The sequence below is a fragment of the Leptotrichia sp. HMT-225 genome, assembly GCF_030644325.1.
GTDB classification, from domain to species: Bacteria; Fusobacteriota; Fusobacteriia; order Fusobacteriales; family Leptotrichiaceae; genus Leptotrichia; species Leptotrichia massiliensis.
Genome location: NZ_CP130323.1, coordinates 865,069 through 922,739, shown reverse-complemented (window position 1 = coordinate 922,739; position 57,671 = coordinate 865,069). Strand labels below are relative to the sequence as shown.

Annotated in this window: 60 protein-coding genes and 1 other RNA gene (2 of these 61 only partly in view); 24 read left to right on the top strand and 37 right to left on the bottom strand. The window is 29.3% G+C overall.

The annotated features are described in order from the left end of the window. The 18 genes from argB to QU666_RS04485 all read right to left on the bottom strand — a co-directional run. Window positions 1-99: the 5' portion of an acetylglutamate kinase gene (gene argB / locus QU666_RS04570; RefSeq protein ID WP_021769975.1), read on the bottom strand. Its footprint begins 774 nt before the window's first position; 99 of the gene's 873 nt are visible here — the first part of the coding sequence; it begins with the start codon at window positions 97-99; the stop codon falls past the left edge of the window. A gap of 108 nt (window positions 100-207) precedes the next feature. Then, a complete protein-coding gene (gene argJ / locus QU666_RS04565; protein ID WP_021769974.1) occupies window positions 208-1,440 on the bottom strand; it encodes a bifunctional glutamate N-acetyltransferase/amino-acid acetyltransferase ArgJ in 1,233 nt (410 codons plus the stop codon). Between the two features lie 20 nt (window positions 1,441-1,460). Continuing rightward, window positions 1,461-2,510 (bottom strand): N-acetyl-gamma-glutamyl-phosphate reductase, encoded by a 1,050-nt coding sequence (argC, locus tag QU666_RS04560; RefSeq protein ID WP_021769973.1) that lies wholly within the window; start codon window positions 2,508-2,510, stop codon window positions 1,461-1,463. A gap of 371 nt (window positions 2,511-2,881) precedes the next feature. Further along, window positions 2,882-3,616 (bottom strand): endonuclease/exonuclease/phosphatase family protein, encoded by a 735-nt coding sequence (locus QU666_RS04555; RefSeq protein WP_021769972.1) that lies wholly within the window; start codon window positions 3,614-3,616, stop codon window positions 2,882-2,884. A 172-nt stretch (window positions 3,617-3,788) separates the two neighbouring features. Next, on the bottom strand, window positions 3,789-4,433 hold the full coding sequence (locus QU666_RS04550; protein WP_021769971.1) for an O-methyltransferase: 645 nt from the start codon (window positions 4,431-4,433) through the stop codon (window positions 3,789-3,791). A gap of 315 nt (window positions 4,434-4,748) precedes the next feature. After that, on the bottom strand, window positions 4,749-5,792 hold the full coding sequence (locus tag QU666_RS04545) for a type II secretion system F family protein (protein WP_021769970.1): 1,044 nt from the start codon (window positions 5,790-5,792) through the stop codon (window positions 4,749-4,751). A gap of 40 nt (window positions 5,793-5,832) precedes the next feature. After that, on the bottom strand, window positions 5,833-6,720 hold the full coding sequence (locus QU666_RS04540) for an ROK family protein (protein ID WP_021769969.1): 888 nt from the start codon (window positions 6,718-6,720) through the stop codon (window positions 5,833-5,835). Window positions 6,721-6,802: 82 nt separating this feature from the next. Next, window positions 6,803-7,804: a D-glycero-beta-D-manno-heptose-7-phosphate kinase gene (gene rfaE1 / locus QU666_RS04535; protein WP_021769968.1), complete on the bottom strand. Its 1,002-nt coding sequence runs from the start codon at window positions 7,802-7,804 to the stop codon at window positions 6,803-6,805. Between the two features lie 157 nt (window positions 7,805-7,961). Further along, entirely contained in the window at window positions 7,962-9,146 is a 1,185-nt protein-coding gene (locus QU666_RS04530; protein ID WP_036071686.1) for a type II secretion system protein GspD, read from the bottom strand. Window positions 9,147-9,176: 30 nt separating this feature from the next. Next, entirely contained in the window at window positions 9,177-9,743 is a 567-nt protein-coding gene (locus tag QU666_RS04525) for a hypothetical protein (protein WP_021769966.1), read from the bottom strand. Window positions 9,744-9,841: 98 nt separating this feature from the next. Beyond that, window positions 9,842-11,251: a hypothetical protein gene (locus QU666_RS04520; protein WP_021769965.1), complete on the bottom strand. Its 1,410-nt coding sequence runs from the start codon at window positions 11,249-11,251 to the stop codon at window positions 9,842-9,844. Between the two features lie 53 nt (window positions 11,252-11,304). Next, on the bottom strand, window positions 11,305-11,880 hold the full coding sequence (locus tag QU666_RS04515; RefSeq protein WP_304984869.1) for a hypothetical protein: 576 nt from the start codon (window positions 11,878-11,880) through the stop codon (window positions 11,305-11,307). 40 nt (window positions 11,881-11,920) lie between these two features. Next, window positions 11,921-12,379, bottom strand: coding sequence for a hypothetical protein (locus QU666_RS04510; RefSeq protein ID WP_021769963.1), 459 nt, complete (start codon window positions 12,377-12,379; stop codon window positions 11,921-11,923). 26 nt (window positions 12,380-12,405) lie between these two features. Continuing rightward, a complete protein-coding gene (locus tag QU666_RS04505) occupies window positions 12,406-12,864 on the bottom strand; it encodes a prepilin-type N-terminal cleavage/methylation domain-containing protein (RefSeq protein WP_021769962.1) in 459 nt (152 codons plus the stop codon). A gap of 14 nt (window positions 12,865-12,878) precedes the next feature. Further along, entirely contained in the window at window positions 12,879-13,325 is a 447-nt protein-coding gene (locus QU666_RS04500) for an A24 family peptidase (RefSeq protein WP_021769961.1), read from the bottom strand. Beyond that, entirely contained in the window at window positions 13,325-13,774 is a 450-nt protein-coding gene (locus tag QU666_RS04495) for a prepilin-type N-terminal cleavage/methylation domain-containing protein (RefSeq protein WP_021769960.1), read from the bottom strand. The genes QU666_RS04500 and QU666_RS04495 overlap by 1 nt, the downstream gene beginning before the upstream one ends. A 193-nt stretch (window positions 13,775-13,967) precedes the next feature. After that, window positions 13,968-14,090, bottom strand: coding sequence for a hypothetical protein (locus QU666_RS04490; protein WP_304984868.1), 123 nt, complete (start codon window positions 14,088-14,090; stop codon window positions 13,968-13,970). Between the two features lie 57 nt (window positions 14,091-14,147). Beyond that, complete coding sequence (locus QU666_RS04485) at window positions 14,148-14,375, bottom strand: hypothetical protein (protein WP_021768800.1); 228 nt, start codon at window positions 14,373-14,375, stop codon at window positions 14,148-14,150. Between the two features lie 549 nt (window positions 14,376-14,924). Here QU666_RS04485 and QU666_RS04480 point away from each other — a divergent pair. From QU666_RS04480 to QU666_RS04460, 5 genes are read left to right on the top strand one after another with little or no spacing between them, the layout of a single operon-like run. Then, window positions 14,925-15,599, top strand: coding sequence for a DUF2628 domain-containing protein (locus QU666_RS04480; protein ID WP_021769236.1), 675 nt, complete (start codon window positions 14,925-14,927; stop codon window positions 15,597-15,599). Next, window positions 15,590-15,814 (top strand): hypothetical protein, encoded by a 225-nt coding sequence (locus QU666_RS04475; protein ID WP_021769237.1) that lies wholly within the window; start codon window positions 15,590-15,592, stop codon window positions 15,812-15,814. The genes QU666_RS04480 and QU666_RS04475 overlap by 10 nt, the downstream gene beginning before the upstream one ends. After that, window positions 15,814-16,497: a response regulator transcription factor gene (locus QU666_RS04470; RefSeq protein ID WP_021769238.1), complete on the top strand. Its 684-nt coding sequence runs from the start codon at window positions 15,814-15,816 to the stop codon at window positions 16,495-16,497. The genes QU666_RS04475 and QU666_RS04470 overlap by 1 nt, the downstream gene beginning before the upstream one ends. Then, window positions 16,484-17,848, top strand: a complete 1,365-nt coding sequence (locus QU666_RS04465; protein ID WP_021769239.1) for a cell wall metabolism sensor histidine kinase WalK — start codon at window positions 16,484-16,486, stop codon at window positions 17,846-17,848. Before QU666_RS04470 ends, QU666_RS04465 begins: the two co-directional genes overlap by 14 nt. Beyond that, the gene (locus tag QU666_RS04460; protein WP_021769240.1) at window positions 17,845-18,456 is read left to right on the top strand and encodes a PepSY domain-containing protein; all 612 of its coding nucleotides are present in this window, start codon (window positions 17,845-17,847) and stop codon (window positions 18,454-18,456) included. The genes QU666_RS04465 and QU666_RS04460 overlap by 4 nt, the downstream gene beginning before the upstream one ends. A gap of 58 nt (window positions 18,457-18,514) precedes the next feature. Here the strand turns inward: QU666_RS04460 and QU666_RS04455 are convergent, their stop codons facing one another. Continuing rightward, a complete protein-coding gene (locus QU666_RS04455) occupies window positions 18,515-19,111 on the bottom strand; it encodes a CPBP family intramembrane glutamic endopeptidase (protein ID WP_036070909.1) in 597 nt (198 codons plus the stop codon). Window positions 19,112-19,344: 233 nt separating this feature from the next. Between QU666_RS04455 and QU666_RS04450 the strand changes: the two genes are divergently transcribed. The 17 genes from QU666_RS04450 (at window position 19,345) to QU666_RS04370 (ending at window position 31,317) form a co-directional block, all read left to right on the top strand. Beyond that, window positions 19,345-19,863 carry a hypothetical protein gene (locus tag QU666_RS04450; protein ID WP_036070912.1) on the top strand — a complete coding sequence of 173 codons (519 nt, stop codon included), beginning with the start codon at window positions 19,345-19,347 and terminating at the stop codon, window positions 19,861-19,863. Between the two features lie 243 nt (window positions 19,864-20,106). Further along, complete coding sequence (locus QU666_RS04445; RefSeq protein ID WP_021769243.1) at window positions 20,107-20,640, top strand: hypothetical protein; 534 nt, start codon at window positions 20,107-20,109, stop codon at window positions 20,638-20,640. 27 nt (window positions 20,641-20,667) lie between these two features. Further along, window positions 20,668-20,946, top strand: a complete 279-nt coding sequence (locus QU666_RS04440) for a hypothetical protein (protein ID WP_021769244.1) — start codon at window positions 20,668-20,670, stop codon at window positions 20,944-20,946. A 72-nt stretch (window positions 20,947-21,018) separates the two neighbouring features. Next, the gene (locus tag QU666_RS04435) at window positions 21,019-21,282 is read left to right on the top strand and encodes a hypothetical protein (RefSeq protein ID WP_021769245.1); all 264 of its coding nucleotides are present in this window, start codon (window positions 21,019-21,021) and stop codon (window positions 21,280-21,282) included. A gap of 84 nt (window positions 21,283-21,366) precedes the next feature. Then, entirely contained in the window at window positions 21,367-21,780 is a 414-nt protein-coding gene (locus QU666_RS04430) for a hypothetical protein (RefSeq protein ID WP_021769246.1), read from the top strand. After that, window positions 21,767-22,597: a hypothetical protein gene (locus QU666_RS04425; RefSeq protein WP_021769247.1), complete on the top strand. Its 831-nt coding sequence runs from the start codon at window positions 21,767-21,769 to the stop codon at window positions 22,595-22,597. Before QU666_RS04430 ends, QU666_RS04425 begins: the two co-directional genes overlap by 14 nt. Before the next feature lie 97 nt (window positions 22,598-22,694). Further along, window positions 22,695-23,471 (top strand): DUF6683 family protein, encoded by a 777-nt coding sequence (locus QU666_RS04420; RefSeq protein ID WP_304984867.1) that lies wholly within the window; start codon window positions 22,695-22,697, stop codon window positions 23,469-23,471. Window positions 23,472-23,572: 101 nt separating this feature from the next. After that, on the top strand, window positions 23,573-24,355 hold the full coding sequence (locus QU666_RS04415; RefSeq protein WP_021769250.1) for a DUF6683 family protein: 783 nt from the start codon (window positions 23,573-23,575) through the stop codon (window positions 24,353-24,355). A 99-nt stretch (window positions 24,356-24,454) separates the two neighbouring features. After that, the gene (locus QU666_RS04410) at window positions 24,455-25,234 is read left to right on the top strand and encodes a DUF6683 family protein (protein WP_304179210.1); all 780 of its coding nucleotides are present in this window, start codon (window positions 24,455-24,457) and stop codon (window positions 25,232-25,234) included. Window positions 25,235-25,255: 21 nt separating this feature from the next. After that, window positions 25,256-26,068 carry a TraX family protein gene (locus QU666_RS04405; protein WP_021769252.1) on the top strand — a complete coding sequence of 271 codons (813 nt, stop codon included), beginning with the start codon at window positions 25,256-25,258 and terminating at the stop codon, window positions 26,066-26,068. 85 nt (window positions 26,069-26,153) lie between these two features. Then, window positions 26,154-26,888 carry a hypothetical protein gene (locus QU666_RS04400; RefSeq protein ID WP_232218442.1) on the top strand — a complete coding sequence of 245 codons (735 nt, stop codon included), beginning with the start codon at window positions 26,154-26,156 and terminating at the stop codon, window positions 26,886-26,888. Between the two features lie 33 nt (window positions 26,889-26,921). Beyond that, entirely contained in the window at window positions 26,922-27,584 is a 663-nt protein-coding gene (locus tag QU666_RS04395) for a DUF6683 family protein (RefSeq protein ID WP_021769254.1), read from the top strand. A 16-nt stretch (window positions 27,585-27,600) separates the two neighbouring features. Next, a complete protein-coding gene (locus QU666_RS04390; RefSeq protein WP_021769255.1) occupies window positions 27,601-28,368 on the top strand; it encodes a hypothetical protein in 768 nt (255 codons plus the stop codon). A gap of 139 nt (window positions 28,369-28,507) precedes the next feature. Continuing rightward, window positions 28,508-29,287 (top strand): hypothetical protein, encoded by a 780-nt coding sequence (locus QU666_RS04385; protein ID WP_304984866.1) that lies wholly within the window; start codon window positions 28,508-28,510, stop codon window positions 29,285-29,287. A gap of 59 nt (window positions 29,288-29,346) precedes the next feature. Further along, a complete protein-coding gene (locus tag QU666_RS04380) occupies window positions 29,347-29,772 on the top strand; it encodes a hypothetical protein (RefSeq protein WP_021769258.1) in 426 nt (141 codons plus the stop codon). 83 nt (window positions 29,773-29,855) lie between these two features. Beyond that, window positions 29,856-30,974 carry a hypothetical protein gene (locus QU666_RS04375; RefSeq protein ID WP_021769259.1) on the top strand — a complete coding sequence of 373 codons (1,119 nt, stop codon included), beginning with the start codon at window positions 29,856-29,858 and terminating at the stop codon, window positions 30,972-30,974. A gap of 55 nt (window positions 30,975-31,029) precedes the next feature. Beyond that, window positions 31,030-31,317, top strand: coding sequence for a hypothetical protein (locus tag QU666_RS04370; RefSeq protein WP_021769260.1), 288 nt, complete (start codon window positions 31,030-31,032; stop codon window positions 31,315-31,317). Window positions 31,318-31,537: 220 nt separating this feature from the next. Here the strand turns inward: QU666_RS04370 and fabD are convergent, their stop codons facing one another. The 17 genes from fabD to rapZ form a co-directional block, all read right to left on the bottom strand. Beyond that, a complete protein-coding gene (fabD, locus tag QU666_RS04365) occupies window positions 31,538-32,434 on the bottom strand; it encodes an ACP S-malonyltransferase (protein ID WP_036070919.1) in 897 nt (298 codons plus the stop codon). Between the two features lie 88 nt (window positions 32,435-32,522). Then, window positions 32,523-32,888 (bottom strand): hypothetical protein, encoded by a 366-nt coding sequence (locus tag QU666_RS04360; RefSeq protein ID WP_021769262.1) that lies wholly within the window; start codon window positions 32,886-32,888, stop codon window positions 32,523-32,525. Window positions 32,889-32,967: 79 nt separating this feature from the next. Next, a complete protein-coding gene (locus QU666_RS04355) occupies window positions 32,968-33,945 on the bottom strand; it encodes a beta-ketoacyl-ACP synthase III (RefSeq protein ID WP_021769263.1) in 978 nt (325 codons plus the stop codon). Between the two features lie 296 nt (window positions 33,946-34,241). Next, window positions 34,242-34,433, bottom strand: a complete 192-nt coding sequence (rpmF, locus tag QU666_RS04350) for a 50S ribosomal protein L32 (protein WP_021769264.1) — start codon at window positions 34,431-34,433, stop codon at window positions 34,242-34,244. A gap of 230 nt (window positions 34,434-34,663) precedes the next feature. Next, window positions 34,664-35,956 (bottom strand): TIGR00341 family protein, encoded by a 1,293-nt coding sequence (locus tag QU666_RS04345; protein ID WP_021768499.1) that lies wholly within the window; start codon window positions 35,954-35,956, stop codon window positions 34,664-34,666. Between the two features lie 63 nt (window positions 35,957-36,019). Further along, on the bottom strand, window positions 36,020-37,267 hold the full coding sequence (locus tag QU666_RS04340) for a GNAT family N-acetyltransferase (RefSeq protein WP_021768498.1): 1,248 nt from the start codon (window positions 37,265-37,267) through the stop codon (window positions 36,020-36,022). 106 nt (window positions 37,268-37,373) lie between these two features. After that, window positions 37,374-37,638: signal recognition particle sRNA large type (ffs, locus tag QU666_RS04335), an RNA gene on the bottom strand. 104 nt (window positions 37,639-37,742) lie between these two features. Beyond that, window positions 37,743-41,063: a DEAD/DEAH box helicase gene (locus QU666_RS04330; protein ID WP_304984865.1), complete on the bottom strand. Its 3,321-nt coding sequence runs from the start codon at window positions 41,061-41,063 to the stop codon at window positions 37,743-37,745. Between the two features lie 187 nt (window positions 41,064-41,250). Then, window positions 41,251-41,772 carry a DUF1439 domain-containing protein gene (locus tag QU666_RS04325; protein ID WP_021768496.1) on the bottom strand — a complete coding sequence of 174 codons (522 nt, stop codon included), beginning with the start codon at window positions 41,770-41,772 and terminating at the stop codon, window positions 41,251-41,253. Window positions 41,773-42,019: 247 nt separating this feature from the next. Beyond that, entirely contained in the window at window positions 42,020-44,848 is a 2,829-nt protein-coding gene (gene uvrA / locus QU666_RS04320; protein ID WP_021768495.1) for an excinuclease ABC subunit UvrA, read from the bottom strand. Between the two features lie 780 nt (window positions 44,849-45,628). After that, window positions 45,629-46,384: a class I SAM-dependent methyltransferase gene (locus tag QU666_RS04315; RefSeq protein ID WP_021768494.1), complete on the bottom strand. Its 756-nt coding sequence runs from the start codon at window positions 46,382-46,384 to the stop codon at window positions 45,629-45,631. A gap of 26 nt (window positions 46,385-46,410) precedes the next feature. Then, window positions 46,411-47,280, bottom strand: a complete 870-nt coding sequence (locus QU666_RS04310; protein ID WP_021768493.1) for an ABC transporter permease — start codon at window positions 47,278-47,280, stop codon at window positions 46,411-46,413. 48 nt (window positions 47,281-47,328) lie between these two features. Beyond that, the gene (locus QU666_RS04305; protein ID WP_021768492.1) at window positions 47,329-48,396 is read right to left on the bottom strand and encodes an ABC transporter permease; all 1,068 of its coding nucleotides are present in this window, start codon (window positions 48,394-48,396) and stop codon (window positions 47,329-47,331) included. Next, the gene (locus QU666_RS04300) at window positions 48,389-49,906 is read right to left on the bottom strand and encodes an ABC transporter ATP-binding protein (protein WP_021768491.1); all 1,518 of its coding nucleotides are present in this window, start codon (window positions 49,904-49,906) and stop codon (window positions 48,389-48,391) included. The genes QU666_RS04305 and QU666_RS04300 overlap by 8 nt, the downstream gene beginning before the upstream one ends. 331 nt (window positions 49,907-50,237) lie before the next feature. Continuing rightward, window positions 50,238-51,254 (bottom strand): hypothetical protein, encoded by a 1,017-nt coding sequence (locus QU666_RS04295; RefSeq protein WP_036071770.1) that lies wholly within the window; start codon window positions 51,252-51,254, stop codon window positions 50,238-50,240. A gap of 19 nt (window positions 51,255-51,273) precedes the next feature. Beyond that, a complete protein-coding gene (uvrC, locus tag QU666_RS04290; RefSeq protein ID WP_021770039.1) occupies window positions 51,274-53,058 on the bottom strand; it encodes an excinuclease ABC subunit UvrC in 1,785 nt (594 codons plus the stop codon). Between the two features lie 9 nt (window positions 53,059-53,067). After that, a complete protein-coding gene (rapZ, locus tag QU666_RS04285; RefSeq protein WP_021770040.1) occupies window positions 53,068-53,955 on the bottom strand; it encodes an RNase adapter RapZ in 888 nt (295 codons plus the stop codon). A 314-nt stretch (window positions 53,956-54,269) separates the two neighbouring features. Here rapZ and QU666_RS04280 point away from each other — a divergent pair, with 314 nt between their 5' ends. Continuing rightward, window positions 54,270-54,785, top strand: a complete 516-nt coding sequence (locus tag QU666_RS04280) for a hypothetical protein (protein ID WP_021770041.1) — start codon at window positions 54,270-54,272, stop codon at window positions 54,783-54,785. A gap of 120 nt (window positions 54,786-54,905) precedes the next feature. Here the strand turns inward: QU666_RS04280 and QU666_RS04275 are convergent, their stop codons facing one another. After that, a complete protein-coding gene (locus QU666_RS04275; protein ID WP_198012147.1) occupies window positions 54,906-55,784 on the bottom strand; it encodes a hypothetical protein in 879 nt (292 codons plus the stop codon). Between the two features lie 940 nt (window positions 55,785-56,724). Between QU666_RS04275 and adhP the strand changes: the two genes are divergently transcribed. Further along, window positions 56,725-57,671, top strand: partial view of an alcohol dehydrogenase AdhP gene (adhP, locus tag QU666_RS04270; RefSeq protein WP_021770062.1) — the 5' portion only. It continues 94 nt past the right edge of the window; only the first 947 of its 1,041 coding nucleotides appear in the window; its start codon is at window positions 56,725-56,727; the stop codon falls past the right edge of the window.

Genomic DNA, 57,671 nt, shown 5'->3' with positions numbered 1-57,671 from the left:
ACTTCCACCATATTTAATCACAATCGTTTTATTATGATACTTTTTTATAAATGGCAACGCTTTTACCAAAATTTTTGCTTTATCTAAATTTGAAATCATATTTTCCCTTTCTTTTTATCAAAATTTTCTCATTTCTTTAATTTTTTAAAAAAATTAACTATCTAAAAAAATCTAACAGACAAATAATTCTCAAAATTATAAAAATTATTAAGTATGGTACTCCGCATTTATTTTCACATAATCGTAACTCAAGTCACATCCCCACGCAGTCGAAGAAAATTCTCCATCATTCAGTTCAATCAAAATTTCAACTTTCTCATTTTTCAAAATTTTAACAGCCTTTTCGTTGTCAAATTCTATTCCCATGCCATTTTTTGCAACTTGGACTCCTTTCTGTAAAGCATTAATATCATTTCCAAGAAAAATATTTACTTTATCAACAATAAGTTGTGCTTCAGAATAACCTACAGCACAAAGGATTCTTCCCCAGTTTGGATCTTCCCCAAATACAGCCGCTTTAAAAAGGTTTGAAGTTATTACTGATTTTGCAACTTTTTGTGCGTCTTTTTTACTTTTTGCCCCAGTTACAGCAACTTCAATTAATTTTGTTGCCCCTTCCCCGTCTTTTGCAATCAGCTTTGCCAGCTCCTGATTCACAAAATAAAGTGCCTCTTTAAATTTGCTGTATCCTTCAGAATTTTCATCTACAATTTTTTTATTTTCAGAAGCCCCATTAGCAATAACACAAGCCATATCATTTGTACTTGTATCTCCGTCAACTGAAATCATATTAAATGTGCTGTCTGTGATTTCGGAAAATATTTTTTGCAGCAACGATTTTTCAATATTTACATCCGTTACTGTGAGAGCCAGCATTGTAGCCATATTTGGGTGTATCATCCCAGAACCTTTTGCCATTCCCGCAACTGTTACTGTTTTTCCATCTATTTCAATTTCTGCACAAATCTGTTTTGTAAAAGTGTCCGTCGTCATAATCGCAGTTGCCGCATCATTTCCCCCATTTTCCGATATTTCCTTGCAAATTTTACTAATTCCAGTTTCTATCTTTTTCATATCCAGCTGAACTCCAATAATTCCAGTAGACTGCACTAAAATCTCCTCTTTTTTGAGTCCCAGCTCATTTGCTGCAAATTCCGTCATTTTTTTAGCATTTTCAAGTCCAGTTTCTCCAGTACACGAGTTAGCATTCCCGCTATTTACAATAATCGCCTGTGTATTTCCATTTTTTATATTTTCCATATTTAAAATAATCGGAGCCGCTTTTACAAGATTTTTTGTAAACACTGCAGCCGAAACTGCCTTTTTCTCGCTATAAATCAATGCCAAGTCTTTTTTCCCACTTTTTTTCAACTGTGCCGATATTCCTGCCGCCTTTATCCCTTTAACATTAGTAATTGTCCCATCTTTTATTATTTTCATAAAAATCACTCCTTTTAAAATTAAATATACATTGATAAAAATTCCAGCCCCATATTTTCTTCAAGCTCAAACATAATATTCATACTTTGAACAGCTTGTCCACCTGCACCTTTTACGAGGTTGTCAATCGCAGAAATTACAATAATATTTCCAGTTTTTGAGTCATAACGGACACCAATTTCACAAATATTGCTATTTTTCACATTTTTTATCTCGGGCAAATTTTCAGTAACCCTTATAAAATACTCATTTTTATAAAAATCATTATAAATTTCATAAATTTTTTCTTCTGTCAAGCTTTCCTTCCATTTTTCATTTACTTCCAGATAAATTGTTGAAAGAATTCCCCTATTTATTGGCAATAAATGTGGAGTAAAAACTACATTCATATCGTTTTCTGATAATTTATCCATTTCCTGCTTTATTTCAGGCGTATGTCTATGCTTTAAAACTCCATAAGCCTTAAAACTTTCATTTACTTCTGTAAAAATCGTATCTATTTTGGCACTTCTCCCTGCTCCTGAAACTCCAGATTTTGAATCAATTATTATTTTATCCGTTTTTACAACTTTATTTTTTAAAAGCGGTGCCGCTCCCAGTATTGCCGATGTCGGATAACACCCGGGACAGGCAATAACTTGACTTTCCTTTATTCTTCCCCTATTCAGCTCAGGCAAGCCATAAACTGCACTCTGATTAATTTCAGGAAACTCATGCTTAACATCATACCATTTTTCATAAGTTTCCGAGTCATCCAGCCTAAAATCTGCTCCCAAGTCAAAAACTTTTACATTATTTTCGAGCGCCTTCTTAGTCATCTTTTCCGACAATCCATGTGGCAATGCCAAAAACAGCACATCAATTTTTCCAAAATTTTCCTCAGCCTCTTCCTGCGAAATTAATTTCTTCTCAAAATATTTTTTATAATTTGCATACACTTCGCTCATATTCTCTCCAGCATTTGAATACGAAGAAATAAATTCAATTTCCACTTCTTTATGATTATTCAATATCCATACAAGCTGCTGCCCAGCATACCCAGTCGCTCCAATAACTCCAACTTTTATCATAATTACCATCTCCCTGCATTTTTTTATAAAAAAAAGCCCTTTTTACAGGCTCTAAATAAAATTATACAAATTGTATATAAAAACAAAGAGCCAACAACCCAAAGGTCATTGGCAAAAGTAAAATTTTTATGTAAAACAGGAATCCATTATAAAAATGATTATACACCATCTGACAAGGGTTTATAATTTAATTGTGTAAATTTATTATCCCTTATCCTTCTTATTATTTTCATAATCTTTTCCTCCTATCATTTTAATTTATTTTTTGATAAATCTATTATAGCAGAAAAATAATCTAAAATCAATATATCAAATATATAAGTTTTAAATGTTATCATTAATAAAATTAATCCTTTAGCTTTTATAATCTTTTATTTTACAATTTCAAAATCGACTAGTATCGGTAAATGATCTGAAAGCTGAGTTTGTATAACTGCATAACTTTTTACTTTTATTTCCTTTGAACAAAGTATAAAGTCAAGTTCCCGCTTTGGATTCCAACTCGGAAAAGTTGGCTCTTTCCTTATGTTTATATTTTGCAGGTTAGAAGCCTGTAAAAACATTTCAATTTCCTCTTCTCCCCAGAACACATTAAAATCTCCAGCGACTATAACTGGCTTTTTGCAGTTTTTCACAAAATTGTAAAGCTGTACAATCTGTTTCTGTCTCGTTTTTCCACCAAGTGCCAAATGAACTAGAAACACCACAATATCTTCCGTTTCCACCTCGATAATCAATTTTTTCATTCCAATATCCAGATAATGAAATTCTTCCCGTAAAACAGGTTTTTTAGAAAGTAAGGCATTTCCCTGCTTTCTTACCATCGGGAATTTCATATAATTAGAATCTTCCTCATATTTGTACTGATAAACATTATTATTTCTAGTAATTCTTCCAAGAAGCGTAGCCTGATTTCTGCTGTACATTCTAAACGAGCCAAGATCAACTTCTACAAGTCCCACAATGTCAGGCTTATATTTATTAATAAATTTCCCAATTCGATAAACATGCCTTACAGAACGTCCCAAATACCCTCGCATATGTTTAAACGGCTGATTCAAATATTTTCCAGTCCCGTATCGAATATTATACAAAAGAAATTTCATTTCTCCTCACTTCTCTTTCCCATATTTACAAAATTATATTATAAATCCAAACCTCTTTATAACAATTCCAGTTTAAAACAAAAGTGGAAAACTAGACTCCGTATATAGTCAATCCATCGCTTTTTTCACATCTTTAATCCAATTTCTAAGTTGAGTGATTAATACTGAATATTTATTTTTTTACTATCCCAACTCCATCTCCAAACGGCAGCAGTACAAAATTATACTCTTCATTCAACTTTTCTATAAACTCTTTGAGCCTTTTTACAATTGTCTTATATCTTTTTGGAATTTCTTCCTTATCTGCCGCAACCAGCCCACGAAACATGAGATTATCAATAAAAATAATTCCATTTTCATTGAGAAGTTCATAACTCATTTCAAAAAACTTCAAATACTGACCTTTCGACGCATCAATAAAAATAAAATCATATTTCACATTCTTATCAAGTTTCGGAATTTCTTCCAAAGCATCTCCAAAAATCATCTTATTCTTTTCAAATAATCCAAGTTTCTTAAAATTTTCCACAGCTTTTCTATAACGAATTTCATCAATTTCCATTGTTGTCAAAAACCCGCTATTTTCATTAGCGAGTTGTGCCAAAAATAGCCCTGAATAGCCTGTCGCTGTACCAATTTCCAAAATATTTCGAGCCTTTATATTTCTAGCAGTAAAAATCATATAATTTAGCACTTCATCTGTAATAATCGGCACATTTTCATCTAAACTTTTGTTTTTTATATCTTGTATAATTTCATTCCTTATTTTAAACAAATTCTGTGCATATTTCGATGATTCTATAAAATTTTCTATCATAAATTTTCCTTTTTTCTTTTATTGTATATTGACATTCATTTAAAATTAAACCTCCAAAATTTTAGCGGCATGTTTATAATCTTTGAGTCAAATTTTAAACTATCTTTGCCATAGTCTAAATTTTTTTAGAAAAACCAAACACTTTATTCCCCTTTTTAAAATATACATTTTTTTATTCGCTTATAGGAAACCTTTCCTCCCCTTTGCTACGAATAGTTTCTAATAAATCCTGTATTTTAATAGAGAATAGCATTTTTGTGTTAAATCTAAAATTCCAGTTTTCAACTTTAATTTTTTATATTTTTAATTTAATATTTACAGCATTTCCCCCATTTTAAAAATAGGCAGCATAACTGAAAATACAATAAGCCCAATAATTACTCCGATAAAAATTATCGAAAGCGGCTCAAACATTTTTAAAAACCATTTTATTTTCTCACTAACTTTTTCGTAATAAATTTCATTCAAATTAAAAAATGATATTTTCATTTCGCCGGTCTTTTCTCCAATTGCAAGGAAACTTACGTATTCATTATCAAAAAAAGTCGTATTTTTAAAGGATTTTTGAATACTCTCACCCTTTTCTATTTTCAAAATAATTTTTTTCAGTTCCTCATTTAAAATATAACTTTTGGAATTTGTACACATTTTTAAGGATTGAATCAATGGAACATTGGCATCTGTCAGAGAATACATATTTCTTGTAAAATTCAATATACAAATATTTTTATACATTTGCCCAATCAGTTTCATTTCTAAAAAAAATTTTTCAAAATTCTTTTCATTTTTTCCTTTCCAATTTTTTAATCCAAAAAATGAAAAAATTATGGCAATTAAAAGAAAAATACCATATTTATCCGTTATTTTACTAATATTTATCACAATTTGCGTAACCTTTGGCAATTCCTGACCAATATCAGAATAAATTATCACAAATTTAGGCACTACAAATTTTAACAGTATGAATACAATAACCAATGCTGTAATTATAACTGTTACTGGATAAATGCTCAAATTTTTCACATCTTTTTTTATTTTCTGATTAAACTCGTACTTTTCATACAGATTCTTAAAGACTATTTCCAAATTTCCAGTTTCTTCCCCAATTTTAATCATTTCCATAAATTCCTTATTTGCAGTAATCTTTGAAAAAGCCCTATGAAGAGAAACTCCCTTTTCAATCTGCTGTTTTGTGCGAATTATCTTACTTTTCAAATCTCCACTATAATTCTGTGCAACTATTCCAAGTGTATCAATTAGCGAAATTTTGCCATTTAATAAATAATATACACTTTTTGTAAATGATAGCAAGTCTTTTTCACTAAGTTCCTTTTCCTTGCTCTTTATAATACTTATCATTTTAATTAACCCTCCCCTTTGATTAATTACAAATCAATTATTATTTTCTGTTATTTTCCAACGCAATTTTCCCCAATGCAATTGATCCAACAAATCCTGCTTCATCCCCAAGTCCAGGATAAACAATATAGTCTTCAATTTTTTCTAAAATTTCATCTTTTTGAACATATCCATTTAAAAATTCTACCACATATTTTCTAATTAACGGGAACAATTGTTTTTGTTTCATAACTCCTCCACCCATAATTATTTTTTGTGGAGATAAAATTAAAGTGTAGTTTACAACAGCCTGAGCCAAGTAATATGCTTCCATGTCCCAAACTTCATCCCTATCGGCAAGTTCAAATCCTTTTTTACCCCATCTGTCCTCTATTGCAGGCCCTGCCGCCATTCCTTCCATACAGTCCTTATGGAAAGGGCATCTTCCTTCAAATTTATCGTCTTTATGTCTTTTCAAGAATATATGTCCCATTTCAGGGTGAGTCAAACCTTGAAGCATTTTACCATCAACAACTGCTCCAGCCCCAATTCCAGTTCCAACAGTAATATACATAACATTTTTCAAATTTTCTCCAGCACCCCACCAGCTTTCCGCAAGCGCCGCTCCATTTACATCAGTATCAAATTCCATTGGAACATCATAATGTTTTTTCAACTCTCCTATCAAATCATAATCGCTCCAGTAAGGTTTTGGAGTTTTTGTAATATATCCGTAAGTTTTAGAGCCTTTTACAGGATCAATCGGTCCAAAGCTCCCAACACCCATTACATCAAATTCCTTGTCTTTAAAATATTCGATAACTTGTGCCATTGTTTCTTCAGGAGTTGTAGTTGGAATACTTACCCTATCAATGATTTTTCCGTCTTCAGTTCCCAATCCACATATAAATTTTGTTCCCCCAGCTTCAACTGCCGCAATAATTGCCATAATTTCACTTCCTTTTCTTTTTAAATTTTTATTTGTATTTTTTTTATTTTAAAACACCTTTAAATTAAAGGACATTTCATTTTTATATATTTTTTAATATATTGTCATTATCCTTGTAAAATTCTATTATTTCATCTTGCGTTGCAGTAGCTGTTCCTATTTTTGCCACTACAATTCCAGATGCCATATTTGCAATTACCCCAGCCTCATACAAATCCGCTCCAGCACATATCGAAAGTAAAAATGTCGATATAAAGGTATCTCCAGCCCCTGTAACATCATAAACTTCCCTTGCCACAGTCGGTATCCTCTTATGTTTTGTTCTAAACAGCGAAACTCCCTCTTCACTTCGAGTAAGCACAACGCTGTCCAGTTTTAAATCATCCTTTAACTGAGCCATTTTTTCAGCAATTTCTTCCTCGCTCGTAAATTTTTTCATTCCAAAATAATCCAAAATTTCTTTTCTATTTGGAGTCATTGAAGTTGCTCCAACATAATTTTTAAAATTCTGCGGTTTTGGATCAACCATTACTTTTTTATTATGTTTTTTTGCTATTTCTATAATTCTTTCTGATAAATGTTTTGTAAGCAACCCTTTATTGTAATCAGAAATCAGTACTGCATCAATATTTTCAATATTTTTTTCAAAATTTTCCAAAAGTTGATTTTGAATATCTTCTGAAATATCAGTATCTTTTTCCCAATCCAATCTAAGTAACTGTTGGCCTTGTGACAAAACTCTGCTTTTAATAATTGTTGGACGTGTTTCATCCTTCACAATTCCAGCAGGATTCACATTTTTATCTTCAAGCTCCTTTATAAATTTTTCTCCATTTGCATCATTGCCAATTACTCCATAAACGAAAACTTTTGCTTCAAGCGAAGTCAAGTTATTCGCCACATTTGAAGCTCCCCCTAACACAAATCTTTCCTCTTCAATATTCACAATTGGAACAGGCGCTTCAGGAGAAATTCTGTTAACCTTCCCAATTAGATACTCATCTAGCATCATATCACCAATTACAGCTATTCTGACACTACTAAATTTTTTTATTATTTCTTCAAGCCTTTGAATTGAAATCATCTTTATCCTTTCCTTAAATTCAAATTCATTAATTTACTGTTTTAAATTATAATTTTAGTCTTTATTTAATATTATACTACATATTTTGGAAATTTTCAGTATAATTTGTAAAGTTTTTCATTTGAACTGAAAAAAGTTTAAAATGATTATTTTTTAATTAAGTTTTATCTTGAATTACTGCCTCAATTTCAATGTAAATATCCCGCATTTCCCTATTAGTACGTCGATACTTAAACAGCGGACCAATTATAGGAATTTTTGATAATACGGGTACTCTTCTGATTGTTTCCTTGCTCACATCCTGCTTTAGCCCTCCAATAAAAGTTGAGCCACCATTATTCAAAGTAATTGTTGTTTTAGTCTGGTTCTTCTGTTTAGCTCCAGAAGACGCATTATAACTTGAAGTTAGTTTAAAGTTGCTTATTTCTGTATCAATTTTAAGCAGAATTTTCTTTATTCCATTAATTTTTCTAATTTCAGGATTTATCCTAAATACTATACCTGCTTCAGAAAAAATTGGCTCTACATATTCTGTATCTTTCTTTGTAGTCTTTTTTTCTCCAACAAGAACTTCCTCTGTAACCTTTAATTCTCCTTCCTCATTTTCCATAATCATAAGTGTCGGCATAGCCTCAATCCGTATATCTCCATTTTCCTTCAGCAAATTAAAATCTATTCCTAAAAATCGTCCTCCTTTTGAAAAAATTGACGCAATCGAAACTTCTCCATTTAAAAATTTTGCCACCAGATTATCTTTAGTCGCATTAGAATTATTACTATTTATGCTCCAGTCGATTCCAAGCCGCTCAAAAAGATTTGAACTTGTATCAATTATAGTTCCCTTTATTATAATTTGCTCTTTTTCCTTATCCAGCGACTTTATAATCCTTTTCATCTCCTCAACTTTACTCTCATCTCCACTAAAAATTACTTTATTATCAATTCCAATAACTTCAAATCCAAAAAATCCATTAAGTGCCTCAGTAATATCCTTTACATTTCTGTATTCCAAGTCAACTTCTCCAGTTTTCTTTTTAACTTCCTTTACAGTCTGCTGTACATTATTCTGATTCTGTCCCTGACTCTTATTTTCCTCTTTTTTAGTTACAGGATTATTATTTTTATTATCCTGCTTATTACTGTTTTCCCCCTTATTATCACTATTTTCCTTTTTTTCAGCCTGCACTTTCTTCGGAACTTCATAAATAAATATTTTTTTAGCATTTTCCACATCGCTCTTATTCACATAATCAGCCGCTTTCGCTCCAAAAATATTACTCAAAGCAATCAAAAAAGCCAAAAAGCAAACAATTAACAATCTGTAACTTCTCTTTTTTTTCAAAATTTTAATCCCCACTTTCAAATATGTGATTTATGCAATTTTCCCTTTATTTTCAGCATTAATTTTCTTTTTGTCTATAACTTTCTCTATAAAGCCAAGCGAAATTTTAAATCCATCGCTCGTGAGTTCCATAAACATTTTGGAAGTATCAATATATTTTCTGCTTTTATTCACAAAATAAATAAACTTCCCAAAATCATTAAGACTTCCATACATCGTAAAATGAATATATTTGAGCCTATATCCATTGCGTTCCCACACATTTTCTGACTTTGAGATTTCTTTCATTTTAAGCCCGCTGTCATGCGAAAACACATAAATCATCTTTTTAAATTCAGATTCATTTTTTATCGACAAAAACGACAATCTTTGAGTCAATGCCAATATTTGATTGTATTCTCCCATAATTCTTTCACGTTCTGACTTTTTCTCCTCCACTACATCTACAATCTTACTTTCCAGATTCCTTTTATTCTCAATCAAAATCTTCCTGTTACTCAAAACTTCCTTATACTTCCCATACTTTTTATTAATATTCACCATCATAAAAACAATCCCAGCCAAAAGTATTAATATTTTCAAATTCAATTTTATCATTTTATTTCTTCCTATATTTTTTTATTCAATCAAAAAAACTTCAAGTTTCGATTATTTACCTAAAATCCTAAATCTATTTAATTTTTACACATTTCATTTTAAAAAGACTCAACCACATATTCAAAAACAGTCGCTGTATCATTATCCTTCAAATACCCCAATTCAGAATTCGGATATTTTCTCAAAATATTATTCTCAAATCTCTCAAAATTATTAAAATTCTCCATCTCCCCCTGGACAGTCCACTTTGTATTCTCATAATTAATTTTCGTATAACCAATACCATTTTTACTATTTTCAACTAAAAATTTTATAACTGAATAATATTCTCTCCTTTTTATCGCTCCATCAATTTCACGAAGTGTGGCAAGCTCCTTTGAATAATCTGGAATTTCCTCAGCCTTCTTATTTAAATAGTCCTTTTCCAGCGATTTTATCTCCTTCTGAATAATTTCATTTTCAACAGTTTTTTTCTGAAGTGGAATTGAATTATAAATCCCAAAATACGCAATGATACAAATTCCAGCAATAACAACATCAGAAAATTTTATATTTTTTACGCTCTCTTTATCAAAAATTGCCGTTTTCTTCACAAAATCAGGACTATCCGAAAGTTCAGCCCCTGTAAATATAACTTTTACATCATTTTCTCCACTTCCAACAACTATCATATCTCCAAAATCAAAGTTTTCAAAATCATTCACATCCTCAGTTTTCAACTCAATTTTTTCCACTTCAGCAATTTTCTCATTCTCAATCAAAATTCTAAGGCTATTTTCTTCCCCAATCTGTAAAATCTCTATTCTATCACTTTTATTCCCTGACTTTACACCATTATCAAAAATTTCTTGATTATCACTACTCTCTTCATTTATATCAATTTCCTCTATTTCACCAAAATTTCTATCAATATCTGAATTTTCAATAATTCCTGTTTCCTGGACACTTTCAAAATCCCCTATCACATTCTGAAAATTTTCTTCATTTCCCAAAAAATTATTTTCATTTTCAAAATTTTCATTCTTATTTATTTCAAAATTTCCGTCCTTATAATAATTATAAACAGCATCAAAATCTATTTTCAGCTCCGAAATTACCATAGAATATTTTTTCAGGCAATTTTTTACTTTATTAATCTCCCTTTTATCCAAATAAATATCTAAAAATTGATTTTCCAAATGATTTATAACGAATTTTCTATTCACTAAATTAATCTTTTTCTTTAAAATTTTCGAAATATCTTCCAAATTTACAGACTTTTTCTCTACCTTTTCACCATTATTTTCTTTTTTATCAGATTTTTCCACATTTTCTCCAAAATTACTAAATAAAAAATATGAAAAATGTAAAATTACAGTTACTTTCGTATTTTTTTCAGTCTGATTTTCCTCAATAAACGATTCTAAAGCCATTTCTAGTTCCTGATTTTCAAAAAAATATATTTCTTCGTTAAAATATATATAAATCTTATTTTTACTTCTTATATATATTTTTATTCTGTCTCCCATCACTCCCCCTTTAATATTTTATCTTATTTCTAAGTATTCCATTTTGAACAGTTCTATAAAAAACCTGATTCCAAAACCTTCATTTCCACTTCCAGCGAACTTAATCTCCTAAACTCTACCTTTTCCTGAAACAATATTTCTTCATTCAAAATTTTCCTTGCAAAAATAACTTTCAATTCACTATAAACCTTATTTTCTTCAAGCGGTAAATAATGTTCATTATCATTGCTGTCCTTTACAGATTTTATAATGTAATTTCCTATACTTTCAGTTTCTTTTGGTAAAAAAACTAAGTTTTTTATCTCAATAGTCTGTCCATTTTTTTTAAGAATGCTATCAAAATACCGTTCCTTCTTATCTAGCGAAACTCTATTCCCATCAAATAAAATCCCTTTATTCAAAATTCGTTCTACATTCTGATTTTCCTTCTGTATCAAAAAGTTCTTCTCAACTTTATTTTCCTTTTGGCTTTTCAAAAACACCATTTCCTTTTTTTGTCGCACATAGTAAGCAAAATTAATTGAAAATGCTGAAATTATTGACAAAATTACCAAAACATAAACAAGGCTAGCCCCCTCATTTCTTTTTTTTATATCCTTATTTTTTCCGCCAAGTCTTATATTTTTCAATAACCTAAAATATCTATTCCCCATTATCCAAAACCTCAATTTAAATTCTCACAGCCCTAACACTATCATTTCTATTACTATTTAACTTAATAATCAGTAATTCCCCCACTTTCTCAAACCTTGCCTCACGAAATTTCCCAACTTCAACCCTGCTTCCAAACTTTCTTAAATTTTCAGCATCTGAAATATATAATTTTCCTTTATCAAATTCAATTTTGTAAAAAATCTCATTCAATTTAAAAACTATTTTATTTTCTTTAACAAAAATGTTATTATTCTCTCCCTCATAAGAAAATCCCTGAATATCTCTATTCTTTATATCCAAAACAATTTTATCCATCGAAAAATACATCTTCTCATACATTTTCTGATTATCCTTCTTTGCCTTTTCTACTATAACTAAACGTTTTAAGAACACAGAAACTACGAATACAAGAACAGAAAATATAAACATACTTAATAATATTTCAACTAATAAATATCCTTCTCTTTTTTTCATTTATTTTCCTCCTGCAAACTAATTTTTTAACTGCTTTCATCAATATTTGGAAAATAATAATCCTTTATTTTATCAATATTTATTTCAAAAATATATTCTTTCTGTCCAAACTCATTCATAAAATACCCATCCGCCCTCTTTATTTCTACATTTATTTTATCTTCCTGAAACTTTCCTTTTTTGTCCCGTTTTTGTTCCAAATGTTTCAAAACTTGATATTTTTTATCAACTGCAAATCTATTATAAAAATCCTCCACTTTTGAAATCTCATATTTTCCAATAAAATTTACAATTTCATTATATTTTTTTGCCTTTAATATTTCAGCCATATTTTCAATATTTACATTCTTTTCATTTAAATTATCGACTTTGATATCCGTTTTAAATGTCTGTAAAAATAAATTTGCAACTGGTACAATGATAACTGTTACAAAAAACATCGAAATTAAACTCTCAATTAAAGTTTCTCCCCTATTCTTTCTCATATTTTCCCCAACTTTTATTTTCCAAAAATCTCAAAAATTACATAACTTATGATTATAAACGGTGCAAATGGAATATATTCATACTTTTTCCACTTTTTTAGAAATAAAAATAAAAAAGCAACTATTCCAGAAAAAATATACAAAATCATATAAAAATTTACAATCTTCTCCACTCCAAAATATCCCAAAATACCGCCAATCCCCATCATCAACTTCACATCCCCAAAGCCTATCAGCGTTTTTCCAAAATAATCTTCTAAAATATAAAGTACTATCATTGGCATTGAATAAGCACAAATTCCCAGATAATAACCTTCTAAATTGGTATTTTCAATTGCTAATATAAATCCTAATACAAGTAAAATAACAAAACTTTCTTCAGGAATAATCCTTTTTTTCAAATCAATCCAGATAATTCTAAAAAAAATACAATATTTTACAATTTCAAACGCAATATTCATTATTTCCTAATTTCTTCCCCTGCAAAAGCCTTACTTCCTGCAGATACTTTGGCAAAAACTTCTCCATTCTGATAAACTACATTTCCTTCAATGTTTCCAATCTTAAATTTTCCGTTGCTGTCCAGCCCAATTCCAAGTTTATTGAGATTTCCATGCTCTGTTAAAATATCCTGTAAGTTCTTAGGTGCATCTCCGCCATGATCAATGCTCCAAGAAGTTGTCGTATTATTAAGCTCTGCAACTGCTCCAATTATCTTGCTTCTATTCGCCTTATTCAAATACTTACCAACTTGTGGCACTGCAATTGCCGATATTATCGTAATAATCGCTACTACCAGTATTACCTCTACGAGTGTAAACCCTTTTTCCCTTTCCTTTAATTCTTTGATTCTCTCCCTTTTTTTCATTTTTTCAATTTTACTCTTTTCTTTTTTTAAAATCTTATCCACGATTAACCACCTCTTTTTATTAATTTTTATTTAATAATTTATACTATATTTTTAAATAAAAGTCAATATATAAATTAAATTATTTTAAAAATTAATTAATTTTTTATAAATTATAGTTTTTACACAAAAAAAGACTGTACCTAGAATTCATTTTCTAAGCCAGTCTTTTAACATTCATATATTACATTAATCTCTACCTATTATAATGATATCCTGAATATTCACAATGATTTCTTTCATCGCAAATTTTTCTATTCCCTACAGTATTTGGTAGCTCAACACATCCAACAATAAATAATACAAATATTAACGTCATAATTAAAAATTTAATAATATTTTTCATAAAAATTCTCCTTTTTTATTTGTAATATAATTAATAAGGTTTTTCACTACATTCTACAATTTCTCCACTTAAATCTCTTATACAATGTGGTCTTTTATCATAACAATTATAATTACCATGTCTGTCATAGCCACAAGTACGTCCTCTCAACTCCCTACCTCTATTATATTCTGCCCATTCCTTTGGACTAAATAGTTCGCATGAAGCCACACTCAACATTAAAGAACCCAAGAACAACACTCTAAGTAAATTTTTCATACCAATTCCTCCTAAAGTTTATAAAATTTTTATATTTTTCTTTTATTATATTGTAACTTATATTTTTGATATTCTAGTTTTAATTTCCTTATCCATTTTTTTTTTTGATTAGAAGTTCATTATAAAAAAAGACTGTACCTAGAAATTTCCTTCCAAGTCAGTCTTTTTCAGGCTTTTCTTATTTATTTTTTATTTAATTTCTCATAAAAGAGTGAACTTAAGAATAAATTGTAAATCCTATTTTTATATCAAAAATTTAAAATATAATTCATAACGAATAAAAATTAAAACTCTCATTTTATTTTAATGTTTTGATAATACTATATTGTTAATATAAATAGCATTCAATATTTCAAAATTTAAAAAAGAGATTAAAAGTTTTTATAAAGATAAATATTTTATAATAAAGGTTGTGAATGATAAAATATTGTAACAAATATCATCTTGTAAATACTAAATTCAAAGGATTAAAAATAGAAAATTATAGTAATTTTTCCTTAAGTGTGCTATATATAAAAAAAATAATAGAATAAAAGGAGATGATTATTAATGAAACAGATAAATGGAAAAAGAGCAGTTTTGGAAAATGGAGTTTTAAGAAAAGAAATAAAATTTGGATTTTCATGGGGAGCATTTTTTTTAGGATTTATATATCCGTTAATTAAAGGAGATTATATGGTGGCTGGAATTTCTTTTGTCGTAATTGGTATGGCAAGTATGATATTTTTTCCATTGATATTTGTTCTATCGGTAGTATTTGGTTTTATATATAATAAAATGTATGCTAGAAGGCTTATTAAACAAGGATGGCATCCGTTTACAGAAGTAGATGCGCAGGTTTTAAAAAAGAATGGAATACTTTTAAATAATTTCTATGGAAGCAATGAAGAAAGAATGATAGAAGAAGCAGAAAATTTTAAAATACAAGAGTCTGGAAAAATAGAAGTTATTGAATTTAAAAAAAATGACAATGATAATGATTTTTATGATGCAAATAATGCAAATATTGATAGTTCTTTTAATGGAAATCCTAATAATACGGAAATGAATCATAAAAATCGGACAATACAGAAATTTGTTGCAAGATCAATTGGTGGAGGGCTTGTTTCGCTCATCTTAGGAGTTTTCACGGCAAATATTGTTTTAATTCTTTTAGGAGCTGGACTGACAGGTGGAGGAGCATTTTTAGCTGTAAAAAATAAGGATAAAATAAAATGGAAATAAGAAAATATTTAATTAAATCTGGAAATTACAGAAACACAATAAAAAAACTTTTTATTCTCTCTCTGTTTTTAACAGCATTTATGAGGTATAATAAAAATGAACCGTTCACAGAAAGTGAGAAAAAATGTGAAAAAAAAGAAAAAATGGAGCAATTAAAATTATTTTGTGAAGAGAATCGGTGTGTTCTGCTGGAGATGGAAGAGAGTGAAAGATAATGAGATTACTAGTTGTAGAAGATGAAAAGAAGTTGAATGAACTTATTACAAAAAAGCTTAAAAAGGAATATTATGGAGTTGACAGTTGTTTTGACGGAGAGGAGGCAGTCAGATACGTGGAAGGGACTGAATATGATGCAATAATTCTAGATATTATGCTTCCAAAACTTGATGGATTTGAAGTAATTAAAAGAATAAGGGCAAAGAAAAATAAAGTTCCGATACTACTTTTAACTGCAAGAGACAATATAGATGATAAAGTGAAAGGGTTAGATTATGGAGCAGACGACTATCTTGTAAAACCTTTTATCTTTGAAGAACTAATGGCCCGTATCCGTGTTCTTTTAAGACGTAATTCTGGAAATGCCGACAATGTAGTTACAATAGCTAATCTTAAGGTTGACCTTGATGCTAAGACAGTTTTCAGGGATGATTTATTAATAAAACTGTCAGGTAGAGAATATTCGATTTTGGAATATCTGATACGAAATAAAGGAAAAATTTTATCAAGAGAAAGAATAGAAGATCACATATGGAATTATGACTATGAAGGTGGAACCAACGTTATAGATGTTTACATCAGATATTTGAGGAAAAAGATTGATGACAACTATACTCCGAAACTTATTCATACCATTCGTGGATTGGGTTATGTCCTGAGAGTCGATAATGAAAATGAATAAACTTTCTATAAAGTCCAAAATAACTTTCTGGTATATCGGTCTTATGATAAGCCTTATAGTCATATTTCTTATAACAATAATTTATATTAGTGAAAATCTTGTACGGGCAAACGCTTATAAAAATTTGAAAAGTTCTGTAGTTTCGGCATTCGACGAAATTGAAGTTTATGATGGTGAACTTACTATTGACAATGATTTTATTATTTTTAATAATAATGTTCATTTGTCGGTTTATGATGATGAAACAGGATTTATTTATGGGGATATTCCATTGGATTTTGAATATGATGAAACTTTTTCCGATAAAAATGATGTAAGAATTATAAAACATAAAAATAAAAAATGGTATATTTTTGACAGCAAAAAGAATTTTTCAGGCTACGGTATTATTCATATTCGTGGAATTGCTCCTGCAACAGAAGTGGAAAATATTATTGAAACAATTGTTTTAATTTCTCTGATTGTATTACCATTTTTCTTGTTATTTTCAGCAATAAGTGGATACTTTATAACAAAAAAAGCATTTAAACCTATAGAAAAAATAAGGGGAGCTGCGGAGAAAATTAATGAGGGAAATGATTTGACACAAAGAATTAATATTGGAGAAGGAAATGATGAAATTTATACTTTGGCAAATACATTTGATACAATGTTTGACAGACTGCAAAGTTCTTTTGAAAGAGAAGCACAGTTTACATCAGATGTTTCACACGAGCTGCGGACACCTGTATCAATTATAATTTCCGAATGTGAATACGGTCTTGAAAATCTCACTTCAATAGAAAATGCCAGAAATACAATTTCTTCTGTGCTTGATGAAACTAAAAAAATGTCAAAATTAATCTCACAGCTTCTGACTTTATCGAGAATGGACAGAGGAAATCAGAAACTTAATTTTGATAAAATAAATATAAGTGAAATGGCACATCTTATTGCTGACAGTCAGCAACATAATGCAGACAGTAAAAATATAAAAATTCATTCTGAAATAGAGGAAGATATTTTTATTGTTGGCGATGAGACCATGATCATGAGAATTTTTGTAAATTTAATTTCAAATGCAGTTAACTATGGTTGTGAAAATGGAAACATATGGATAAAATTGTCACAGGATAAAAATTTTGCAATATGTAAAATTATTGATGATGGAATCGGTATAGAAAAAGAAAATATACCTAAAATATGGGGGCGATTTTATCAGGTGGAAAGTTCCAGAACAACAGAAAATATAGGGCTTGGTTTATCAATGGTAAAATGGATTATAGAGGCACATAACGGAGAGATTTATGTGGAAAGTGAAATTGGAAAAGGAAGTTCGTTTGTATTTAAGTTGAAAAAGGAGGGAAAATGAAAAATAATTTTTTGAAAAAATTACTTATAGTATTTTTTATTACAGTAATGGGAGTTCCTGCAAATGGAAATTCAGCTAAAGAGACTAAAACAGTGAGAGTTCTGAATGTTGATGTAAAAATTTCGATTGCACAGGCAAAGCAGCTTGCATTAGACCATTCAAAAGTGGCAAAAAATACTGCAAAAATGACTAAAATTCGTCTGGATAAAGAAAATAAGAAATTTATATATGAAATAGAATTTTATACAGAACGGAAAAAATATAAATATAACATTGATGCGAATACAGGAAAAGTTCTGAGTTACAGCCAAAAAGACCGAGTATCGGCTTCAACAACAATAAGAGATGATGGTAAAATCATTAATACAAATGGCAGTGATACAGAAATAAGAAAAACACCAAAATATATTGGAATGGAAAAAGCAAAAGAAATAGCAGTTGCACGGATTACTGGTGCGAAAAAAATTAATGTTACAAATATTCAACTGGATAATGAAAAAGGAAAAATGATTTATGAAGGAAGAATAGTATATAAAAATACAGAATATAAATTCGACATTGATGCTATAACAGGTGAAGTAATAAGCTGGGAAGTAAATGAAAATTAGTAAAGTAAAATATCCTCTAAAGTTTGATATACTGAAGAGGGTATTTTTTGTTAAAAAATTATGCTTTGTAAAGTTTTTCATAATTAAATTTATTTTTAAGTTGTTTAAGAGTATAATCAAATATGAATAAAGGTGGAATAAATACGATAATTAATGTTATTATTGGCATATTCTGAAGATAAAATATTTTTTCAACTATAATCATAAAAGGTTTGTATAGGAATATCGAAACAAGATTGAATGTCGAATGTAATAAAATTATCCACCAGATTGGATTGGGTCTTAGCCGTACATTTCCGAAAAAGATACCTGATATTGTTGTGTATATAATTTTAATTGGATTCAAATGAAGTATTCCAAAAATTACAGCCTGAATTAAATTGGCATATTTTGTCTTTTTCTTTAAAAATTGAAGTATTAGTCCTCTCAATAAGAGCTCTTCCCCAATAGGGTAAAATACTAGAAATTTAAGCAGTTCATTAACTTCAAAAGACTGTTTTGAATAATCGGCAAGAATTATCTTTTTTGATAACAAAGAACTTAAAACGGTAAGTAAAATTATTACAGATGTTATAATTAATGCTGAGTAGCAGGTTGTATTCAATATTAGCAGTCCCAATTCTTCCATTTTAAATTTATTAATATTTTTTTCCATTCTGATTGTTCTTCCTTTCATGAATTATTCTTGTAAAATAATCTACCATTAGAATATTAAAATAAAATGAGAGATATTTTATTCTATTTCTATTTATTTTATTTTGTAGTAAAGTAACTTTCAGCTATTTTTAAAGATTTTATTTGAGAAAAACCTTTTTCTGTTATATAATGTATTTAAACAACTTTAAAATCAAATTTTTACTTTATGTTGCACATATGAAAGGAAATAAAATGAAAAAGATTATTATTATGCTGGCATTTATATTTTTTAATTTAAGTCTCTCTGCGGAACAGATTGAAAAAATTATGTGCTATATTCCTAAAGAGCTAAAAACAAACAGTAAAGCAAGATTAATTTATGAAGATACAGAAAAATATAAAGATGAGGAAATACCGCCTGAAGTGGCAAATCCTGAAATTGTTAAAGCATTAAAGGAAAGAAGGCTTGTCGTATTTCAAATGAGGTGTAAATATGATGGTGATATGTACCGTTATATAACAGCTTCAGACTATGCAGTTGAATATCTTACAAAACAGACAATAAATAAAGAAGAAGGAGACTATTATTTACTGGAACTTCCGACAAATAAGGCACTCGCTTTTCAGGATATGTTATTTATTGGAGATTTTATAGATAATTCAATCAGCACAAATGATGAACTTTTTCAAATTCTCTATATGATAAATGTTCAGTTTCTGGAAATAAGACAACAGGAATTGGAAGAGGAAGGGTTGAAAGTAGTTTACTAAATTTTCTCAATTTTTTCATTTTTGCAGGGATTATTCATTTTCGTAAATCCCTGTATTTAATTTTTTCATTTCTTTTGTGTAATCTTGTTAAACATTTTTTTGTTACATTCCATATTCAACAAATTACAAATTTAATTATCCAAAAAATAAAAATGATTTTTTCCTCTAATATTCTTTTAATCTAAAAAGCATATTGTTAAAGTGAAATAAAATTTTTAAATAAATGATGGGAGGATTTTGGATATGGAAATGAATAGTGGAAATGGCTACTTCAAAAAAGAAATAACATTGGGTAAAGAAGAAGAGATAAAGATAGTGAAAATTGGATTTTCCTGGATAACTTTCTTTTTGGGTTTTCTTGTTCCGTTTTATAGGAAAGATTGGAAGACCGGCTGGATACTTTTGGCAATAACGGCTATATCTCATATGATGTCGCCTATACTAATGTTTCTGATATTGGTGGTATTTAGTTTTTTATATAATAAGATTTATATTAATATGCTTTTGAAAAGCGGCTGGAGATTTGTGACAAAAGATGACGAGATACTTTGGGAAAATAAAAAGGAAATGGCAGAAAAGGTTGATAATATGGTTTTGACGCTAAAAGAAATGGAAACGAAAATTGATAAAAAGATAGAGGAACATGGCTTCGTTAAAAAATTTGCATGGGGAGGAATATACGCTCTGGCTATTGGAATTTTAATAAAAAATACTCCTCTTTTAGCTGTAGGAATAGTTTTTTTTGTAATAAGTTTTATTAAAAGACAGAAAATGTAAAAAATCAAATTTTAGGAGGAAAGAACTATGAAATTAAATTTTAAAAAATTATTTGTTATAACAATTACTGGAGCAGGGATTCTTATATCACAACAGTTACACGCATTTATGGGGTATGATTATTATATGGATCCTACAAATTTGCCAAGCGATATGTTAAGGGAAAATCTTTTACAGCAAACTTTTGATAACTACAACAAAGTTTTTAATAATAGTAATAAAACAAACATCAATATATCATTACTGCCATCAATTATATTTCTTGTAGCCTGGTTTTATATCTATGGAAGAAAAAAAGAAAAGTAGAATTCTCATTTTATTTTAATTAGAATTACTATTATAAAATTAAAAAATAACTTTAAGCGAGGATTTAAAATTATGAAAGTAAACTTGAAAAAACTATTTGTTGCATCAATTATCGGAGCGGGAGTATTTGTATCACAGCCTGCGAAAGCATTTTATTATGATATGTCAGACAGTTTTAATTATACAAACAATCTGATAAATAGTGCAAGAAATTATATACTTAGTAGTGAAGTAATAGGGCATACTGGAAAAGAGAATTATACTATGTCATTACTACCATCAATTATATTTCTTGTAGCCTGGTTTTATATCTATGGAAAGAAAAAAGAAAAGTAAAAATTCTCATTTTATTTTAATCTATATTACATATCATAAAATTGAAAAATGACTAATTAATTAGCGTTTGAATAAGGAGGAAAAATGAAAAAAATATTTTTTGGAAGCCTGTATTTTATTCATCTGCTCTGTTTTAATATTCTGGTACTATTTTTTCTGGCTGTATTAGAAGTATCAGTTTTAAGTAATTTGAAAATGATTAGAGGTATATACTCGAAAAATCTTATATTAATTTTGCTTAATATATTTTTATCATATTTTTATGCAAAAGCAGGAATTGGAAAAAAGGATTTGATAATTTTAACAATAATTGGTGTAATATTAAAAATACTAATATTTTTAATATCGTATAAATATTTAGTTTCATCAGCAGGAGATGAAGAATTTTTACCAACTTATTATGCTTATTTTGCCATAGGTTTATTGGATGTAATATTTCTTGTGGGGCTTGGTGTAAATTTATTGATAGGAAGGAGAAAACAGCATGATAAAAATTAAAAAATTGACAGGATTTATGATTTTTCTACTTTTTGGAATAATATTTATTTCCTGTGGAAAACCTTCAAAAAAAGACATAATAGACAGGGGATATATATTAGAAGTAGGTGTATCCAATGAGATTGACAGGGAATTTGCCGGAAAAATGGAGCATTCTCCCACTTATACTATTTTCAAAGCGACTGAATATAAGGACAATGATATTATGGTGCAAAATCTCAAAAACGGAACAGTTAAAGCAATCCTTTCGCCTATGCTGTCGTTAGGAAATTCTGATTACGGCTATTATCCTGTCTATGTGGATAACAAAAATTATGAAACTGTATATCTCATATACAGAAAGGATACTCCCGATTTTTTGAAAAACAGCTTTGAAAAAGGGGACCGCTTTATGTTAAATAATACGGAAAAATATTCTAAAGAAAAATATAAAGACAGATTTTCATTTTTTAGTAATATTGAAGATTTTGAGAAAAAAATAATGGCTAATGAATGGGCTCTTGTAAATATTGCAGGGCTTGAACTTAAAAACAGTAAAATTTCAATAAAACTTGATAAAGGAAATGTTGTTATAACAGGAAAAAATGGGAAAAAATATTTGGGAAAATATTCCCTGAAAAATCACAAGATTTCTTTTGAAATAGATAATTTGAACAATCTGCTGAAAAAAGAGAGTGAACTGAGCGACAGTGATAAAGATTTTTTATATGATTTAAGCAATGCCGATGTAATAACGCTTATGGATAATGAGCAAACTCTTTATATTGGAGTTCCTGAAAGTAATCTTGTATTCAAAAAAACATCAAAAAATAAATAAAAAGTAAAAAGCTCTAATGTTGTTTTAATCTAAAAAATATACAGTATAATTAAATAATAGAAATCATAAAAAAATAAAATTTTTAGGAGGAATAATTATGAAAATAAATTTGAGAAAACTATTTGTTATAGCAGTTATTGGGACAGGTTTATTTATATCACAGCCTGCACAGGCATTTTATTATGATATGTCAGACAGTTTTAACTATACAAACAATGTGATAAATAGTACAAGAAATTATTTACTTGGTAGTGAAGTAATAAGCCACATTAAAAAAGGAGATTATTCTTCAAAGAAAAAATCAAATTCTAAAAAAACAACTACAAAAACAACGGGAAGTTCAGCAACTTCAACTACAGCCCCAAAAACAACAAAAGCAAATATTACTTTTAAATCGGACGGAAATACAAGAGGACTTGATTATTTTGTTAATAACTATCCGTCAAAACAGAGAGGGGAAGCAAGAACATATCTGAAAAAAATTCAGGATTCTTTCCCGCAGGTAGCACGTTCAGTAGGAATACCTACAAATGACCTGTCTTCAGGACTGGCAGCTGCAATAGCAGGAGCATATATGGCATATAACAATGTAAGTCTGAATGATGATTATATGAAACCTATGCAAAATCAGTTAAAAACAGTACTTCAAGGTGTAGATGACTTTGATAAAATGAGTAACAGTGATAAAAAATACATTTACGATCAATTGGTAATAATAGGAATGACTTTAACCATAAATCAGTACCAAAATCAGCAAAACCCAAATGCAAAAGTTACCACTCAGTTAAGAAATGCAGGTAAACAGGTGCTTGAGGGACTTCTTGGAGTAAATGCAAGTGAAGTAAGAATAACATCATCAGGGCTTTCTTTTTAAAATAAATAATTACAAAAATAAGAAGTTTTATTATAGTATATAATGATAATAAAAAACAAAAAAAATATGAAAATATATAATTCAATTCGGGAGGAGAAATTATGAAAATAAATTTGAAAAAACTATTTGTTACAGCAATAATCGGGGCAGGTTTATTTGTATCACAGCCTGCACACGCATTTATGGGATACTGGTATGATTATAACAGTGACTGGATTCAGCAGGATATAATGAGAAGAACTTTTGAGAATCATAATAGAGTTTTTGGTAATAATACAAATAACGACAGTTCAAGTGGAAAAAGTTCAAGCTCTAAGAGTACAGGAAGCAGTAAAAGTAAATCGTCTTCATCCCAAACATCGTCTAAACCAAAACCGGCAAAAAAAGCCAAAATAACTTTTAAATCGGACGGAAATACAAGAGGGCTTGATTATTTTGTTAATAACTATCCGTCAAAGCAGAGAGGAGAAGCGAGAACATACCTGAAACAGATGCAGGATTCTTTCCCACAGGTAGCACGTTCAGTAGGAATACCTACAAATGACCTGTCTTCAGGACTGGCAGCTGCAATAGCAGGAGCATATATGGCATATAACAATGTAAGTCTGAATGATAATTATATGAAACCTATGCAAAATCAGTTAAAAACAGCGCTTCAAGGTGTAGATGCCTTTGATAAAATGAGTGACAGTGATAAAAAATATATATATGACCAAATGGTAATAATAGGAATGACTTTAACCATAAATCAGTACCAAAATCAGCAAAACCCAAATGCAAAAGTTACCGCTCAGTTAAGAAATGCAGGTAAACAGGTGCTTGAGGGACTTCTTGGAGTAAGTGCAAGTAAAGTGAAAATAACATCATCAGGGCTTGTTTATTAAAATAAATAATTACAAAAATAAGAAGTTTTATTATAGTATATAGTGATAATAAAAAACAAAAAAAATGAAAATATATAATTCAATTTAGGAGAAGAAATTATGAAAGTTAAGCAAATAAAAAAAATATTTTTAACAATAATAGCAGCATTAAGTTTTGGAATTTCAAATCAGGCTTACGGTTTTTTTATTGATTATAATGCACAATGGATGGCTAATCAAGGGCTCAAAAATGCAAGAGAACAGGAAAAAAGAAATAGAGAAAGATATGAGGAAATGTATGGAGAAGACGAATATAATAATTTAATGTCAAAAAAAACATCGTCGAATAAAAAAAATACATCTTCATCGACAAGTGCTAAGACAGCTACTTCTACAAAAAAAGCTAAAATAACATTTAAACCTGATGGAAATACAAAAGGATTAGATGATTTAGTTCTTCAATATCCTTCAAATAAAAGAGCCCAAGTGAAACCTATATTGAAAAAATTACAGGATTCATTCCCGCAGGTAGCACGTTCTGTAGGAATACCTACAAATGATTTATCAACAGGAATGGCTGCTGTTGTAGCAGGAGCATATATGGCTTATAACAATGTCAGTTTGAATGACAGTTATATGAAACCTATTGCAAATCAGTTTAAAGAAGCTATGCAAAGTGTTTCTGAATTTGATAAAATGAGTGACAGCCAAAAAAAATATATTTATGACCAAATGGTAATAATAGGGATGACTTTGGCTGTAAGTCAGTCCGAAAATCAGCAAAATCCAAATGCAAAGACTACAGCTCAATTAAGACAGGCTGGTAAAAAGGTGCTTGAGGGACTTCTTGGAGTAAGTGCAAGCAAAGTGAGAATAACGGCATCAGGGCTTTCTTATTAAAATAATAGAATAGGAGTGAAAATGGATAAAAAAGTTATATTTTCTAAAGGGATAAATTCTTTTACACTGCATATTCTGGCAATGGCATTTATGGTGGCAGATCATCTGTGGAATATATTTTTTCCTAATCAGATATGGTTAAATATGCTTGGAAGACTTGCCTTTCCAATTTTTGCCTTTATGCTCGTAGAAGGATTTTTTAGGACTAAAAACAGAAAAAAGTATTTAATACGTATCTTTATTTTTGCAGCTATTTCGGAAATTCCGTTCAATCTTTTTGCAAGTCTGGCATTAAAAGGAGAAATAATGGTATTTTATCCATATAACAATGTATTATGGACTTTTGGAATTGCCTTATGTGGAATGAATTTACTGGAAAAAACGGAAAAATCAGAAAATATGAATAAAATAATAAAATTTTTTGTAAAAGCTGCTATAAGCATTTTAACTGTCGCAATTGCACATTTTGCAAGAAGTGATTATTTAGGATATGGGATTGCAATTATTCTGATATTCTATTTTTTCAGGGGGAAAGATTACAGGAATATAATATTTCAGGCTGTATTAATGGTGTTTCTAAACGTATTTATTATGCCTGGACTTGAATTTCCGTTTAACTTTTTTGGGAATGAGATATTTATAAAAACACAGATATTTGCGATATTTTCACTGCCGATAATATGGCTTTACAACGGAAAGCAGGGTATTCATAACAGATTTACAAAATATATGTTTTATTTCTTTTATCCATTACACCTTTTACTAATAGTGGCGATTTATGTTTCTTTTATGATATATCTGATTTCTTTGATAGGTAAGAATTATGGAATTTAAGTGAAGCCAATATTTACAAAGCAAAAGTTTAAGAAGGACTGTTAAGAAAATAAAAAACATAAAAAATTCTGTATCCATTGGGGAAGTGATAAAATTGAAAAAAATTTTAATGATAGCTATGATAGTTTTTGTTGTTTTTAGCTGCAATAAGAAACAGGAACAAAATAAAACAAAAAAAGGTAATAATATTGATACAAGCCAGAGCGATAAAAATAAAACTGAAGAAAATAAAAAGAATTCAGAAAAAGACAGCTCTGAAATAGAAAAACAGAAAGAAGTTTCATCAGAAGAAACTATAAAAAAAGCGGAAGAAGAATTTTTAAAGGACAGCAAAAATCTTGAGAAATACCGTAATTATGTAACCGTGGCATTTTATCAAAACCGTGAATTTAAAAGAACAAAGGAAATTACAGAAATATTTTTAAAAAATGCTCCTGATTATTCCTATGGTTACAGAGTGATGGCAGATATTCTCTTTTATGAAAAAAAATATAAGGAAAGTGCTGAATATTATGAAAAAGCAATAGGTATTTTAAAACATGGTAAACAGAGTTATACGGAATATAAAGATATTAAAGTATTAAATAATGTACTTTCAGAGATAATTGAAAAAAATTTAATACAGACTTACAGATTGTTAGGAAATAATGAAAAAGCAGTAGAAACTTTTATAATTAACCAAAAATTTCTAAAAGAAAACTATAATCCCCTTTTGTATAACATAGCTTTAGAAAATGCCAAAAAGGATAATGAAATGTTAAAATCTACTAATAGTAAAAAATATGAGGAAAACAAGAAAAAATTATCTAATTTAAATTAACAGTAAAATAAAAAAATTACAGGAGGAACAGTTATGAAAGCAAAATTTATGAAAAAAATATTTCTTTTAAGTATTTTAGCACTGGGACTTGGAATTTCAGGACAAGCTCATGCTGATTATGGCGATATGTTTAAAAATGAAATAATGCAGGAACTTTTAAATACAACTTCATCTTCACAAGGTAAATCTTACGGAAAATCATCACTTACTTTCACACAGGACGGAAGTACCGATGGACTGGAAACATTGGTTGCAACTTATCCAAAAAGCCAGCAAAAGGAAATAAGGGCATCATTAAAACAGCTGTATGATTCTTTCCCACAGGTAGCCCATTCTGTAGGAATACCGACAAATGATTTGTCTTCAGCAGTAGCGGCTGTAATAGCAGGAGCATACATGGCATATAACAATATAAGTCTTAATGATGACTATGTGAAACCTATGGCAAATCAGTTCAAGGCTCATCTTGAAAATAGCGGATTTTTTGACGGAATGAGCAACAGGGAGAAAAAAAGTATGTACGACCAGATGGTTATGGTTGGAATGACTTTGGCTGTGGGACAGTCCTTAAATCAGAGCAATCCTAATTCACAGACTACAGCTCAATTAAGGGAGGCAGGAAAACAAATACTTGAAGCTATTTTAAAAGTGGATGCTGACAGAGTCCGTATAACAGCTCAAGGAATATCTTATTAATACGGAGGAGTCTAAAATGAATTCAATTATTGCATTAGTATATCTTTCAGTTGCTGTTACATTAATCGTTTTTGGTGTGAAACAAATAAAAAACAGAAAAAATCTTCGCAAAATTAATCAAAAACAGGAAGATGAGGTTAAAGAGAAAATAAAACTTGGAATTTTATCATCTGATACAGTTTACCGTGAAAGAACAGAAACAGGAAGAGTATTTTATGAAGTGCCGGAGGATTTGAAAAAAGCAGTTGTTCTAAATCTTATTTGCTTTGCCATAATGCTAATATTAATATTTCTGGGAATAAAAATTGGAATATTGCTTTTAATAGTCTGTGCTGTAATAAGTATGATATATGGATATAAATATTATTATTCAAAAGAAAAAACAGAAAATACACTTGAAATAATAAATGAAGATTTTTATTTAAATGGAAAATTATTGGATATAAAGGGCTATAACTGGGGTACTGAATTATTTCCCCTGTTTGGCTCTCGAATAATCAGACTTAAATCCCATATTTATCTTCTTGATGACAAAAAGGAAATCTGTTTTGTACCTGAAAGACAGTTAAAAAGATCTCGAATAGATATAATAATAGAAGATGACAGAATTTCTAAAATTATAGATGATATTATTGATGTAATCCAGAAAAAACAGATTCCAAAAGTAAAATTCAAACTTTTTAAAATGAAAAAAATGCAGAGCATACTTCTTTTTTTACTTTTTATATCAATTGTGATACTTGTTTCTTTGTATAAAAGCAAAGCATATATGTATTTATTTTAGTAAAATAATGGTAGCATATATGGTGTATAACAATATTATCTTTATAAAAACAGGTACTGAAAACAATTTTAAAAGTGGATGCTGACAGAATTCATATAACATTGCAAGGAATATATCTTATTAATTCAGGGAGTCTAAAATGCTGTATAGTTTAGTTTTTGCATTAATATATTTTGCAGTTTTGGGTATAATAATTATTTTTGATATGAAAAATAGAAAAATCAAAAAAAATTTACATAAGATTATTCAAAGGTATGAGGATGAGGTTAAAGAGAAAATAAAACTTGGAATTTTAGCAGCTGATACAGTTTACCGTGAAAGAACAGAAACAGGAACGGTATTTTATGAAGTGCCTGAAAATCTGAAAAAAGCAGTTGTTTTGAATATTATCTGCTTTAACATAACAGAAATATTAATATTTTTCGGGATAAAAATTGGAATACTGCTTTTACTTAACTGTGCTGTAATAAGTATAACATACGGGAACAAATACTATTATCCAAAAGAAAAAACAAAAGATACACTTGAGATAATAAATGAAGATTTTTATTTAAATGGAAAATTACTGGATATTAAAGGCTATAACTGGGGTACTGAGTTATTTCCTCTATTTGGCACTCGAATAATCAGATCTAAATCTCACATCTATCTTCTTGATGGAAAAAAGGAAATCTGTTTTGTGCCTGAGAAAAACTTAAAAGGAGGATCTTCGCAAACAGATATAATGATAGAAAATAGCAGAATCTCAGAAATTGTGGACAACATGATAGACATAATTCAGAAAAAGCAGATTCCAAAAGTAAAATTTAGGCTTTTTAAAATGAAGATAATGCAGAGTATGCTTCTTTTTATACCTTTTATGCCAATTATGACATTCGTTTTACTATATGGAAGTAAAGCACATATACATTTATTTTAATAGGATAAGAAAATAGCTGACGGAATTTTGAATAGTTAAATACAGACAGAGGTGAAAAAATGAAAAATAAAAAAATAAACCTAGCTATGATGGCAGGAATGATTTTAATGAGTATGGGATGTGAAGCAAAGGGGAAAGCTTCCCAGCGCAGCATTTCAGGAAAATATAATGTGGAAACGCTGACTACAAAAGGGCAGACTGTAAAGGTGGCAGGTCAGGAATGCTTTGAAGATTCATATTTTGAAATAAAAAGAAATATTGCCTATATAAGCCTTAACAATGTAGTTAACGGGAACTGTATAACAAAGGCAGGAACCTATGATATGCAAAGTAAGGGCAACGGGAGATACATTCTTGTAGGAAATGGCAAGGAATCAGATGAAATTATTGTAAAAAATGGAAAAGTGCAGTATAATCAGGATACAGGAATTTCAATGACATTTTCCAAAGATATGGCATCTACTTCAGAAAATATGAAAAAATAGTTTATTTTTTGATTAAAAAGTTAAAAAAATAGCATTTTTAGTGTAACCAGGAAAATTTATTATTAGAAAAATCAGGAGGAATCATGAAAAGAATTATATCATTTATTTTACTGGCAATTATGTTTATAACAAGCTGCGGAATTAGCCAAAGTGCTGAAGAGAATGATGATAAAAAGGCTGTAATAGCGGCTTTTGAAGATTATATCAATGCAGCAAAAAATGAAGATACAAAAAAAGTTAGTGAATATCATTTAATGTGGTTTAATATCTGGCGTACTTCACAAGAAAGTTATAAATATCTTACTTATAAAATAAATAAAATTGAACTAACAAAGCAGAAAAATGGAAACGGAAGGGATATAAAGCTGGCTTATGTAAATGTGTCACTAAAATATCCCGATTTAAACTATACAATGTCTAAATTTTATAAAAACAAAGACTTTAATTCGTTGGTAAGAGGAAAAAGCAGATCTACACAGCTAGAAATAATAGAACAGGAAATCTCTTCTTTTTTGAAAAATGAATTAAAGAAAAATGACACAAAATATATCGAAAAAGAAATGATTGTAAAATTTGAGTACTTCTATCCGCTTAAAAAATGGAAAATTCCTTATGATGAGAATATAGAGTTTATAAATATTCTTTCACTTGACAGCTACAAAATAAAAGGAATGGATAAAACCATAGGAGAAATTGTAAGAACGCCGGGAAATGATGATGATACAAAACTTTTAATCAGTGAAAAAGAGGAAAAAGTAAAAAATAAAACAGCAAAAATTGATGATTATAAACTGCTTCTAATGCTTTACTCGCCGGTAAAAAATCCTGATAATATTAACTTTAAAAGAATATCGCAAAAATTAATAGAAAATTTCCCTGATTATCCAAAAGGATATCTCATTATGACAGATTTTATTTATCATAATTATCCTGATAAATATTCAGAGATATTGAATTATGCACAAAAAGGAATTGAAGCATATAAAAATGTCGATACAAAAAAATATCCGGAATTTGTTTATGAAAGTAGTAGAAATCATCCGATGAATGAACTGTTCAGAATTATGATAGATGTTTATCTGAAAAAAGGTGAAAAGGAAAAAGCACTGGATGTATTCAATAAAAACAAAAAAATTATTAAATACTGGATGCCTCCTGCAAATTATGTACAACTTGCAGAAAGGCTGGGAGTAATATGGTAGAATTTATAAATTTTCACAAATAACTAAAAATTACAATGATAGGAGCTGATTTATTATGAAAAAAATTATTTTTGCATTTTTAATATTAGGAAGTGTTTACAGTTTTGCAGCACAAAAAACTTTACGGACAGTAGAAAAATGTCGTGTGACTTCAAGAGGTATAACAAAAGATGGTAAAAGATTCGCAAACTGTGTGAGCCTTCAGTCAGGAAAAATATTTAATTTTACAGGACTTGTTGAACAGACTTATTATAAATTTTCCAAAGGAACAATATTTAAAGTATATTTCTACGGAAATGGAAATAGAAATTTAACTTTGGAAACTTTTGACTATATTCAATGATTGATTTAAAAGAGTAGAATTTTTTAAATATTTTAAATAGTATTTTTTATATTTATAATAAAGCAGCCTTAAATTGATAAAGCTGCTTTTTTATGAAATAATCTTTTATTTTTTTCTCGAAGTTTACTTTATATTCATTTTTTGTTTTTTATTAAAAAATTATTATAATAAAACTAAACTTAGACAAAGTTTTCTAAGTCAGTCTTACATAAATTTGAAATTACAGATTTTCAACATTTTCAATATTAATAACTTCAATTTCTTTATTAATTTTTTTAATTAGTCCTGCCAAAACTTTTCCAGGTCCGATTTCATAAATTTTTGTAACCCCATTTTCAGCCAATTTATTTATTGTGTCTACCCATTTTACTGGTCCAAATGTCTGATTATACAGTTCATTTTGAATTTCATCAGCAGAATTTAAAACATTTGCTGTGGTATTTGCAATAATCGGAGTCGCTGGATTATTCCAAGTGTAATTTTCAAATTCTTTTTTTAAAATTTCTGCAACAGGTTTCATTAATGATGAATGAAAAGGCCCTGAAACTGCTAGAGGCAATGCTCTTCTTGCTCCTTTTTCCTTAAACAGTTCAAGATTTTTTTCAATTACTTCTTTCTCTCCAGCAATAACTGTCTGTTTTGGCTCATTATAATTTACTGCCTCCACAATTCCATCAATTTCACCACATATGTTTTCTACATCTTCTGCACTAAGCCCCAATATTGCAGCCATTCCACCGTCAATATTAGCACCGCTCATTATTTCCCCTCTTTTTGAAATCAATTTTAGCGTATCAGTTTCACTTAAAACTCCAGCCGCATATAAGGAACTATACTCTCCCAAACTGTGTCCAGCCACAAAATCAGCATTTATACCTTTTTCTTTCAATAATTTTGTTAAAACAACTGAAAATAGTGCAATTGCAGGCTGTGCATATTTCGTATTTTTCAGCTCCTCATCTGTTCCCTCAAAAATAACTCTTTTCACATCTTCATTATTTTTAAAAATCTCATCAATTAATTTTTTGTTTTCATCATTTACTTCATCATATAATTTTTTCCCCATTCCAGCATACTGTGTACCCTGTCCTGGAAATACAAAAGCAATTTTTGACATAAATTCTCCTTTTATTCTCATATCTTTTAATTATTTTTAATTGGTCAATAATCATAATTTTTAATTTCAATAAAAAATATAAATATAATTATTTTTTTATTTCTTCAGCATCCACTATTTCTTCATCTTTTGATTCTTTAATATCTTTACTGCTAAATTTAGTTAATTTCTTTTTATCAACTATTTCCTTTACACCCAGTCCAATAATTCCTAATCCTAAAATTAATGGAACTATAAATAATGGTAAGTTTTCCCATATATATTGAGTAATATACAAATATATTCCTACAATCAAGAAAATCCATCCATGTTTTTTCTTCTTAATAAGAAAATAACCTCCTACAAGAATCATTACAACCTGATAATTAACGATATATTTCATAATATCTTCAGGTATAAATTTAAGCAAACTTAAAACAACTATTACCAATCCCCAAAATATTTTTGAATTCATAATTCTCCTCCTGTAATTTTATATTTTACAAATTTTATCTTTATAAATTATTTAATTTTTATTAACAATTATTTTCCAACTATTTTGAAATTTCGACCAAAATCGAACCATAAGTCAGTCCTCCACCAAATCCAGTAGCAACAAACTTATCTCCTTTTTTAAGTTTCCCTTCCTTTATCGCCTCATCAAGTGCTATCGGAATTGATCCCGCCGAAGTATTTCCATATTTACTCAAATTTACAAAAAATTTATCAAGCGGTTGCTTAAATCTTTTTGCAATTGACTCAATAATTCTAATATTTGCCTGATGAGGAATAAATAAATCAACATCATCAGCAGTTATTCCAGCCTGTCCTAATACATCTTCCACAGTTTCTGGGAAAACTCTTACTGCAAATTTAAAGATTTCTCTTCCATTCATTTTTAGATAAATATCCTTATTATCAATTTTTTCTTTAGATACAGGCTCTTTTGTACCTCCTGCAGGCACTAATAATTCACATGCCCCAGAACCGTCAGCTACAAGATGGCTTGCTAAGTATCCTCCATTTTCCACTTCTCCAAGTACAACAGCTCCTGCACCATCTCCAAACAGAATACAAGTTCCTCTGTCAGTCCAGTCAATCACTCTTGACATTGCTTCTGCTCCAATCACAAGCACTTTTTTATAAAGTCCAGCCTTAACAAAGCTATGCCCGGCAGAGTAAGCATAAACAAACCCAGTACAAGCTGCACTCAAGTCAAATGCCGCAGCATTTATTCCTAATTTATCCTGAACAAGTGCCGCAGTCGATGGAGTTCCATAATCAGGAGTCATAGTCGCAACAATAACCAAATCAATCTCATTTTTATCTATTCCAGCATCTTCAATTGCTCTTTGTGCTGCTCTAAATGCCAAATCGGATGTTCCTTCATTTTCATCCACAATTCTTCTTTCCTTGATACCAGTTCTAACTGTTATCCATTCATCATTTGTATCCACAATTTTTGCCAAATCATCATTTGTCATTATCTTTTCAGGTACATAAGATCCTGTTCCTAAAATTCCAACTTTCATATTTCACCTCAAATTTATTTTTTATTTTTACTTTATTATATTTCTTAGTTTCCTTATATACTCGAACTCGCTTAACATTAAGCTATTAAAAATTATATAAATTCAGTATTTGAGTAAATAGTAATAACTTTTGAGTTCAGTTTTAAAGTTTTTTTACTATAATTTTATACCAATTTCAGTTTAAAATCATTCTACTAAAGTCTATCATAAAATTTTTAAAAATACAACTAAAAACATTTAAATTAATAAATAATAAAGCCAAAAAAAAAGCAAGACATAAATCCTGCTTCAACAAACTATTCAGCATCAGTTGCTTCATCAGTTGCTAACACTTGTCTACCTCTGTAAACTCCTGTTTCCAAGTTTAATCTGTGTGGTCTTCTTATTGAACCGTCAGCTTCTACAACAATATTTGGAGCTTTGATAGAATCATGTGATCTTCTCATATTTCTTTTTGCTTTAGAGGTTCTTTTCTTAGGTACTGCCATTATTTATCGACTCCTTTCTAATTTTTATATCGTTAATTTTTTCATTCAATATTGTAAAAATAATTATAAAAAATCATAATTTTTTTTACATTTATACAAACTATTATAATAAATATAAAGCCATTTGTCAAGGCTTTAATATATTTTTTCCATTTATTCACAAGATTTTTTTATCTTTTATTTATTTTTTTCTGAATTTATATTTGTTTCAATTTTTTTAATTTTAAAAATTAATTTTTATTTTGTTCAAATTCTTCAGTATTTTTTTGAACTTTTTGAACAAAAATATTATATTTTTTTTCAGTGTTAAATTCAAGATTTTTTATTTTTTCAGAAATTTCATCTGTCATTGTTTCATTCCCAACAACTAAAACAACAAAGTTCTCATTATTATTTGCATCTATCAATTTTCCAATTTTAACTTCGCTAATATTATTTGAAAAATTTTTATATAAAATATTTTCAACAGTTTTTAAATCATTCTCCAAAATTGTTTGATTTTCATTTTTTAGTGGTAATGTAATATCTTCAGCATTTTCTTTTATTTTTTCTTCGTTCAGATATTTTGATAAGTCCTGTGCTGTTAAATACTTTTCATTGGATAACTGCTGTATTTTTAATTTATAGTTTTTCAATTTATATTTTTCCAGTTTTTTTTCTAATTTCTCAATATCCTGTTTTTTAAAGGCATCTCCTACAATTTTTAAAGTAACAGTTTTATCTTTTTTATTAATAGAATTATCAAAAACATAATGAGTTTTTAATTCCCTTGAAATAAATTTTTTTAATGAATTTTCTCTCGCTGTATCTTGAACTAAAGTTGTTGCTGTATATATACTTGGAATAATTATGATTAAACTTCCTATATAAAATATTATTTGTTTTTTTATTGAAATTTTATTTCTTGTTTCAAAAATATTTCCAGAATAAACTATCAAGCCAACTAATGTTGCTATCATTATAAAAAATACATTTATTATAAACAAATATCCTGCTCCAAGAAAAATTTTCAGATTCCCATGAGCAATCCCAAATCCTACTACACACAAAGGCGGCATTAATGCTGTTGCAATAGCTACTCCAGGAACTACATTTCCACCATCTTCTTTTGTTTTTCCAATTACTCCTGCAATTCCACCAAAAATTGCGATTAAAACGTCCCATAAAGTAGGATAAGTTCTTGCTAGTATCTGTGGTGTTGCATCATTTATAGGGCTTACTAAAAAATAAAAAGTGGAACTTACTATACTTATTAATATAAAAATTCCCAATCTAAAAAGTGATACATAAACTCTTTTTAAATTTCCATTTGATAATCCCAATCCTAGCGACTGAATTGGTGACATTAGTGGCGAAATCAACATTGCTCCAATAATTACTGCAACAGAGTTTGTATTTAATCCTATTGACGCTATAATCATTGCACAAATCAGAATAAACATTGTTTCCTTCGTAAAATCAGAATCTCCAATAATATTTCTTTTTAAAATTTTGTATTTTTCATGTTTTATTTTTTCTATCATTTTACAATATCTCCTTTATATTTTTATAAATTAGTAACTTATTTAATTTCTATTTCAAAAAATTTAATCATCTTCGTAAACAGGCTCTATATGAATCAAAAACCTTTTTATATTTTTATATTTATGCTTAATCTTTTTTGAAATTTTATTTGTAATATCATGTGCTTCTTCAATCGTCTTATTTTTATCCATTCGTACATCCACAAACATATAAATGTCCTTTCCAGAAGTAGTCATGCGAAAATCGTGTGCATTTTCAATTTCTTCAAATTGTAATATTTCTGAACGAATTTTTTCAATCAGGGCATCATCTTGTGAATCCATCAATATTAACGAATTTTCCTTTATCAGTTCATAACCGCTCTTTATAATATAAATTGACACAATAAATCCTACAATCGTATCAAATATAGGATGAATCCTTGATAAAAGCAACCCAAATAAAACAGAACTGGAAATAACAATATCAGTATTGTAATCTGCAAGTAAGGAATTTATCAAGGCATTATTATATTTCTTTGCCTTTTTCTTCATAAAAGTCAATTGAAAAATTTTTATCAATATTGCCAAAACAGTTATAACTATTGGAATAAGTGTAATATTCACATTATTTTCATTACTAAAAGAAGTTAATTTTGAAAAATTATCTTTTATCAGCTCAAAAGCCGTTATCATTATAAACGTCCCTATTATCACACTAAAAACCGATTCTATCTTTCCATGCCCAAACGGATGCTCCTTATCCTCAGGATTACTTCCAACCTTTAGCCCCACGATAACCAGCACATTTGTAATCAAATCTGAAAGTGAATTTAATCCGTCAGAAAGTAGCGACATGCTGTAAAAAATTTTCCCAGCCATAATTTTTAATAGAGCCAAAACAATATTTACACAAATTGCAAACTTGGAAATAGATAGCATATTTTTTTTCTGTCTTTTAGTTTCTGTCAGATTATTTAATATATATCCGTCCTCTGTTTTTATAAATCGCTGTTTTTCAAGGAAATTGTTCATTTTTTTATGATTAGTTATGATTAGTGAATCAAAATTTTTATTTGTAATCCAATTAATTATATATTTTAAAAAAAATGTTCCATATCCATTATTTCTTAATTTTGGTAAAATAAATATTTTTTTCAATTGGGCAATATTGTTTAAAATAAGAATTACATATCCACACAACTCTCCATTATTATATAAAAAAAATATATCATCCTTCTCTTTATCAAAAGAAAATTTCGGATCTATCTCCAATAAATCTATTAAAATTTTACTTATATTCTCCTTTTTATCCCATTCAACTACTTTCATCGTGAAACCTCCATTCGTAGTAAAAGAAACTAAACTAAAAAAATTTAATTTTTGAAAAAGGAATTTCAATTTTAAAATAATACACTATAATTACTTAAATAAAAAGTCATACATCAAATTCTCGAAAACATTCTACCATCCGTTTCTTAATCCAAAAGCTCAAAAACAGCTACCCTGTAAACCTAGAGAAACTAACTTAGTGCTGCTTCGTTCCCGACCTGACACATTTCGCTAACTCTCTACAATACAGGACTATTTTCTCAACACTTTTGAAATAAGACGTTGATACTAGAACTTCCCTTAAATTTGACATCACCTCTACTAAAGCGGGTTGTAGATACAGGGCACCGCTAACTCCCCGGCTAGTATGACTAAATCAGTATATCATTTTTCTTAAATATTGTCAATGTTATAAAATTTCTTTTTTCATGAGCACTGCAATCTAAAGTTTTTGAAATTTTTTCAAATCAATATTTTATTTTTCAAGACTCAAAAGCTCCATCAATTCTCTCTCGTTCATCTCAAAAATATCTTTTGATTTCTGATTATCACTTTTATTGTTTTTCTCCAAAATATTTTCACTCAAGGTTCGTTTTTTTTCTTGAAGTTTTATTATTTTTTCCTCAATTGTACCTTCTGTTATCAGTTTTATAACTTGAACACTTTTTTTCTGTCCGATTCTGTGAGCCCTATCGCTTGCCTGATTTTCTACTGCAAAATTCCACCACGGATCATAATGAATTACGACATCTGCCCCAACCAGATTTAAACCTGTTCCTCCAGCCTTTAACGAAATTAAAACTACTTGTCCTTCACCTGAATTGAATTTTTTGGAAATTTCCATACGTTCTTTTGATTTGACACTTCCGTCGATGTAAAAATATTTAACTTTTTCTTTTTCCAATTCTATTTTTATTTCTTCAAGAGTTCCTAAAAATTGTGAAAATATAAGCATTCTATGGTTATTTCCCAAAATATCAGGCATTAATTCCTTTAAAAGTTCAATTTTAGCAACTTCACCTTTATAATTTTCATCGAACAATTGTGGAGAATTACAGATTTGGCGTAATTTTGTTAAAATTGCCAGTACTTTCAGATTATTGTTTTCTTCCTTGTCAAATTCTCTAAGTTCTTTTTTAGCTTGTTTTACGTATGCCATGTATAATTTTTTCTGTTCACTGCTTAATTCTACTATCATATTGTTTTCTACTTTTTCAGGCAGTTCTGTCAATACTTCCTTTTTTGTTCTTCGCAAAATAAATGGAGAAACTATTTTTTTCAAATTAAATATTTTTTTAGAATCTGGCTTATCTAATGAATTTTTATATTTTTTTCTGAATTTTGTTATGTTGTCTAAATAACTAGGGAAGATAAAATCAAAAATTGACCAGAGTTCCATAATGCTGTTTTCGATTGGAGTTCCTGTGAGTGCAAAATTTACAGAGCTGTTTAGCTTATCTGTTGCTTTTTTTACAAGTGAAGATACATTTTTTATATTTTGTGCCTCATCCAGTATTGCCACATCGAATTTTTTGTTTTTATAATTTTTTACGTCATTTCTAAAAGTCTGATAAGTTGTTATCAAAATTCCTTTTTTAGCTTTTTCAATCATCTCTTTTCTTGTATTGGCAGCTCCTTCTACAAGAATTGGCTTTATATCCGAAAATTTATGAAATTCCTCCTTCCAGTTGTGCAGAAGTGAAGTCGGAACAATAATTATTCCAAACAAATCCTTATTTTCCAGCTGAATTTCCGAAATAAGCGAAATCGCCTGCAAAGTTTTCCCAAGTCCCATATCATCTGCCAAAATTCCGCCAAAGCCAATATCGTACATATTTTTTAGCCAATTAAACCCAATTTTTTGATAGGGAAACAGTTTTGCCTTTATATTTGATGGTTCCTTATTTTCACGATTTTTTATTTTTTGGAAAAGTTCCTTAAATTCTTCCATTTCATTTAATTCCTCGTTAATACTGTTAGAAACTTGTGCCAGCTGTAAAACCTTTATCTTAGAAATTCTATTTTTTCCAATCTTCAAATCTGAAATCGCATCTACAATTCCAATCATCTCTTCACTACTTTTGTTAGCTATTTTCACAAGTTCACCACTTGACAGCGTAATGAATTTTTCTTCATTCTTTACTCCCTCTAAAATTGTTTCGACATCTTTTTCATCAACTCCTTCAACATTGAAATCTAAACTAAAAAGTTCATTTTCAACAGATTTTATATTCATTTGTACACTAACTCTACGAATTTTTTTTACTTTGTCACTTACATTTATATTTACATTTTCAGCATATTTTTCGTCAATGATATCCGCTATTTTTAAAAATTTGTTTCTGTCAATTTCTAACATAATATCATCAGATTTTAGCTGTTTGTGTGTAAATTTTCTCAATTTTTTGCTATACACACGTTCTGGTTGTAGTTCTATATTTATAAAGTGAGCATCGGCATTTTCTTGAAAATCTTCAGAAATCTCTCTTTGAAGTTTTTTATTTTTTTGAGGAATAAAATATTTACCGTCTATTTTGACACTTTCTTCAAGACACGAAAGCATTATCAAAAGTTTATTTTTTCTATTTCCTTCTTCCACAAAAATATTAACTTTTCCGTATTCTTCTGTAACTTTGGCAATTGGAATTTCATATTTTGAAAGAACTTCTATTATTTCATTAACTAATTTTCCTGATATTTCATTCAAAAATTCTATTTCACTTTTACTACCTACTGTAAGTGTATTTATGATTTCCCATTCCATACCACTCATTTTATAAAACTTTATAATATTTGATATCCCGCTATTCAAGTTAAAATGACGACTCGTAGGAGATAAAACCGAAAAATCCCTTATGATTATCTTTTCTCGTCCACGTTTATCTTTCTGAAATGCAAACACAGGTTCATGTTCTCCTGTCACATAAAGTGTCTTATTTCCAAATTTTATTGTTTTTTTATTTTCTACAGCTGAAAATATCATCTCTCCCAACATCGGATTTAAAGGTTCCCCCTGTAACTTTACATAATAACCATTAAAATGCATTCCAAATTTTTCTTTGTTACTAAAGTAATTGTTCAAATTTTCCATTATTTTTTTATCTATTTCACTAAAATAATGTATGTTTGGATTATAAATATTTTTAGAACTTATTTCGTAAGATTTTCCTCTTGCTACTTGATGAACAAAACGTTCCAGATTTTTTACATAACTTAGTTTTTTCTCTCCCACTTTTACTCTTAAAGTAGACATTGAAGGCGTGTCCTGACTTAATTCAAGTTCCAATTTGTATTCAGTTTTTTCCAAATCTGAAATTTCATCGTTCTCAATTTTGTTTTTTAATTCCAACAACCTTTCCTTAAATTTTTTAATTGTTTCTTTTTCAATATCTTGATATATACTTTTTTTAGAAATCGCTTTTTTTATTCCTAAATTTTTTTGAAGGTTTTCAAACAAATCATTTTCTTCTTCTGCTTCTTTTCTCTTAATATCAAGCACTTCTTCTTCCATTTTAAATTCCCTATTTTTCTTAAAATAAATATTCCCAGCCTCAATTTCTTTATCTGCAGCTATTCCAGTAGCTATAATGTGTTTACAAGGTTTTTTATTTTCCAAAAAATTTAGACAGTCACATTCATACACAAGATTCTCTTCTTTTTTCTCATTACCTTCAAAATAAGTTATATCAACATAGTAAATATTTTCATAACTTCCCATAACTCGTGATTCTATCGTTATTTTATCTGAAGTTTTTATAAGTGTTGTCAATTCTGCTTTTTTATTGACAAAATACATTTTCCCCCTATCAGAAATAGTTGGGGTAGTCAATTTTTTTAGTTTCTCAAATAATTTTTCCAATTCTGTACTTTCCTTCCTAAAAACATCTTCATTACTTAATAATATCAGACAAATTAAAAATATACAATTTTTTCAACAAAAAACAGTGAAATCTAAATTCCACTGTAAAAATTAAAATTCTCCATTAAGTTTGTACAAATAACTTTCCATTTTTTATAAACATATTTTTTACTTTAACTTTTTTCTTATCATCTGACTCATATTTGTAAACTGGATTTGTTTCCAAATAATTTGATATTAGGGCTTTCATTGATTTTGCAACAGGTGTTGTCACAACATCTTTTCCATTTTTATCCAAAATTTTTTCTACTTGCATGTCTACCAAATAGAGCTGGTTTGTTTTTTCGTCAAACTTAATTTCACTATTTAACTCAATAACTCCTTCTGATCTATCTGCCAGCAATGAGGCGTCATAATCCGTTACAAGATAAATTCTGTTATCTTTAAATGAAATTTTAGGATTTTTGACAGTAATTTTCCCTACTAGAAAGTTCTTTGTAATCGGGAATTTTTCCTTAGCCTTTGACTCAATTACCGATTTTGGCACACGAATGGTTTTATTTGCCAAAAAATCGCAGGAAATTACCCCAAACATCATTATTAGCATTAATAAAACTGTTTTTAAAAATGAATTTTTACTTTTCATAACCAATCTTTTTCTCCTTTTCTTTGTTACAATTTACTTGAACTTATAGTAAAACTAGTTTAAAACAGAACTCAAAAGTTATGACTATTTTACTCAAACCCTAAATTTATATAATTTCTAGCAATTCAATTTTAAATGGTTTTGAGTATATTTTAAAATAATTTTCAAGTATTTGCTTGCCCTAATAATACAAAATATTATTTATTATTTCATATTTTTAAAGTTAGTTTTACCTTAAATCTAAATTTTATTTCAAATATTTTTTCAAAAATTTTGCTGTGTGTGATTTTCGAGATTTTATTATTTCTTCTGGAGTACCTTGTGCAATAATCTGTCCTCCTTTATGCCCACCTTCAGGTCCTATATCTATTATATGGTCAGCATATTTTATAACATCAAGATTATGTTCTATTACAAGCACTGTATTCCCTTTTTCTACAAGTCGATTCAGTACTTCCAGTAGTTTTCTAATATCTTCAAAATGAAGTCCAGTTGTAGGCTCATCCAGTACATAAATTGTTTTCCCACGTGAAATTTTGGAAAGTTCTGTAGCAAGTTTTATTCTTTGAGCTTCCCCTCCAGAAAGAGTTGTAGCAGGCTGTCCCAGCTGAATATAGTTCATTCCCACGTCAATCAATGTCTGCAATTTTCTCTCAAGTGTCGGAATATTCTTAAAAAATTCGTATGCTTCCTCAACCGTCATATCCAGCACATCCGAAATACTTTTCCCTTTGTAATGTACTTCCAACGTTTCTCTATTATAACGTTTTCCTTTACAAACTTCACATTCCACATAAACATCTGGTAAGAAATTCATCTCAATTTTATTAATTCCAGCACCGCTACAGGCTTCACATCTTCCACCTTTCACATTAAACGAAAATCTTCCCTTGCTATATCCTCTCACTTTTGCATCATTTGTCTGAGCAAATAAATCCCTTATATCATCAAATATTTTCGTATAAGTTGCAGTATTTGAACGAGGAGTTCTTCCAATTGGCGACTGGTTTATATCAATAATTTTCTCCAAATGTTCAAGACCTTCTATCCCACTATTTTCTAGCGGATACAATTTTCCTTTATTCAGCCTGTTGTGAAGTTCTGGATAAAGTGTCTGATTTATCAATGTCGATTTTCCACTTCCAGAAACTCCTGTAACCACAGTAAATACTTCCAATGGAATATGTACTGTAACATCTTTCAGATTATTTCCCTTCGCATTTTTTAAAACAATTTCTTTAGTGGATTTTCTTCTATTTTCAGGTACTTCTATTTTTATTTTTCCATTCAAATATTGTGCAGTCAATGATTTTTTATTTTTCATAACTTGCTTCGGAGTCCCTTCTGCAACAACTTTTCCACCATTAATTCCAGCTCCTGGTCCTATGTCAATCAGATAATCAGCCTCTCTCATCGTATCCTCATCATGCTCAACCACAATCAGACTATTCCCAATGTCACGTAAATCCTTCAATGTTGCAAGCAATTTATCATTATCTCTCTGATGAAGTCCAATACTTGGCTCATCCAGTACATAAATTACACCTGTAAGCCTGCTTCCAATCTGAGTTGCCAGTCTTATTCTCTGCGATTCCCCACCAGATAGAGTTTTTGTCATTCTGGAAAGGCTCAAATAGTCAAGCCCTACATTTATCATAAATTTTAGTCGCTCTTTTATTTCTTTCAGTATTTCAGACGCAATTTGCATCTGCTTTTCAGTAAGTGTAATATTTTCATAAAATTTCAGCGCATCAACAACACTTACTTCTGTCAAGTCAATAATGCTCTTATCATTTACAGTTATCGCCAATACAACATCTTTAAGCCTTTTTCCCTTACAAGTCTTACAAGTTCTCTCCGTCATATATTTAGCTTCCATCTCTTCCTTTGCTGACTCCGAAGCAGTTTCTCTATATCGACGTTCAATACCATTCACAATTCCCTCAAATTCTCTATTTCCATTATAACTAAAACTATCCCCGCTCCAAGAAAACTTAAACTTCTTATTACTTCCATAAAAAATTATATCTTTCTCTTTTCGAGTCAATTCAGACACCTTTTTATCCAAGTCGATTTTATGTGCTTTTGCCATTGCTGTGAATAAATCCCAGTTCCACCCCTTTTTTGTAGTCGCTCCTGGAAAAACAATTCCACCTTCATTAATTGACAAATTTTCATCTACAATCAATTTATTCTCATCCACTTCCAGCCTTGAACCAAGCCCATTACAAACTTCACAGGCTCCATAAGGTGCATTAAATGAAAACAGTCTTGGCACAACATCAGGAAAAATCACATCAGGATGATTTGGGCAGGAAAAATTTTCACTATATTTGTTATCTTCTCCATTCACATTTGCAATAATTTTTCCATTAGAAAGCTCACTCGCTGTTTCGACAGCTTCTGTAATTCTGCTCAAAAATTCCTTATCATCTTTTTTTACAACAAGTCTATCTACAACAACTTCAATATTATGTCTTTTATTCTTATCTAAGTCAATTGTGTCATTTAAATCCAAAATATCTCCATTTACCCGAACTCTCTGAAATCCTTTTTTCTGCAAATTCAAGAACAAATTTTTATGAGTCCCTTTTTTATCAATAACAACAGGCGATAACACTATCAATTTATCCTTTTCATTTCGTCCATTCACAAGATTATCCACAATTTCCTGAATCGACTGCTTTTCCACCTTCTGATGGCAAATCGGACAATGTGCCTCTCCAATATGTGCCCATAAAAGCCTCATATAATCATAAATTTCAGTAGTTGTCCCAACAGTCGAACGTGGATTCTTAGAAACACTTTTCTGCTCAATCGAAATCGCAGGCGAAAGCCCCTCAATGCTATCCAATTCAGGCTTCTGCATTTGCCCAATGAACATTCTCGCATAAGCAGACAAACTCTCCACATATCTTCTTTGCCCTTCCGAATATATCGTATCAAACGCAAGCGAAGACTTCCCGCTCCCCGAAACCCCTGTAATTACCACAAGCTCATTCTTAGGAATCTCAATATCAATATTCTTCAAATTATGCTCTCTTGCTCCAATAATTTTTATCTTGTTGTCTTTCATTCTTTTCGATGTTCCTCTCTCCTAAAATTCCCCTCAATAAACCAATCCTTTTTTTATTTTTTATTCAAAATAATTAATAACTCAAGTTTTACTTTTAAAAATTTATAATAATGCTTTCACTTAAATTTTTTTAAGTAAATTATATTAAATCAATATTTTTGTATATCTTATATGTTTTTTACTTTTTTAGGTAAAGGGGATCATTCGCCATCCCCTTTACAATCCTGGCTCGTCTAAGCATTTTTTTGAAATAAAAACGAAACTCGCTACGTAAAACTTCGCTCAAACAATCGTTTTCATTCCCAAAAAAATCACGACAACTTTCATTTAGCTACAATAAAATTATTTAACTAAAACAAAAATCAAGCAAAATTTCGTTAAGAGAAAAAGAACTGTCTGAGCTTTTGAAAAACTTTTAAATCATATTTGTCTATTTAAAATAAATAAATTTTTATTCAAAAGCGAGTTTTCTTTTTTTCTTATAAGAAAGTTTTGCGTAAAGCGGGAGTGCAGAGGCATGGCGTCTGATGCCTCTGCGTTAAAATAACTTAATATAAATAGATTCGACTCCATTAAAAAAAAACTATTAAAAATTGTATAAATTTAGGGTTTGAGTTCAGTTTTAAAGCAATTTTACTATATATCCCAAACTTTATCATATTCTTCATCATCTAATATTACCATTTTTTTATACTCCAGTCTATAAAAATTTTTACACAAAAAAATACTGCTTCATAAGTCAGTTATTTTTGAAAAACTTATAAAACAGCTTTTTCATTTCTATTCTTTTGTTGCTCTTGTTGCTACAAAACTTGCAATATTAAGTTCATGCAACCTTCCAAATCCATTTGTATCATCATAAATATCTGTTAGTCTAAATCCAGCTTTCAATTGTCCACCTATCTGTTCTGATATTGTGTGGGAAAATTGAATTCCACAGTCCTGTTCTTCCAGCTGTTTTCTTTGCTCTTCATTGACTAATGGATTAAATGGAAGACTGTTTATGATTTTTTCTTCCTTTTCATCTACAGTATAATTTGTTCCAATATCCAAGCCGCACAATAAAATTCCACCTTTTTTCAGGATTCGGTAACATTCTTTAAAAACTGGTTCAACTTTTTCGATATAGGAGTTGCTTACTGGATGAAAAATTATGTCAAAACTATTGTCTGCAAATGGTAATTTTTTTGTCATATCGGCTTTGATAATTTCTATTTCATATTTTTCACGTTCTGCAACCATTTTTTCAGCTTCCAGCTGTTTATCTGAATAATCCAAAACAGTGCAGTTTGCACCCAAAGCAACAAATATAGGCATTTGCTGTCCACCACCAGAAGCCAGTCCTAATATTTTTTTATCTTTTAAGTTTCCAAACCATTCGTGAGGTACAGGATTGACTGGTGTTAAGAGGACATTCCAATTACCATTTTTAGCGTTTAAATAAGTTTCATGGCTAATTGGCTGTCCCCATTCCCAGCCTTCTTCAACCCATCGGTCAATTGTTTCTGCATTTATTTCTTGATAAGATTTTAGCATTTTTATTCCTTTTTTGTTATCAAATTTTATTTTTCATACGGCAATCCTGATGCTTTCGGTGCTTTCGATTTTCCTACAAATCCAACTAACGCCAATAAAGTCAAAACGTATGGTATCATTGTCAAAAATTGCTGAGATATTGGCAGTCCGATTGTTTTTGAAACATCTGCAAATGCTTGTCCGAAAGCAAATAATAGGCTTGCTAAAATTGCTCCTATTGGATTCCATTTTCCAAAAATCATTGCTGCCAAGGCGATATATCCACGTCCTGCTGACATATTATTTGAAAAGGCAGGAAGCAATACGGCTGTAAGGTAAGCTCCACCAAGCCCTGCTAATGCACCTGATATAAGTACAGCGATATATCTTGTCTTGTAAACACTTATTCCAACTGTATCAGCTGCTAATGGATGCTCTCCAACTGAACGGATTCTCAAACCTAAAACAGTTTTATACAAAAAGAAATACATTGCTATGGCAACTGCATAAATCAGTATTATCATTAATGGACGATTTGCCAATGATTTTGCTAATGGAGTACTTCCAGCAGTTTTAAAGATAGTTTTTATTGAATATGAAGTTATTGCAGCCGCAAACAGATTTATTGCAACTCCACTTATAATTTGATTTCCTCTAAGGTTGATACTGATTACTGCATGAATTAGCGAAATTAGAATTCCCACTATTATTCCAAAAATTATTCCTAAATATGGATTCCCTGTAGTTATATTAGCAACTGCTGTTGCAAATGCTGAACTTAACATAATTCCTTCAAGTCCAATATTAACAATTCCACTTCTTTCAGAAATACACGCTCCTACGGCTGTTATAAGAATTGGAGGTGCTATTATTATTGTCTGCTGTAATAAATTAAATATTTGTTGTAATATATTCATTTTATTTTTCCTTTCTGACTCAATATTTTTTTATTTAAATAACTAAATTTATGCCGTTTTCTTTTTGTTAAGCATAAATTTGAATAAATTTTCTGATGCTACAAAAATAATGATTAACGCTTGTACAATAAATACAATATCCTTGTCAATCTGGTATCTTTGCTGCAACATTTGTCCCCCAACTTCAAGTGCCGCATAAAATATTGCCGCAACTAATATTCCAAATGGGTTATTTTTTCCAAGAAGTGCTACTGCAAGTCCTGTAAATCCATAATCTCCCATTATAAGCTCAGTATATGTGTACTGAGAAGCTCCACCTAAAACACGTTCAGCTCCTCCAAGTCCAGCACACGCTCCAGCGATTCCCATTGCCAAAAACATAATGTATTTTGGATTAATTCCTGCATTTTCAGCAACTGTATCACTTTGTCCAACTGCTTTTATTTCATATCCTTTTTTGAAATATTTGAAAAAGAAAAATATTCCTATTGTCAGAAGAATTGCGATTACAAAACCAAAATTCAAGTTCTGTTTTGTAACTTTTGCAAAAAGTAACGGCAATCTAGCTCCTTCAAAAACACGTGGTGATTGTGTATTTTGTGTAGTTGTATCTTTTAAAATTCCGTTTAATAGAAAATTTTGCACTTCGATCATGATATAGTTTAACATAATTGTACTGATTACTTCATTCACTCCAAACTTTGCACGTAACAGTCCAGCTATCCCAGCCCATAAAAATCCTGCGATTACAGCTACAAGTATTACAACAAATACATTTCCAAAAACATAATTTTTAAATGTAATTCCCCAGAAAGTTGCAGCAAGTCCCCCAGCAACCATTTGCCCTTGCATTCCAATATTAAATAATCCCGCTTTAAAGGCTACCATTGTCGCAAGTGCTGAAAATATTAATGGCGTTGCAATAAATAATGTTTTTGCAAGTCCACTAAAGAATGGTGATCTTGGAGAAGTCTGATAAAAAGCTGCTCTCATCATATCAATGTAGGCTGTAAACGGATTTACACCTTTCGTCATCATTATTATTCCACCAATAATTAATGCGATTAATACTGCAATTATAGACGGTAGAAAATCCTTTATCTTATTTTTAATCATCTATTTTCCCTCCTGCCATTAATATTCCTAATTTTTCTGTTGTTGCATCTTTTCTATCCAAAATTCCTACAATTTTTCCTGAATACATTACGGCTATTCTGTCACTCAGAGCCATTACTTCCGACAGTTCTGCCGAAACAACCATTATTGCTTTTTTCTTAGTTTTTTCATTTAAAATTGTATTGTGAATCATTTCTATTGCTCCTATATCGACTCCTCTTGTAGGCTGTGCTGCAATAATAAATTTGTTTTCACGTTCTAACTCTCTTGCTACAACAACTTTCTGCTGATTTCCACCAGATAATCCGCCAAACTTGATTTTTCCATCTGTAGGTCTAATATCGTATTTTTCTATATATTCATTAGTTTTTCTTTCAATTTCACTATAATTAAGCAATAGCCCCTTAGAATACTGATCTTGAAGTCCCAAAGCCATATTTTCCTCTATTGTAAAATCATCAATAGTTGCTCGTTTATGTCTATTTTCAGGTATATGGGAAAGTCCTTTTTCTTTCATAAGTTTAGGTGTCTTGTTTTCCAGCTCATCATTATTTATATAATACGTTCCACCATCAACTTTTACAAGCCCTGCCAAAGCCTCAATAAGTTCAGTCTGCCCATTTCCTTCTACTCCAGCAATTCCCAGCACTTCACCTTCATGTATTTCAAACGAAACACCTTTAACTTTTTCAATACTTCCACTTTTTACAGTCAGATTATCAACTTTTACAACTGCATTCCCAATTTTTACATCTGGACGTTTCACTTCAAACAATACCACACGTCCAACCATAAGGTTTGCGATTTTTTCCTTTGTCGCTTCTGTAGTTTTCAATCCTCCAACATCGCTTCCACGTCGAATAACTGTTATATTATCTGATAAATCAAGTACTTCCTGCAATTTATGTGAAATAAAGATAATTGTTTTTCCTTCTTTTATAAGGTTTCTCATAATCTCATAAAGCTCTTTTACTTCCTGTGGTGTAAGTACCGCACTTGGCTCATCGAATACAAGTAATTCTGCACCTTTAAATAATACTTTTAAAATCTCAATTCTTTGATGAATCCCAACTGACAGATCTGATACTTTCGCATCTGGATCAATGTTCAGCCCATATTTTTCAGAAACTTCCCTAACCTGCTTTCTCGCAGTATTCAGGTCAAAAAATACTCCACCCTTTGTAGGTTCAAATCCTAGAACCATATTTTCAGCAACTGTCAATGTGTCGACTAGCATAAAATGCTGATAAACCATTCCAATTCCTAAATTTGCCGCAGTTGTAGGACTATCGATATCAACTTTTTCCCCTTTATAAAAAATTTCACCAGAAGTTGGAGAATAAAGCCCGTTCAAAATTTTCATAAGTGTAGACTTTCCAGCTCCATTTTCCCCAACAATCGCATGAATTTCCCCTTTTTTAACCTTCAGCGTAATATCATCATTTGCGACAATTTTCCCGCCTAAAAACTCTTTCCGTATATTTTTCATTTCTAAAATATATTCGCTCATCTTTCCTCCTACTTCTTAAGATTTTATTTGTTTAATATTATTCCTAAAATCATTCATCCAAAAAATTTTTTTACGCTTTACATTTTCAATTATTTTTATAAACAATCATTGTTCCTTTTGTTTTTATATTCTTTTATTTTAAATATTGTTTTAACTAGAAAATTATAAGTACTCAAAAAAACTTTTAAAAACTATAAACAAAAAATAAAAAAACTGTCGTTAATAAAAAAAAATCTAAAATTTAAATATAAAAAAATAGACGAATGAATGATTTGGAATTCGTATTAAACAAATATATTATTTATATTATTAAATTATTAAAAATATAATTTTAAAAAAAATCTGACACGTAATAATTAGAATTTGTCTTCAACAAATCAAGTACTGCTATTGGTTTTTTAACTACATTTATCTTGTAATCCTTGTAATAATACTTAGGATTTTTTCCGCCAATAAACACAACTGTATTGTTTTCATTATAAGTATACCCTGTATATTCGTCATTTTCAAGTAGCAATGGCGATCTTTTTAATTTTAATTTATTTTTAGCAAGTTCTTCAATAATTTCATTAGGAAATTCTGTCAAATAAATATTTCTTTGAAGCTCTGGTAACACAGCTTGATCCTCTAGTTTATCAGAAAGAACAATATCCTTATCAAATTTATAAACTGAATCATCTTTAAATTTATTTAATCCAGAATTTTCATAAGTTTCCTTTATAAAAAATTCAACATTCGATTTTTCAAAATTTTCCACAACTTCTTTTCGATGGTTTCTCAATTCTTCAATTAAAAATTCCTTGTCAAGTTCAGAATAAACATTTGTGGGATTAAAGTCAGTTTTATTTAAAAGCTCATAAAGTACATAAATCTGTCTATTTAAATATTCCTGATCTGTTCCTATATATTCCGTCAAATTAGCACCACTTGACATTGCAACCATCTGCTGTCTATAATACTCATCCAAAGAAGAAGCTGGTAATTCCAATATTTTTTCTTCTTCTGAAAGCTGATCAATTTTTATATCCTGCATTTCTTGATAAAATCTATTTTCCAGAAGCAAGGAATATTTCTTTCCTTTCTTTATATTTTTCAAAAAAGTGTTAAATTCATTGTAAAATCTATTTTTTCCAAATAAATCTGTCGGATAAGTAATTTCAAACAATTTTATCTCATACCGCCCTGGTATAACCTTCCGCATTTTCTCTTCCCCATCAATCATCACTTTTACCTGATTAAATCGTGGCTTTTCTTCTTCCTTCCATTTTATCTCCTTTTTTATCTTATCAAAAAGAGCAAAACTCGTCATAGTGCATCCTAGCAACATCAAAATTATTAATTTTTTCAAGTTTTTCCTCCTAATATTTTTATAAATTTTCTTTTATCGAAATAGCAATATTTTCTGGCACAACTTCCATCAGTTCCTCCAATGTTGCATTTCGTATATTTTTTATCAATCCAAATTTTTTTATTAATTCCTTTTTACGCTTTGGTCCAATTCCTGTAATATCATCCAATGCACTTTTTACATTTCGCTTACTTCGTAATTTTCTATGATGTGTAATTCCAAATCTGTGGGCTTCATCCCTTAATCTTTGCAAAATTTTCAGTGTTTCGTCTGTCTTTTCAAATAAATAAGGCTCGCTTTCATAACTTTTAAAAATTTCCTCTTCTCTTTTGGCAATTCCTATTACATCAGTATGCTCTATTTTCCCAAGTTTTTCGAGTACATCTACAGCCACTCCTAACTGCCCTTTTCCACCATCGATTAGAATCAAATTGGGCATTTGATCATTTTCCATTTTGGAATACCTTCGTGTCAATGCTTCCCGCATCATTAAAAAATCATCAGGCGTGTCTTTTACGGTAATCTTAAAATGTCTATATTCCTTTGGCGTTGTTTCTCCATCAAGTGCCACTGTCATAGCCGCAACCGCATCTTTTCCTTGAATATTTGAAATATCAAAACATTCAATTCGGTAAGGCAAACTTTTCAATCGCAATTCTTTTTTTAAATTACGCAATCCTTCCTGAACCATACGACGTTTTCTGTAGTATTTATCCACTTCTTCACGCAGATTTAAATACCCCATTTCTAATAGCTGCAATCTTCGGCTATTTATTTTTGGAAAATGAAATTTTATTTCCCTATGTTTTTCAATTTTTGCCCATTCTTTTATCAAAAGTTCGCTTGACATAAATCGCTCATCACAAATAATATGCTTTGGAATATTCCTTTTTTCATAGTACGAAGTAATTAATCTCTCGAACAGGTTCTCCTCTTGACTTCTCTCCATCGAAATTATTGTATGGTTTTTATTAATAACTTTACCTTCCCGAATATTCAGCACACATAAAAACACATTTTCCCTTTTTTCCTCAAACACAAAAACATCTTCATCAATTTCCTTACTGTATTCAATAATTTGAGTTTCCAGCATTTTTTTCATCACAGCCAACTTTTCACGCTCATTAATTGCACGCTCAAATTCCATTTCATCACTAAACTTTTTCATTCGGCTTTCCAGCATTTCAATAACTTTGTCAGAATGCCCCTTCAAAAAATTCTTGAAATTTTTGACATTTGTGCTGTACTCATCTTCAATATCCTTGTATTTACAGGGAGCAGGACAAGTTTTCATATAATATTTTAAGCAAGGTTTTGTAATTTTGTCCATACTTCGATTGCAGTCCCGTACTGGAAATATCTTAATAAGCGACTTCATCGCAAAAAATATTCCCATCGGATAAGGCCCAAAATATTCTGCATTTTCATTTAATTTTTTCGTACTTCTCACAATTTCCACTTTAGGAAATTTTTCTTTTGTAAATTTTATATATGGGTAAGTTTTTTCATCTTTTAATAAAATATTATATTTTGGCTTATTCTTCTTTATAAGATTATTTTCTAGAATAAGTGCCTCAACTTCTGATTTACAGATAAAAAACTCAATATCTCTAATATTTTTCACCAATTCCAGAGTCTTCTGATTATGCGAATTTACATTTACAAAATAAGATTTTACCCTATTTTGCAAATTTTTCGCCTTTCCAACGTAAATAATCTTTCCTCGTGCATTTTTCATCAGATAAACTCCAGGATGAGTGGGAATATCCTTATATTTAATTGGTGATTTTATTTCTTCTTCCATTTTGTCTTTTTATACCTCCGTTTTATCACCTATTTCCCTATGGAATTTTGTTATCTTATATTCTAGACTCTCAGATAAATCCTTACATAGCATATTTACAAAGGTTGCAGATCTATGCTGACCTCCTGAACACCCTATTCCTATACGCAAATGAGATTTTCCATCCTTTTCATACTTTGGTATCAAATATTTGAGCATATCAAGAAGCATTTTATAAAATTCCTGACTTTCTGAAAGTCCCATTACATAATCCTGTACATCTTTATGATTACCCGTTTTACGCTTTAAATTTTGAATGTAATAAGGATTTGGCAAAAATCTCAGGTCAAACATTAGATGTAAATCCAGCGGTATTCCATTCTTAAATCCAAAAGAAGTTAGATTTACACTTAATTTTGCTTTTTTCCCTGCAAATTCTTTTTCCAATATTTTCTGAAGTTCCTTTACAGACGTTTTAGTAGTGTCTATTACCAAATCTGCCTTTAACATAAAGTCCTTAATTATTTTTCTTTCAGCCTCTATATTTTCAAGCAATGTATCGTATAAATTTAAAGGGTGTTTTCTTCTGGAAAGCTCATACCTGCTAAGAAGTACATTTGTTCTTGAGTCAAGATATATGATTTCATAGTCTATTCCATTTTTATCCAAAATCTCAAGCTGTTTTAAAAACTGCTCTATAAATTCCTGATTTCTTATATCTATCGCAACCGCAACTTTATTTCTTTTTTTGTTGCTCAAAAATATCTCATTTAGATACTGAAACAGACTTATAGGAAAATTGTCAATACAGAAATATTCCCTGTCCTCAAAAAAATTCATTGTTTCCGATTTTCCTGCACCACTCATTCCTGTTATTATAACAAGTTCTTTTTTTTCTCCTTCTTCTTCCATTATCATCTTGCTCCCTCATGTTTTATTTTGTCTCATTTTTTAATATTTTTCTTTGTTAATTATACCATAATTTTCTCATTTAGATAAACTATTTTTGAAATATTTTAGTAATAATTATTTTACTGCTTTATTTTTTCATCTATTGTTTAAATGCCTATTCTAAGCACTTTAAAAGCCTCATGTGATAATATTATTTTATAATAAAACTACTTTAAAACAGAATTCAAAGGCTATGATTTACCCAAACCCTGAGTTTTATAATTTTTGATAGTTTAGTTTTAAATAGTTTCGGGTATAATTTAAAATTGGAGGAATATAATATGAAAAAATCTATTAATTTTATAATTTTAGGAGTTATCCTTTTCATAATTACCATCAGTGTCTATATCTTTACACAAAACAAATCAGAAATTCCAAAAGAAACTATAATTTCTGCTGTTACATCACAATTTCCAATCGAAAAATCAATGTATACACTTGGAGATATGAAACTTTCCAACCCAACAGTCTACTTTGAAAATGATAAACTTATAATTGATGCTGATTACGAATTTAAAGACAGAGCTACTTCTGAACTGACTACTGGAAAAGCCAAATTTGAAAGTGAATTAGAATATAAAAATTCAAATCTTTATCTTTGGAATTTTAATTTAAAAAAATTAATAACAAAAGATGGAAAAGATACCAAGCCAGATAAATACGCTCTTACCCTTATAAGCACCATATCCTACGAACTGCAATATAAAAAGCCTTTGCTCTACTTAGGAAACAATAAAAAATTTAATTCTATAAAAAGTGTTAAAATCAAAAATAACAAAGTTTTAGGAGAGAAATAGATTTTTCTATTTCTCTTTTTTTGTAGCAAATAAAAATAAGACTGCCTAAATTTTGTATTTTTAAGGAGTCTTATAAATTTGTTTATTTTTTTTCGTTTTGATTTCTTATTCTGTAATATTTTATTCATTGCTAACAATTTTACGAAGCTGTCTTTCTATTTCAGTTTCTGATAAATTGTATTGTTTTATAATTTCACTATATTTAGTATCATTAATTATCTCAAAAATAAAAATTTCTTCTTTTACTTTATCTTTAGATATGTTGTATTTTTTTACACTTTGAGTGTTCAAATCATCAATTATTTCAACAATAAAATTATTTTTTTGTATTTTATCTTCAATTTCTTCGAGATGTTTTTCTATTTTATTATTTTCAAGACCCATACATCCAACAAAAAATTTTTCTTTTGACCAATTTTCTTTCCTTTCTCCCATGTAATTGCAAATAGAAGAATATCTTACTTTTTTAGAAAAATTTAAAGTTAAACGTCTCATACATATTTTTAGTAAATAAATTTTAAAATAATCTTTATCCGAATAATAGGCTCCGTATCTCTTTTCAAAAAATTTTCTCAAACTTCTTGTATAAAATACTGTATAAATAACAGAAAAGAAATATAGTCTAATTAAATTTTCTCTCCCATACCATATTCCTAATGATCTAACTAAACTCATTTCCATATGATTAATTTTTAACCATTTAAAAAGTTTTGATTTTTTTTTATCTAAAAATTCATAAAGAATCTGATAATACTCATAATTTTTTTCTTTGTCAGATTTATCATCCATCCATTCAAAAAAATTAATATCATATATACATTTTAAAGGAAATATATTCTCATCAGTTTTTACTGGTGGTGGAAAATATTTAAAAAGTTCTGTAACTGTTTTTATTTTAAAGTCTTCACAAGAAATTCTTAAGATTCCGATAACAAAAAGAGAGATACTGAAAATAAATAAAATATTTCTATTTATTATTATATTATGGTATATTGACATTGAACAAACAAGCTTTATAATATACCAAAATATATTTGCTACAATAGATTTTTTAGGTATTGAATTAAATATTTCTCTCGTTTTTTTGGGTATTAGATTAAATATTTTAATTAATATTTCTTTTGCATAAAATAACTTAATTAAACCGTTCAAAATAAGAAAAATTGAAAAAATCATAGTAACTTCATTTCTGATTTCTAGGATAACTATAGAAAGTATCATATAAATAACCCCGTACTGAGAAAACATTATAAAAATATAATCTATTATTTTATACATAATATTTGTAATTAATGATAATTTAGGAACATCAAATGTTAAAATTTCTAAAGAGAGAAAAGTTATAATAATAAATAACATAATAATATATACAACAGGTATACTTTGGGCATTTTTCGTATATTTTTGATATGTAGGAAAAGACCAAAATATTATATAAAATATTGAGATTCTCTGTGTTTCGGAAAAATCTTTATACAACATAACTGGAAGAAAAGTTGTCATAAAAAAAAACTTTTCTGAATCGAATAAACTAATTAAATTTTTTAAACTTTCCATCCTTAAAATCCTTTCATAAAATTTATTAAACTTTTTTATTTTTAAACATCAATCATCATTTTCTTATAGCTACATGGTTAATTATTCGTTTTATATTTTCTTAGATTAATTTTAAAAAAATTAATATTTTGAAATTAAAAATAATTTTTTCTAAACAATTAATATAAAATTCTTTCTTTTAACTTTTATTTTTAAATGTTTTCGTTATGAGTATACCTTATAAATTAACGAAAATCAACTTTGTTATATAAAATTATATCTCAATTTATAAAAAAATTATTAAAAAATATTTGACTTTTTTAAATTTATGAGGTATATATTATTATGTGAACATATTCACATATATTAATATGAATTTTTAAAACAGAAAGGAAATAGTATAATGAAAGCAGTAGTAGTTAATCAAGAAGGAACTGGAATAGAAGTTGTAGAAAAAGAATTAAGAGGGCTAAAAACAGGAGAAGCATTAGTTGATGTGGAATATTGCGGTGTTTGCCATACTGATTTACATGTGGCTCATGGAGATTTTGGAAAAGTTCCTGGAAGAGTTTTAGGACATGAAGGAATTGGAATTGTAAGAGAAGTTGCTGATGGTGTGACATCTTTGAAACCTGGAGATAGAGTAAGTATTGCTTGGTTCTTTGAAGGATGTGGAAAATGTGAATACTGTATCAATGGACAAGAAACATTGTGCAGAGATGTAATAAATGCAGGATATTCTGCTGACGGAGGAATGGCTGAGCAATGTATCGTTACAGCTGATTATGCAGTAAAAGTTCCAGAAGGATTAGATCCTGCTCAAGCCAGCAGTATTACTTGCGCAGGAGTTACAACTTATAAAGCAATAAAAGTTGGAAAACCTCAACCAGGACAATGGGTAGTAATCTACGGTGCAGGAGGATTAGGAAACTTGGCAGTTCAATATGCTAAAAAAGTATTTAATACTCATGTAATTGCTGTTGATATAAATGACGACAAATTAGCACTTGCTAAAGAAGTTGGAGCTGATTATATTATAAATGGTAAAAAAGAAGACCCTGTTGCAAAAATTAAAGAGTTAAGTGGAATTGGAGCTCATATCGCTGTAGTTACTGCTGTATCAAAAGTTGCATTTAACCAAGCTATTGATTCAGTAAGAGCCGCTGGTAAAGTTGTTGCAGTTGGACTTCCATCAGAAACTATGGACTTGCCAATCGTAAAAACAGTATTAGATGGTATCGAAGTAATCGGATCGCTTGTTGGAACAAGAGAAGACTTAAAAGAAGCATTCCAATTTGGAGCAGAAGGATTGGTTGTACCAGTAGTTCAAACAAGAAATATTGACGAAGC

Excerpts from the sequence above, each read along its gene's own strand:
- argJ (WP_021769974.1), bottom strand. The coding sequence starts at position 1,440 with ATGAAAATAATAAAAGATGGGACAATTACTAATGTTAAAGGGATAAAG.
- argC (WP_021769973.1), bottom strand. The coding sequence starts at position 2,510 with ATGATAAAAGTTGGAGTTATTGGAGCGACTGGGTATGCTGGGCAGCAG.
- QU666_RS04555 (WP_021769972.1), bottom strand. The coding sequence starts at position 3,616 with ATGAAATTTCTTTTGTATAATATTCGATACGGGACTGGAAAATATTTG.
- QU666_RS04550 (WP_021769971.1), bottom strand. The coding sequence starts at position 4,433 with ATGATAGAAAATTTTATAGAATCATCGAAATATGCACAGAATTTGTTT.
- QU666_RS04545 (WP_021769970.1), bottom strand. The coding sequence starts at position 5,792 with ATGATAAGTATTATAAAGAGCAAGGAAAAGGAACTTAGTGAAAAAGAC.
- QU666_RS04540 (WP_021769969.1), bottom strand. The coding sequence starts at position 6,720 with ATGGCAATTATTGCGGCAGTTGAAGCTGGGGGAACAAAATTTATATGT.
- rfaE1 (WP_021769968.1), bottom strand. The coding sequence starts at position 7,804 with ATGATTTCAATTCAAAGGCTTGAAGAAATAATAAAAAAATTTAGTAGT.
- QU666_RS04525 (WP_021769966.1), bottom strand. The coding sequence starts at position 9,743 with ATGATAAAATTGAATTTGAAAATATTAATACTTTTGGCTGGGATTGTT.
- QU666_RS04520 (WP_021769965.1), bottom strand. The coding sequence starts at position 11,251 with ATGGGAGACAGAATAAAAATATATATAAGAAGTAAAAATAAGATTTAT.
- QU666_RS04510 (WP_021769963.1), bottom strand. The coding sequence starts at position 12,379 with ATGAAAAAAAGAGAAGGATATTTATTAGTTGAAATATTATTAAGTATG.
- QU666_RS04505 (WP_021769962.1), bottom strand. The coding sequence starts at position 12,864 with ATGAGAAAGAATAGGGGAGAAACTTTAATTGAGAGTTTAATTTCGATG.
- QU666_RS04500 (WP_021769961.1), bottom strand. The coding sequence starts at position 13,325 with ATGAATATTGCGTTTGAAATTGTAAAATATTGTATTTTTTTTAGAATT.
- QU666_RS04490 (WP_304984868.1), bottom strand. The coding sequence starts at position 14,090 with ATGACGTTAATATTTGTATTATTTATTGTTGGATGTGTTGAGCTACCA.
- QU666_RS04485 (WP_021768800.1), bottom strand. The coding sequence starts at position 14,375 with ATGAAAAATTTACTTAGAGTGTTGTTCTTGGGTTCTTTAATGTTGAGT.
- QU666_RS04480 (WP_021769236.1), top strand. The coding sequence starts at position 14,925 with ATGAAACAGATAAATGGAAAAAGAGCAGTTTTGGAAAATGGAGTTTTA.
- QU666_RS04475 (WP_021769237.1), top strand. The coding sequence starts at position 15,590 with ATGGAAATAAGAAAATATTTAATTAAATCTGGAAATTACAGAAACACA.
- QU666_RS04470 (WP_021769238.1), top strand. The coding sequence starts at position 15,814 with ATGAGATTACTAGTTGTAGAAGATGAAAAGAAGTTGAATGAACTTATT.
- QU666_RS04465 (WP_021769239.1), top strand. The coding sequence starts at position 16,484 with ATGAAAATGAATAAACTTTCTATAAAGTCCAAAATAACTTTCTGGTAT.
- QU666_RS04460 (WP_021769240.1), top strand. The coding sequence starts at position 17,845 with ATGAAAAATAATTTTTTGAAAAAATTACTTATAGTATTTTTTATTACA.
- QU666_RS04455 (WP_036070909.1), bottom strand. The coding sequence starts at position 19,111 with ATGGAAAAAAATATTAATAAATTTAAAATGGAAGAATTGGGACTGCTA.
- QU666_RS04450 (WP_036070912.1), top strand. The coding sequence starts at position 19,345 with ATGAAAAAGATTATTATTATGCTGGCATTTATATTTTTTAATTTAAGT.
- QU666_RS04445 (WP_021769243.1), top strand. The coding sequence starts at position 20,107 with ATGGAAATGAATAGTGGAAATGGCTACTTCAAAAAAGAAATAACATTG.
- QU666_RS04440 (WP_021769244.1), top strand. The coding sequence starts at position 20,668 with ATGAAATTAAATTTTAAAAAATTATTTGTTATAACAATTACTGGAGCA.
- QU666_RS04435 (WP_021769245.1), top strand. The coding sequence starts at position 21,019 with ATGAAAGTAAACTTGAAAAAACTATTTGTTGCATCAATTATCGGAGCG.
- QU666_RS04430 (WP_021769246.1), top strand. The coding sequence starts at position 21,367 with ATGAAAAAAATATTTTTTGGAAGCCTGTATTTTATTCATCTGCTCTGT.
- QU666_RS04425 (WP_021769247.1), top strand. The coding sequence starts at position 21,767 with ATGATAAAAATTAAAAAATTGACAGGATTTATGATTTTTCTACTTTTT.
- QU666_RS04420 (WP_304984867.1), top strand. The coding sequence starts at position 22,695 with ATGAAAATAAATTTGAGAAAACTATTTGTTATAGCAGTTATTGGGACA.
- QU666_RS04415 (WP_021769250.1), top strand. The coding sequence starts at position 23,573 with ATGAAAATAAATTTGAAAAAACTATTTGTTACAGCAATAATCGGGGCA.
- QU666_RS04410 (WP_304179210.1), top strand. The coding sequence starts at position 24,455 with ATGAAAGTTAAGCAAATAAAAAAAATATTTTTAACAATAATAGCAGCA.
- QU666_RS04405 (WP_021769252.1), top strand. The coding sequence starts at position 25,256 with ATGGATAAAAAAGTTATATTTTCTAAAGGGATAAATTCTTTTACACTG.
- QU666_RS04395 (WP_021769254.1), top strand. The coding sequence starts at position 26,922 with ATGAAAGCAAAATTTATGAAAAAAATATTTCTTTTAAGTATTTTAGCA.
- QU666_RS04390 (WP_021769255.1), top strand. The coding sequence starts at position 27,601 with ATGAATTCAATTATTGCATTAGTATATCTTTCAGTTGCTGTTACATTA.
- QU666_RS04385 (WP_304984866.1), top strand. The coding sequence starts at position 28,508 with ATGCTGTATAGTTTAGTTTTTGCATTAATATATTTTGCAGTTTTGGGT.
- QU666_RS04380 (WP_021769258.1), top strand. The coding sequence starts at position 29,347 with ATGAAAAATAAAAAAATAAACCTAGCTATGATGGCAGGAATGATTTTA.
- QU666_RS04375 (WP_021769259.1), top strand. The coding sequence starts at position 29,856 with ATGAAAAGAATTATATCATTTATTTTACTGGCAATTATGTTTATAACA.
- QU666_RS04370 (WP_021769260.1), top strand. The coding sequence starts at position 31,030 with ATGAAAAAAATTATTTTTGCATTTTTAATATTAGGAAGTGTTTACAGT.
- fabD (WP_036070919.1), bottom strand. The coding sequence starts at position 32,434 with ATGTCAAAAATTGCTTTTGTATTTCCAGGACAGGGTACACAGTATGCT.
- QU666_RS04360 (WP_021769262.1), bottom strand. The coding sequence starts at position 32,888 with ATGAATTCAAAAATATTTTGGGGATTGGTAATAGTTGTTTTAAGTTTG.
- QU666_RS04355 (WP_021769263.1), bottom strand. The coding sequence starts at position 33,945 with ATGAAAGTTGGAATTTTAGGAACAGGATCTTATGTACCTGAAAAGATA.
- rpmF (WP_021769264.1), bottom strand. The coding sequence starts at position 34,433 with ATGGCAGTACCTAAGAAAAGAACCTCTAAAGCAAAAAGAAATATGAGA.
- QU666_RS04345 (WP_021768499.1), bottom strand. The coding sequence starts at position 35,956 with ATGATAGAAAAAATAAAACATGAAAAATACAAAATTTTAAAAAGAAAT.
- QU666_RS04340 (WP_021768498.1), bottom strand. The coding sequence starts at position 37,267 with ATGAAAGTAGTTGAATGGGATAAAAAGGAGAATATAAGTAAAATTTTA.
- QU666_RS04330 (WP_304984865.1), bottom strand. The coding sequence starts at position 41,063 with ATGTATTTTGTCAATAAAAAAGCAGAATTGACAACACTTATAAAAACT.
- QU666_RS04325 (WP_021768496.1), bottom strand. The coding sequence starts at position 41,772 with ATGAAAAGTAAAAATTCATTTTTAAAAACAGTTTTATTAATGCTAATA.
- uvrA (WP_021768495.1), bottom strand. The coding sequence starts at position 44,848 with ATGAAAGACAACAAGATAAAAATTATTGGAGCAAGAGAGCATAATTTG.
- QU666_RS04315 (WP_021768494.1), bottom strand. The coding sequence starts at position 46,384 with ATGCTAAAATCTTATCAAGAAATAAATGCAGAAACAATTGACCGATGG.
- QU666_RS04310 (WP_021768493.1), bottom strand. The coding sequence starts at position 47,280 with ATGAATATATTACAACAAATATTTAATTTATTACAGCAGACAATAATA.
- QU666_RS04305 (WP_021768492.1), bottom strand. The coding sequence starts at position 48,396 with ATGATTAAAAATAAGATAAAGGATTTTCTACCGTCTATAATTGCAGTA.
- QU666_RS04300 (WP_021768491.1), bottom strand. The coding sequence starts at position 49,906 with ATGAGCGAATATATTTTAGAAATGAAAAATATACGGAAAGAGTTTTTA.
- uvrC (WP_021770039.1), bottom strand. The coding sequence starts at position 53,058 with ATGGAAGAAGAAATAAAATCACCAATTAAATATAAGGATATTCCCACT.
- rapZ (WP_021770040.1), bottom strand. The coding sequence starts at position 53,955 with ATGATAATGGAAGAAGAAGGAGAAAAAAAAGAACTTGTTATAATAACA.
- QU666_RS04280 (WP_021770041.1), top strand. The coding sequence starts at position 54,270 with ATGAAAAAATCTATTAATTTTATAATTTTAGGAGTTATCCTTTTCATA.
- QU666_RS04275 (WP_198012147.1), bottom strand. The coding sequence starts at position 55,784 with ATGTCAATATACCATAATATAATAATAAATAGAAATATTTTATTTATT.